Raw genomic sequence first — 57,671 nt, 5'->3', positions numbered from 1 at the left:
GAAACGAAAGCGTGAAACACGTACGACCAGCCGAACCGTTCCGCATCCGTGACGTAATGGGTATCCTCTACAAAAGAAGCGAACATCTCGTTGGTCACCGCGGTTTCGTCCAATAAGAAAGGAGAGACTGTCACTTCCCTAACCGGTCCTTCTCCATCCGACGGGAATCCTTCCTTGTCGTCCGTTCCCATCAAAAAACTTCCTCCCTGGATCCGGACCATACCCGAGGCATCCCTCTTCTCATCTAATCTTTGAACGGGTATGTTCTCCCTATATCCCTCGAGAGGAGCTTTACTCTTGACATGATGGCGACTGGCCGAGCAGCAAGCTTTTAATTTCTCTGTCATGTTTATATCTCCAATCTGAGGTTGGGGTTGTCTTCATTATAACACTTTTTATCAAAATGGAATTAAGTTTTTAACTACACAAAAAGGTTGTCCCGGGAACCATTTGCATGATTTCTGGGACAACCTCGGATGATGATCTTATAGCTGCCGGCAGCAGTTCAATATCAAATCTCGTACCACTTGATCTCATTCGCTTCCAGCCGGAGAGAGAAGCTGGAGCCGTCGCCGCGATACACGACCGTTTCCTGCGGTTCGTACGTATTATTCACGACGCAGTACTTGCCGTTCTTCACATAGGCGTGAACCTCGACATTATAGTTCTCGCTGAACCAGCGGTTTAGCTCCCCGTCGCTGTGAGCGCTCCATAGGATCGCACGGTACAGCAGACGGCTGTTCTCGAAGCTATATGGCAGACCGCTGATATATACGCTCCGTCCGTTGCCGAATTCGTTAACCGCCAGTTGGACTTCCTTATCGATTTGACGGAGAATCGTAGTCCCTTCGAGTGCAAAAATATTTTTCTTGCCCTCGCCGAAGTCGATTTCCTTGACTCCGTCCCCGTTTGTTTTGCAGTCCGCCGTAATGAAATGATTATGCTCATCCCAGTTGTATTTATCATAACCCAGGGTAAAGCCGCGTTCTTCCTCCACGCCGAGGATATTGGCCAGCTGGAAAAACCGCCCATTGGCTTGATGCGCCGTCGGCTCGCCAACGCCGATGAATCCGCCGCCCTCATAAACAAACCTTTTTACGGCGGCAACGATGTCGGTATCCAGCCACCATTCCCCGCCCGTATACGCCGTATCCGCGTCACCAACATTTATTATGACATCAATTCCGTTTAAAACGGAAGAATCTTCTTTGATATCGTCGAAACTGATGAATTTCACTTCGAACGGTGCGCCGGAGAGGGCTTCTATAATACCGGCATAACTGTAATTTTGCTTGTAATAGAGGGCATGATGGACCATATGATTGCCCCAGGCCCGCATTTTGCCCCAACAGTTGAGCACGGCAACCGTTTTGACGCAATAAGGCGTCGTTCCCTGTACGTTCTCATAGAGTGTACGGAATTCATCCGTAACGCTTTCTACGTAATCGATAAACTCTGGAAAATCAAGAGCTAGCTTCAGATATCCGCCGTAGCCGATCCGGTCAATCGGTTTGCGAAGGATCGCGCGTCGTGCGGTAACCCAGTTCACTTTAGCTTCTTTGACGGGATCTCCGCCTTCATGGAAGGTATCCGGGAAAAAGTAAGGCAAGAACCGGCCTTCCGTATATTTAACGCCGGGAATGTCGCTGATCAAACGGAGCGTCGAACCGTTGCCTACGCTGCCGACGACGGCATCCAGACCAATCGAGGCGAATTCCTCCATGAAAGGCTCGGTGCCGATCCAATGATCGCCCAGGAACATCATCGCTTCCTTGCCGTATTCATGGGTAATATCGACCATTTCTTTGGCAAGCTTCGCCACTTCACGACGCTGAAACGCTTGGAAATCGCGGAACTCTTTGGAAGGCATCCGGTAATTATTGTTATAGTAGCCTTGGTCGATGATGAATTCAGGTCTGAATTTATAGCCCGCCTCCTTCTCGAATTGTTCGAGGATATAAGGGCTGACCGAAGCGGAGTAACCGTACCAGTCTACGTATTTTTCGCGGGCCAGTTCATCAAAGACCAGGGTGAATTGGTGGAAAAAGGTGGTGTAGCGAATCACATTGACATAGGGATGATCCTCGATAAATTTGCGGATTCTCTCCATGGTGAATTTACGGGTTTTCGGTTGGCGAACATCAAAGGTCATTTGATGCTCAACGTCTGTCCATTCATTGGTGACCGCATTGTACATATGTACCGGATCCCACATAATATAAGCCAAAAAGCTAACGGTATAATCATGGAACGGAACGGTATGGATGGTCACAACGCCTGTATTGTCGTCATAACTCCATTGATCGGTCGGAACGACCTCTCCCGCCGTGCGGTCGATGACTTCCCACCACCGCCGGATATCGTCTCGGCAGTTCACTTTAAGCATGTCGGGATATAGTCCCTTCATGAGGGTAATGGACAGGATTGCCCCTTCAGCCGTATAAATCGGTGTCATCAAATACATTTGCTGGATCTCGTCAGGGTTGGCTTTGGCCCATACGTTATCCTTCCGGGTTGTATAGTAAGTGGAATAGACCTTGGCATCGATATCCTGCAACTCGGCGGGAAAGTCGGTACCATCGCAGTCGCGCACGGCGTCAGCTCCCCAGCGCTTCAAGATCTCCAGGGTTTGCGGAATTACGTCTAAATCAGTAGGTATCGTCACACGTCCTGTTTTTGCACTCATGGATGAAAACTCCTTTATTTATATTTACGGTTATATAACCACAGCAGTCCGATTAACAGAGCAAGCCCGATCAGCATCAGCCCAAGTCCCGGGGCACCGATATGCTTTTGCCCGACCACAACCAATCCCAGTCCGACGAGAAAAACAATCAGCATCACCAAATAACGAAGGTAATTCTTTATATAATCGTTCATATAGCACCTTATCCTTTCAGACCGCCCATGGTCATGCCTTGGGTTAGCTTCTTCTGTACCAGAATATAAATAATCAGGGTCGGAAGCATGACGAGTACCAGACCTGCGTACATCTGGCCGTACTGAACAGCGGATTTTTGCGCTGCCATCAGGTTCATTAAGCCGACAGGTAACGTTTTAAATGTAGGTTTCGTCAGGAGCGTCATGGAAATGATATATTCGTTCCAGTAGGACAGGAAATTGAACAGGATCACGGTTACGATGCTGGGCTTGGCCATAGGCATGATGACTTGCACCATGGTACGGAAGTAGCCGGCACCGTCCACGGAAGCCGCTTCCTCAAATTCTTTGGGCAGAGACTTGAAATATCCCGACATAAGATAGATCGTGAAGGGTAGTGACATCGCGGCATAAACCACCGCAAGAATGAACAGGTTGTTCAGCAAAACCGGGTGCCCCAGAATGCCGCGGAGCGCTTTGTCCCCGTTGTTAAGCATCAGAAAGATAGGAACAACGATATAGTTGACATTAATAAACAAACCCGCCATAAACATCAGATTCCAGAATCGGTTTCCTCTAAATTGATAACGAGAAAGCACATAGGACGCCGGTAACGCTACAATGAGCAAAAGCCCCAGCGCAATTGCCGTCACCAATACGGAGTTGAGCATGAAAGAACCCATATTTGCCTTCAGCCAGGCATCGGCAAAGTTCTGCAGATGTATTCCTAACGGCAGCGCCCAGGGGTTGCCATAAAATTCACTGTCTTGTTTGACGGAGGCCATGAATGCCCATAGAACAGGGATGATGATAATGATGGCCAAAGCGAACAGTACAACATAAATAAAGCCTTTATATAATTTATCGCTAACGCCTTGCCGCGAGCGGTTGTCTGTATTCATCTTGTCCCCTCCTAATATTCCAAATGCTCTCGTCTGGTAACTGCGTTCAGGATTCCGGCAAGCGCAAACGAGAACAGGAACACAATTACACCGATGGCCATTCCGTAGCCATAAGAGGAATTCGTATAAGCTTCTTTATACATATAGCTAAGGAACACTTCGGTGGCACCGTCGGGGCCGCCGCTCGTCATCGTCATTACGAACAGGAAGCTCATGTTAATCGTACTGATGATGAAAAAGGTGAGCGTAGTACGTATATTCGTCCAGATCAATGGAATGGTAATCTGGAAAAACTGCGTCATCCGGCCAGCGCCCTCGAGCCCTGCGGATTCATATAAACTCTCCGGAATATTGGCCATACTTGCCATGTACATGACCATGTAATAGCCGATCGCTTGCCAGATCATCGCCCCTGCAAGGCTGAAAATAACGATCTTTTGATCTCCCAGCCATAGAACGGGCTCCGCCTGAAATCCGCGAAACAAGTTCAGCAATGAGTTCAAAAGCCCGCTGTTCGGATCGTAAATCGCAGAGAAGATCGCACTAATAACAACCACGGACAGAATGTTAGGAATATAGAAGACGACGCGCAGGAAGTTTTGTCCCTTCAGTTTTTCGCGAGTGAGCATCGATGCAAACAGAAGCGCGAGAGCAAAGGTCACGATTGTAACGATCACGATAAGCAAGACACTGTTTTGGAACGTCTGATAAAACTTGTCGCTTTGAAAGAGCTTGCTGAAATTCTGCAAACCTACAAAGGTCTTGTCATCGGTATAGCCGCCCCACTTGTACAACGACATCCGAAAGACATCAATCGTGGGAATAACTAAGAAAATAACAAAAAGGAGAACGGCGGGTGCTAGACAGAAGAAGATAAAACGTCCTCTTCCTTTATTTGTATCCATTGGTTTTCTCTCTCCTTCCAAAAGGTCAGAATAATGGTGGTCAGCGCAGGCTGCCCACCATTATTCCTAGGACATTCTCAAGACTTCGGGTCTCTGTCTTATTTCAATGCCGCTCTTAAGGCATCGCTTGCTTTAGTGATTCCTTCCACCCACTCTTGCTGTGTTTTGGCACCCGTGATCAGGGAATCGATCGAAGCGAACACCGAATCCGAAATACTTACGCCTTCAACGGGGTCTGTCGTTGCAAAGGCACCCATAGCGGCCTTAGCGCCATTATCATAGATACTGTAGAAAAGTTTGTTGTCTCCATCCAATTTGCTTGACATGTCTTTGATCGGTTGAATCGCGCCGACTTTTGCAAAAATAGCTGCCGCCTCATCGGAATATAGATAAGCGATAAACTGTTTGGCCAGATCTGCGTTTTCCGCTTTGGCCGGAACCCAAATTTGTTCAAAGAAGGTATATGAATAACGGTCGCCGCCTTCTTCTACTGCCGGAAGAGCCGTGAAGCCCCATTTGAAGCCTTCCGCGCGCGGAGCTTTGCTCATTTCGCCGACAACCCAAGTGCCATTAGGCATGAAGAGTGCTTTATTATCCAGGATAAGTTGTTGGTTTTTAGTAAAGTTGTCTTTGTTGGCATTAGCGGGAACCGTTTTTTCAGTGTAAGTAGCCAATTTATTGATCAGATCGAACACTTGGGAAGCTTGGGCCGATTGCCAAACGCCTTCAGCGTAATGCGTCGCATTGGTGAAGAAGTCGGCGCCGCCCACTTCGTTCAGCAAAGCGTAGAAGAACGAGTCAAAGTAACCTGACGTCGGATAAGCAAACAAGGCAAGTCCTTCTGCTTTCGCCTTATCTCCTAAAGCCCACATTTCGTCCCAAGTGGCCGGAACTTCCCAGCCTTTTTGCTCGAACAGGCCGGCGTTGTAGAACAGGCCGGTAGGGCTGTAGAACATAGGCATGAGGTAAGTTTTTCCATCGTTGTAAGGATTCGTGATCGTCGTATCGACGAAACCGGGGATCAGCTTATCCTTTACAGTAACGCTTTCACCAGGAACGGTCATGGACAGCACATCCGTAAGGTCGGTTAAGTTATTATCTTTCACGAAGGTTTCGGTCAAGCCTTTCGGCTGACCCGTTGCCAAATGGATAACATCCGGGAAATCGCCGGACTTCATGCCCGGCCCAATGACATCTTCAATATTTTTGTCGATGGTGGTTTCGACTTTCACGCCGGGATTGGCTTTTTCAAAAGCTGCCGTTACTTCTTTCCATACCTCAGCCCCGTAAGCGGTTTCTAAAGCGGCCAGTTTAAGCGTACGTTGTTCAGTGGTTTTTGCCGAGTTCGTATTTGCGTCGGATGATTTCGTTGTGGAACCCGAACCATTGTCAGAAGAGTTGCCGCAGGCTACCAGGCTGAGAGTCAATGCCGCCGTGATTGCAAGACTTAGAATCTTTTTCATAAATCCAATACCCCTCCATGTTTTTTCTGTTTTTTGTTGACCCTGCGTAATCGTTTTCATTTCTTTTTCTTACCCTTCTAACTTATCGTATCGGGTCATTTGTTATCTACATACATGTTGCCGTTGATTTTATATATCTTGCTATTATAATAAGTTTATAATTTAAAAATTGTCGATGGTTTTATAGCAAAATATGTTTGATTATGTCGAAATTCGAAGAAAAGTTGAATTTTCAATAGGGAAAGGATAGATAGGGTTTGGGAAACGTACGCTATTGGCTGCCCGGAAAGGGGCGCGGGGAAATTCCCGCCAAGTTGATCTATGTCAGCTCCTCGATTTATGAAGGAGATTGGTTCAGCATCCGTCATTCTCATAGTTTTGCCGAACTGTTCTATGTCCGAAGCGGTCGGGGGAATTTCATTGTCGAAGACGATATTTACCCGGTAAAGCAGGACGATCTGGTCATCGTGAACCCGAATGTGGAACATACCGAGGTATCTGTCAGCAGTGATCCTTTGGAATATGTGGTGCTCGGAGTCGAGGGGATGAGCTTTGATTTCGGGAATCGAAGCGGCAGCCTGAATCACAAAATCATCAATTATCGGAACCAGAGGGATGAGCTGTTATTTTATTTCAATGCCCTGCTTCGGGAAACGGAAAATAAGGAAGAGAATTACGAGGCCATCTGCCAAAACCTGCTCGAGGTTGTCATCATCAGCTTAATGCGAAGCTCCGGCCACCCGTTCTCCGTCGTGGCTACCCAAAGGGCCAACAAGATATGCAGCCGGATCAAGCGGTATATCGACTCGAACTATGCGGAAGATATTACACTCGACTCTCTGGCAGACAAGGCGCACATCAGTAAATATTATTTGTCGCACACCTTTACCAAATTTTACGGGATGTCACCCATTAATTATTTAAATGAGGTTAGGCTTCGCGCGAGCAAGGAATTGCTTGAAACCACGGATCTCTCCATTTCTCAAGTTGCGGAATCAACCGGTTTTTCATCTCAAAGCTATTTCTCGCAAAGTTTCCGCCGGAGCTGCGGTCAAACTCCTAGCGATTACCGGCTTCTGACCAAAAGGCGGATTCAATAAGGGGGTAGCCCGTTTCAAAAAAACTGCACCACCAATTGTTAGATGGATTCTAACCCTTGGAGGTGCAGTTCAATAACGAACTTCTGTATTTTAAAATTTATAGGGGACAAGCAACCTGTCTTAAGCTATGCTTGATGAACAACATCTTCAACTGTTGTATAAACTGCAATCTGCTGCTCTTTACAAGCTTCTTCAAACCAGCCCTCCGGCTGCTTGTCCGTAATAATCCCGGTTGCCCGATGCAATGGGATAATCGTAAACAGAGCGCTTTTCTCAAGCTTACTTTCGTCGAATACCGCATATACTTCGCTCGAACGTTCAATCAGAAGCTGTGCGATGCGAGCTTCCAGCTCGGAATGCATCGTAAATCCGTGACCTAAAGAAACACCATCTATCCCAAGAAACATCTTGGTGACGTTGATTTTGTCGATGACGCTTTCCGCAAGCGGACCGCTAAGCTCGTAGCTCTTGGCGCGCATGATGCCGCCGATCACAACCACTTGAACGCCGTCCGCATCGGCTAACTCGGCAGCAATATTGACTGCATTGGTGACGATCGTAATATTGCGATGCTTTTTCAAAGCTCTGGCAATGAAAAAAGTCGTTGTACCTCCCGTTAGGCATACAATATCGCCTTCTTCCACCAGCTTCGCAGCAACTTCGGCAATTCTTTCTTTACTTTGCCGCTGAAAAAAACGCTTATCCGCAAAGGGTAATTCGGATACCGGTTGCATAAGCGCACCTTCATAGACGGCTCCTCCAATGGTACGAATAATTTGTCCTGACTTTTCCAATAAATCCAAGTCGCGTCTTGCGGTAGCTTCCGAACAGCCGATAGCTTCAACTATTTCTTGAATGGATATTTTCCCGTGCAATTTTATGAGTTCCAGAGCTTTCAATCTGCGCAGCTCGCCCTTTGAATATTCCATAACTCTCTCCTTTAATAACAGCCCGTCATTCCTTCTAATCCTAATTTTGGAGGATGGAAGGCTAATTTGCAAGTAGGCTGAAGTCAATTGCAAGAATATGAACGAGCTATGCAATTATAAGGTTACAACCTTCACCTGCTTAACGTAATCTTGAAAAAAATTATAATCAATATGGCCTGCTTTCTCAGACATGGCATTAGCTGCTGCCGCCGCTGAAGCAATGCGCAGCTTCTCCGCAGGCGAATCTCCACGTTCTTCCGCAAACGCCATGCCTGCAACAAATGAATCTCCGCAGCCGACCGTATTTGCGGCCTGAATGGTTGGAGGAATAACACGGTACCCTTGTCCATCGATGAATGCGATAGCTCCCCGGTCACCGAGCGTGACACACACTTGTGCGATCCCCTCGGCTGCCAGCTTCTGCGCTGCTCCGGCCCATTCGGACCCCATAAGTTGTATTTGTCCCAACAACCCGGCTAGCTCATGTTCATTCGGCTTCACAAAATGAGGCCGCGCTTGCAGACCGCTGCTTAGCGCAGCGCCGCTAGTATCCAAGAATACGCGTGCCTTTGTCTGCTGTATGATCCCGATAAGATCAGCATAAAGGTCTGCAGGGGCACCCGGAGGCAAGCTACCTGACAGCACCATAACACTCGATTGCAGGGCAAGTCTGTGTATCGTCTCTTTCATCTCCGCGATTTGATCGTCATTGATATCGGGTCCCTGTTCAAGCAACTCTGTCGAGCTTCCGCTGAACTCATCCATGATGTTCAGACAAATGCGCGATTCTCCCGCTACGGGAACAAAGGAAGTTTGAATTCCCCGGTTGATCAAGCTGCGTTCAATAAAAGAACCGTTGTTGCCGGCAACAAATCCGGTTGCCGTTACATCGCCGCCAAGCAGCTTGATGACTTTGGCCACATTATTGCCTTTACCGCCCGGCTCGGCCATTTGCCGGGCGACGCGTTGCACGCCGCCCGGCTTAAACGGATTTACATAGTACGTTTTATCGATGGCCGCATTAAGCGTGACCGTTGTAATCATCGAAGATCCCCGGCTTTTCCGATACATCCGCAAAGTTCCATTTTCTCCATCGCAAGGCGCTTCACCGCTTCCTTGGCAGGAACCATATATTTACGAGGGTCATTCTCTTCCCCGTTTACGGCGAATACATCTTTAATCGCATTCGAGAACGCGATCCGCAATTCCGTAGCGACGTTCATTTTAGACATTCCCAGAGCTACCGCCTTCCTTACTTGCTCTGCCGGGATTCCTGAACCGCCGTGTAAAACCAGCGGAACATCAACGACCTCGGCAATTTTCGCGATGCGATCAAAGTCGATGTTCGGCTCCCCTTTATATATGCCATGGGCCGTACCGATGGCTGGCGCTAAGGTAGGCACACCCGTACGTTCAATAAACAATCTGCAATCTTCGGGGTCGGCAAGCAGCGCTTCGTGTTCGGCTACGACGATATCATCCTCGACGCCGCCGACTTTGCCAAGTTCCGCTTCCACGTTTACCCCTGCGGCGAGAGCGATTTCCATGACTTTAAGCGTGCGTTCCACATTCTCTTCAAACGCAAACATGGAAGCGTCGATCATAACCGACGTATAACCCGCACGGATACACTGAACAATCGTCGAAAAATCCGTGCAATGGTCCAAATGCAAGGCAATCGGGAGTCCGGAACGATCCGCTGCAACCTTAGCGGCTTCGGCGATAAAATCGGGACCTAAATGTTTAACCGTTCCTACCGTGGATTGGATAATGAGCGGGGAATCGGTTTCGACTGCCGCTTCAACAACGGCCTGAAGCATTTCCAAGGTGTGGACATTAAAAGCACCGACCGCGTATTTATTTTTACGGGCGATTTGCAGCATTTCAGTGGATGAGATAAGTGTCATGATAAGTTCCTCCTAATTGTGTTATGCCGGATAAACCGGCCCTAAAGCAGTGGGTTCTTAACCTTGTCTATGTTGATGCAGCGCCCAAAGCGCACTCCCAATAATGCCTGCCGTGTCGCTAAGTTCCGCACTCTTGATGGCAAAATGATTACGATAATCCTGAAGCAAACATTGATTGAGTTCATCTTTCATCGGTTCAAAAATAAGTTCGCCAGCTAGGGCGCCGCCTCCACCGATCACAATCACATCGGGCGAGAGGGTCGGTATAACCCAAGCCAGTGCGCGCCCGAGTTCGCGTCCCGTCTGTTCAAGCACATCCCGCGACAGTTCGTCGCCTGCTAAACAAGCCCCGGAAACATCGCTTGAGCGGATGTCCTTCACATCGGCAAACCACTCTTTAAGCAAGCTCGCCTCGCCTTGTTCGATTCGCGCCTGAGCTTGCTTGGCAATCCCCGTTGCGGATACGATGGTTTCGAGACAGCCGTTTCTTCCGCAGCCGCAGGCAAAACCGTCATGATTGACCGGTATGTGTCCGATCTCCCCGGCCATAAAGCGGTGCCCGCGATGGATCTCTCCGTGTTGTACAAACGCAGCCGCCAAGCCCGTGCCAATGGTAATCCCGTAGACGTAATCGTAGCCGCGGCCGGCACCTGCAATCGCTTCTCCATAGATATACATGCGGACATCATTATCTATAAAGACCGGTTTGCCTGTAAGCTCCATGAGCTTAGCCGCCACAGGCACTTGATTCCAGTTCAGATTAACTGCCCGAAGACTAATGCCTGCCTCGGGATCAACAAGTCCGGGGATCCCTAAACCGATGACTTCGATATCATGATCGGCAATTCCGGCTTCAGCCCGGAGCTGTTCGAGCGTTATAGCGATACTTTCTAGAATAGCGTCCGCGCCTCTTTCGGGGTGGGTTCGATATTTCCGCTTAATCAGGAGATTCCCGAGTTCATCCAATATGCCGCATTCCACATTGGTACCTCCTACATCAACGCCGGCTGCATATTTCATGGAAGCCCCCTCCTCTCTAGCATTAATCCTCACAAGCGTAGACCTGATGGCCTTGCACAAAAGTTCGTAGCACTTTAAAATGCTCATTCACTAGGATCAGGTCTGCGTCTTTTCCCGGTTCAATGCTTCCCTTGGAATCGTTAACGCCAATTTGCGTAGCAGGATGAATCGTTAGTGCGGGAACAAGGTCCGCAATGTCCATGCCCGTAAACTTAACTGCGTTAGCCAGAGCCTCGATCATCGTTAGCGAACTGCCTGCCAGACCGCCTTCCGTTCCATCACCTTGTTTCAAGTACACTTTTCCTTGTTTCATGATAACGGGCAGTTTTCCAAGTACATATTCCCCATCGGGACATCCGGCCGCGCACATGCTATCCGTGATCAGAATAACTTTTCCCTCCGGCTTTATGTTGAAAGCCCATTTGATCAAACTGGGGTGCACATGAATACCATCGCAAATCACTTCAACCGCTAATTGATCCAGCATCAGCGATCCGCCGACGGCACCTGGTTCCCTATGATGTAAAGGCTTCATTCCGTTGAAAAGATGTGTTACTTGTGTAGCGCCCCACTCCGACGCCCGCTCCATCGTTTCGAAGTCGGCATCGGTATGGCCTAAGGAAATAACAACTCCTTTGCGTACAGCATGGCGGATGACTTCTTCCGCATGGGGCAGTTCCGGCGCTATCGTCATGAGTTTGATGGTTCCTTGCGAAGCTGCCCAGAAGGCATCAAATTCTTCAATAGAAGGTTCACGAAGATCCCCGGGGTTCTGTGCCCCGCATCTGGCTGCATTCAGAAATGGACCTTCCAAATGAACGCCTAACAAGTTAGCTCCATCCGGTTCGCGTTCTGCCTTCATGGATTGTCCAGCGCATTCCAGAGCCTTAATAATTTCATCATGCGTCGCGGTAAGTGTCGTTGCCAGTAAGGAAGTTGTTCCTTTAGAAGCATGAAATCTGCACATCCCCTGGATTTGTTCCTCACTTCCCAGCATGGCATCGTACCCGCCGCCGCCATGAACATGAATATCGATGAACCCCGGTAGCAAAATCCCTTCACAGGCGTCCACAAGCTCATGTTCTTCACCCTCATCCTCTTCCTTCATTCCAGAACCGGAAATTTCGGAGATGATTCCATTTCTGATGAGCAATCTGCCGTTCTCTATCCAGCCATTCGGCGTTAGAATCCGTGCGTTATAAATTCTAGTTGCTTTATGCTGCATCAACATTCCCCCTTGTCTATGCGGCGAAATCGACTTGATGTTTTATTTCATTTCATGATTATAATAATCCGGTAAAATGATTTTTTCAATCTTTTTATTGATCTTTTTGATAATTATTAGAAAAGAAACCTATAAAAACACCAATTAAATGATTGTACATTTCATATTTTGATCTAAATTTTCATTTTATGATTGAAATTGCAATCTTATTGAATTACACTCACATTAGTTGCACAACAATATTCGGGAGGTTATCATCGATGAGTTTGACTTATAGAGAAATGAAGCAACAATACACGGCTTTACAACAAACCTATGACTACATGTTTTCTAAAAGGCAGGAAATTGTTTCCTTCGCAAAATCGGAGTCCATCACTTCCGTTACTTTTGTCGGCTGCGGATCAAGCTACTGCTTAAGCGAATCCGCTGCGTTTTCTACCCGGCTACGTGCAGGACTTCCGGCAAACGCATTAGCCGGTGGCGACCTCATGCTAAACCCTGAACGATACAATGCTTTGTTAGAAAATACCCTACTGGTAGCCCCGTCGCGTTCCGGCAGCACAAGCGAAGTCGTCGAGGCACTTCGATTGCTCCAAACCGGTAAACCTGTTGCCGTGCTGTCACTTTCCTGTGTAACGGATTCTCCGCTTTCGAAACAGGCTAATTTATCGCTGGAGTTACCTTGGGCATTTGACCATAGCGTCTGCCAGACCCGGACCGTAACCAATCTTTATGTAGCCAATCTGATGTTGGCCGCTTTTCTCGGCGAAGATGAAGCCGTTATCGCCGACATCCAAAAGGCGATCAACCAGGGCGAAGCCTACATGGCACGTGTAGAAAGCGATATTCGAAAAGCAGCCGATTTCGCATGGTCCAATGCCGTTGTGCTTGCGGATGGCGAACTTCAAGGCCTCGCTTCCGAAGGTGCTATCGCTTTGACTGAAATTGCGAAGGTACAAGCACATTCCTATCATCTGCTGGACGTTCGTCATGGTCCGATGGTCACTGTGGGACCGGATACACTCGTAATCGCGGCGATCACCGGCAATGGCACGGAACAACAGCTCAACCTGATGCGTGATATCAAAGACAGAGGTGCAACGATTATCGCATTCGCTGATCATGCCGACACGATAGAGGCAGAACACGTCGATTTAGCTATCATCTCGGACAATAGATTAGATGTTGCCGTACAAGGCATTCCATTTATCTTCATTCCGCAAATCGCCGCATTGGCAAGTGCCGAGCGTCAGGGCATTAACCCCGATCAACCCGATGGCCTTGTTGCTTGGGTCAAATTGTAGACTGAATATAAATAGAAAGAACCTTCAGGAAATCCTCCTGAAGGTTCTGAGCTTATCGTAAACCCTTTCACTTATTTACTTCTTAATTCGGTAAACGATCATAAAATCGGTGTCCGTTCTAGCCGGAGCAATGAAGGAGTCGCCGCTAGCCAGAAAAAGTAGGGCTCCGACAAGTCGTCGAGGAAGCATCCGGGAAGGAGTAAGCCAATCGCCGGCAATAGCCCCAATAACCGTCTCGCCCTCATTTGAACACCGATCCTTATCCTTTATAAAAAGTTAACGCAGTCATTCAACGGGTCTGCCCTGCTTTAAAGCGAGCGATAAAATATAACTCACCATTCCGCACAAAGAAAGCAGGTAAGCCCAAATCTCATACCCTGTGTAAGTTCCGAAGTACGATGCAAGCAGATGCTGACACACTGTAAGAACAAAGAAGATTAGAGTCCCGATCAGAATCATATAAGCCTTGTTGAAAATAGCGGAACAAATATATAACACGATGGTTGATAAGCATAGGAAGGTATATATCAAGTTCAGAGGAATCATAAATAGAACACCCATTCCATATTCGTACATCCCCTCGTTCCTGCGGATGATTTCCATCATGATCACGGAATTTAAACAGATCAAATAGACAATCATTAAACCCGCCAACAACCAACCATGTACTTTAGCCCGTCCTAACCATATGGCCCTTTTGATAATTAATCCTCTCCTTCTAGTCCGATAATGCTAAAATATTCCTTCCTACTTCGACTCAGTACTTCCAATATCCTACCAAATTATAAAAATTTCGCCTGCACTTTTCATGGCCATTTAAATCGCAGCTAGTACACCTAGTATCTTGCCGTTCGAGCCCCTCTGCACTTTCTCGAAGTTGACTTTAACCCCGTCATCCAGATTTAGGGGGATGCGTGCCAGGGCCAGATGAGCCATTTTCTCGTCATATTCCCGGCTTTCTTTCAATTGCTTGGTCAGCTTTTCCTCCCGCTTCGCGGCAGCCGCTACTTCACGGGCACTGCTGCCGTCATTGATACTTTCCTGCATGCGGGAAATTTCACTGTCATAAATGCGCTGCAGCCGGTGGAGATAATCGTTCCGCAGATTACCGATCGTATCGGCATGATAACGGTGCATATAGACCAGCGCCTTAAAACCGTCCGACATGCCGCTGTCGAACAGCCAGTAAATCGGACGTTTCCGATAAATCCGGCAGTGATCCTTGAAGAAATCCTTCAGGAAATAACATCGGATCACCTCTCTGGATGTATCCCCGCGGTTACTCAAAGCTTTGGCGATGAAATCCAAATTTTCTTCAAGGGAAGACGCTCCGAACGTCTTTTCCAGAAATGTGCAGAACAAGCCGACTATATCATCCTCAAAGTACGCCTCATCCGTGATTGGAATGATATTGTCCAGGTCCGGAATAAAAGTGCTGTACTTCCTGTCGTCCCATACGCCGCCAGCGTAGACAAGACCGTCCTCATCCAGGCTGTAGCGCCCGAACATGCAGCCGACGGCATAGGACAGGAACGACCGGACATCGCGGCCGAGATCACCTTTGCGGATCGTAACGTCTTTATCGCCGACTTCCGGCGACAACTCCTCCCGGAGTCCGAAAATATCGATAAATAGGCGATTGAGCTCGGTCTCGTTGGATTGCAGCCGATGAAACCGGGAAGCGGCATACCGGGACCAATCGGTAAAGGCATCCGCGATTCGTTCTGTCGTTTTGTGAATTAGAAAAGGATGGCTTGAGAACTCCCACGACGTTTCGAAAGCGTCCCAATCTTCTTGGGAGATATCCACCGATTCTTTCGCCAATGCCGCCACTTTCTGCACCGGAACAAGCTCCACGGGCGGAATAACGACCTTTCCGACATCCCCGGCCTGGCAATGGATGCTTTGATTGAAAATTTTGAGATTCATTTGAAAAACAACACTATTGGCATACCCCAAGAGCCAATATTGATCTTGGGGAGCGGGATAGAAACAATGTCCCGATTTATCATGGAAAGAAGAGGCGGGCGCGTACCGGAACCCGTTTTTCCCCGAGGTGATGTCGGTCCATGTGCATTTTGGCCGTTGCAGCGTTTCAATCTTCATGACGGTCGCGTTCTTTTGCTGCAATATGTAATTCGGATCGTTATTGTATTTCAACAGGTAATCCAGATTTCCGTACCACTTTCTGAATGGACCGCCCTTCAGATAAATGATCCATTTATGGCCCCAAACGTCGGTTTGCATGAATTCATTACTGTTGATTTCAAACCATAATCTTAAGAATTTATCGTTGTTCGCCGTCATCATTCCGGTTGCCGGATGGCCGACGGAGCCGAAGCTCCCCCATTTGCCGTAGGCCTCATAGATCTTGTCGCTAAGCCAATAAGAGAATGGCGCGCCGGGAATCAGCCGAAACTCGCTAATCTTTTTTTCATATCCGTTCGTATCATTAAAAAACTGCCTTTGTTTCTCCGCCGCGTTATCATACTGACTTAATCTCGTAAATCGGGTAACGTAATTTTCGATCCGCCGTTTCGTTAAAACGTAAGCGACGGTCTGGACGACTTCTCCGCCGATTTCTTCAAAAGCGCGGGCGCCCAAGTGAACCATATTCGTAAAGTTCAAGGCCATAAATTTATTCCGGAAGGATTGGTAGCTGGACAAGAACATCCACGATTGCTGCGTAATCATCGCTTGAAAGCCGGTTTCTTTCATAAAAACCAAGCCTCTCTCCATCATAACGGTGCAAAGATCCGCCTTGCTCAGGGGGTAGGCATGCACAACGTAGTTTTGCAGCTTGTCGTTCATGCCTTGCTTGCCTCCCATATAGGGAGGATTCGTCACCACCACATCGTACTTCCGAGCCATGATGGCCGCGATATCCACCATCTGGCGGAGTTGCACCGGGGTGTTGTCGGGGTTAATCCTGTCCGCCGCAATTGAGCCGTTAAAATCTCTCTGCTCAATAAACGTCTGCAGCAGCCCCCAATCCAGGTTCTCGATCCGGATCATCGAACCGTATTCCTTGGCGTCTTTCATCGTATTCAGCACATATTTCATTTGGTCCAGTGCCGTATCGCGTTCCGCTTTGCTCAACCCGCAGCCGAAATGCTCCAGGTGCGCCGCGTTAATGTCGTTGCTCTCCCGAATGACATAGACATGACACTGGATTTCACCATTCAGAATGCAGCGATTATACTGCCTCGCTTTCATCATGAGAGCAAAATAAGATAGCTGATAAGCCCGGTCGTCGATATCCAGGCCGTACAGATTATATTCAATGATGCTTCTTGCGGCATCGTGCTGGCTGTAGCCATAGCTTTCATAGATTTGCATCAGGACATCAAATGCATAGACCAGAATATGACCGCTGCCCATGCAAGGATCGATCACCGTGATCTCCTCCGGTTTGATGCCTTTATATTCTTCGCGGATATTCTCCAGTTGCGCCTGTACATCCGGCTTCTGCGCAGCTTCATCCAGGTAATATTTCCAGCGCGCCTTCAGTTTGGTGTCAGGATGGCCTTCTGTCCAAAGGCGGCCAAGGCTGTTTTCGACCATGTACCGCACGATCCAGTCCGGCGTAAACAGCTGGGTAGCCGCGGGGATGCGCTCTTTCGTGATCTTGACGTTCCTTTTTAGCAAGGCAAAGGCTTCGTCTTTCGACTCCGTATTGTAATACTGGTATAACCAACCGATTATTTCGACCTGGCCTTCCTTCCCCACGTTGAAGTCGTCTTCCGGAATATCGCGCACGAGACGGTAGACCACGCCCTCGACATCGGTGAACGTTAAGTCCATCAACAGTTCTGTATAGTCGTTCGTTCGCTGAAACAGTTCGGGCAAAACGGCGTTCAATGCGTTGCACTGCTTGATGAAAAGCATACGGAACAGCTCATCCAGCCGGTTATCGTGTTTCAGTTGCAGGATCTCTTCTCTCTCCGTAGATGTATAGTCCAGATCGGCATCAAAAGGAGCAGTCACCAGGTCCGGTTCGATCTTGGAATGGCTTTCCGAGGACAAGACCCGGATCCGGGACGGAAGATAACCGTTCACTTCCATGAAACGCACGGCGATCAGACGGACAAACCAGGCATAGGCCACCTCTTCGATCGTGTTTCTATAGGCCGTTGCATAATCGAAACGCTCTGCTCTGCTTCGAATCGCCTCGGCCAGATTTTTTCGCCGCTCCATTTCCCCGCCGCGGATGGAATACGGTTCCTTCGTGCCGCTATCGAAAACCTGTACCTCTTGCGTTGACTGCGGCAGCGGGTTCTTGATCTCCGTTTCCGTAATTCCCAGCAATCCCGCCTTGTACCCGATGTCTGCGATAAGCTTGTTTCTTGCCCAAATCGCAAAGCTTTTTATTGCCGACTTATTCATTTTTGCAGATGCTCCTTTAGAACTCGATGAAGGATCGTATCCGTCTTGATGCCGAAGGTTTTTCGATAAAATCCAATGATATCAGAATAGCATATTTTCCCATTGTAAAGGCAAGCATCTAAAGTTAAATGAAACAAAGCCGTCCCGCGCCCCAAAAGCGCGATAGACGGCTTATTTATAGAAGTAAATTAATTGGCCAAATGGACCTGATGCCTTAGCTCCAGCACGAAAGTACTGCCGATATCCGAGCTGCTGTCCAGCTTCAACTCTCCACCCTGGGCGCGGGCAAGCAAACGGCTGTAGGTCAATCCCAGACCCAGCCCGCGCACCTTGCGTTTTTTCGATTCCCCGCGGTAAAAGCGTTCGAAAATCTGGCTCTGTTCGTCCGTCGCAATCCCGCTGCCGTTATCGCTGACGGCAATTTCAATATGATTATCGCGGGCCGTAAGCAGGATACCGATTTGCAGCGGACGCTCGCAAGTTGCAGCCTGAAGCGCGTTATTCAACAAATTGACGATAATCTGCTGAATTCGGAGCGCGTCTCCGCCGGTTAGCAAATCTCCGTCTTCGGAATTCACGGCAACTGTGACCTCGTCTTTCTCATGCGCCAGTTTCCATTGATACACAATTTCCTCAACGAGCACCTTCACATCGAGGTGATCGCTCCGCATCTCCAAACTGCCTGAGGACATCGCGTTGTAATTGAGCAAATCGGCCACCATCCGCTCCATCCGTTCCGATTCTTTGAGTGCGATATCGAGAAACTCCTCCGCTTCCTCCGGGCTGACAACATCCTCACGCACAGCCAGCAACAGTCCTTTTATGGACGTGACCGGAGTTTTCAGTTCATGCGTAACGCCGGCTAGCGACAGGGCACGCCATTCCTCCAGCTGCTTCAGCCGTAAGGCCATGTCTTTAAAGGAACCGACCAGTTCATTGATCTCCCGTTCCCGCGTCTTCACGTTCAACTCGACATCATATGAGCCCGCGGCAATTTGCCTGGCGCTGTGAGCCACGCTGCGAATCGGGCGGGACAACTTCCGGGACAAGGAATACAGAGTAATCCAGCCGCACAGGATGAGCGTAAGCAGCAGCACCACGATCAAGATAATCTCATTCGGACTATAAGTGAGCGAGCGCTTGGATTGTAACAGCGATACCTGCCCCATCGGCTCACTGCCGCTCATAATCGGCGTTGTCACGGCAAGAAACCGGTGGTCCTTCGAGCGGGCAAGGTCATCCGTCAGCTTGTTCCGCATTTGCCCCTCGCTGATCTCCGGCCGGGAAAAGACCAGATTCCCCTGTTTGTCGGTAATAATCAGACATAGCTCGTTTTTGTCCAAATTGAAATAGACAAACCTGCTTTTCAACAGCCCATCGAACTCGGGCGGGATCACGATCTCCCCTCCGGGGGAAGCTACCCGCTCTGAAATTTCCTGCCCCAGCAGACCCGTCGTCTTCAGCCGGTTGTCCATCGCCGTTTCCCGGATCCAGTAAACGGCGGCCAAGGCAATGATGGCTAAACCGAGACATAAAATAATGAAGTACCGGATCGTCCAATACGACAAGATCGAAGTTTGTTTCGAATTTATTCTCTGATCCACAACTGATACCCCATTCCCCGCAGCGTACGGATTTCTCCTTCTTCGATAGACCAGTGGGACAGCGATTGCCGCAACCGTTTGATGGATAAATCGACCGCACGGTCGCTGCCGTCGTAATCGATTCCCCACACCTGTTCAATCAGCTGCTCCCGGGTAAACGTCCGGTTTGGCCACTCCGACAAAAACAGCATCAAAGCAAGCTCACGGGGATTTAACGCGACCTCCGCCCCGTTCACCATCACCTGCTTGGCAGCAAGGTCGATGACCAAATTGCCGTAAATCCGCTTGCTCCCCCGGTCAATCCAATGAGGCTGCCGGCGCAACACGGCATTTACCCGCGCGACCACCTCTTCCGGGACGAAAGGCTTAATCATATAATCATCGGCACCGCCGTCGAGACCCGCCAGCCGGTCGGCAATGCCGTCCCGTGCCGTCAGCATGATGACGGGACAGGCGCTGGTTTCCCGAATCGTGGACAGCAGTGCCATTCCGTCGGTATCGGGTAGCATCAGGTCAAGCAGAATCAGCTCCGGGCCATTCGCTTCGAATAACTCCAATGCCGCTGCCCCGTTAGATGCCCTGAGAGGCAGGAATCCCGCCTTCCTAAGATAGGCGGCAAGGACGCGTGAGATCGCCTCTTCATCTTCTACAATAAGTACGGTTTTCACAGCATCCTCCTTTTGGATCGTGTATTGGCGAATAATTTATTTTTGATATACATAGATTCTCGTATTTAATCATTTAACATATCCTTGCCTCCCCCGCAAGTATCTCAAAACCTTTTATCCACCTAAATTGGTATGAGGTGGAACTTCGTGCGGACATCTTCCCGACACATTAGGGTGTTAGATTAGGAAACAGATCAGGATAGGAGGAATAAATCCATGAACAAAAAAACTAGAAATTGGATCATTACAGGCGCTGCTGCAGTTCTACTCGTCGGTGCGGGCGGCTATGCATTCCTAGATCAATATTTGGGCAATCAGGTTGAAATTACGAAAGCCATTCCTGCCGGAAGCTCAACCGTTAATTCGGCACCGGCCGATGCTTCGGCTAATGCGGCGGAAAGTCAGGAAGGAGGCGCGGTAGTAGACCCTGCCCAGTTGAATGGAGAATGGGCGATCGCCGCGGACTCGAAAGTTTATTTTTCGGTCACTACCTCCAGGGAGACGGTGAATTTCGAAAATACAGCGGTTAGCGGCAGTTGGGTTATTGACCTGGAAGATTCCGCCAAGATGAAAGCTGACGGCAAGATAGACATGACCCAAGTAAGTTCCGGAAACGGCCAACGGGACGGGCATATCCAGCAGGCGGAATTCTTCAACGTAGCGGAATTTCCGGAAGCTTCCTTTACGGCTTCCTCCTTTGAGGGGCTGCCTGCAGAATGGACGGAAGGTTCGGTCTATGACTTTACCATGAACGGTACACTGACCGTCAAAGGGATCGATAAGGAAGTCTCGTTTGACGGGCAGGCACTGTATCAGGAAGGTCAGGTTAGATTATCAGGTCTGACAAAAGTAACCTTTGCCGACTTCGGCATGGAAAATCCGCATTCGGTCGTACTCGAAACCGAAAATGACATTTCCGTCCAGCTCGAGCTTGTGCTCGAACGCTGAGCTAAATAAATAATGGCAATGCCGAGGTCTTAGACCTTGGCATTGCCCTTTATATTTATGCTAATTTAGCTTACGCCTTAGCTCCGGCCGCTGTCTGAGCGATCTTAGAGCTTTCTTCCTTTGCGTCTTGCGGAGCCGCACCTGCCGGAGCCGCTTCATTGGTTGTGCGGAGCGGAAGTTCCTTCAGGAAAAATACCAGAACGAATGCCACAACCAGTACGAGCGTAGCCGTCAAGAACACGACGGACAGCGTATCGCCAAGTGCATCGCGAATCGCTGCGATCATTTGCGCGAACAAAGGCTTAATATCGGCTGGCAGGCTTGCCTGCGTTTGCTCGATCAGCGGCTTGTTCATCAGCGCTTGCGGATTGGCAAATGCCGTCAACTGCTTCGCCATTTCAGGATCAACTTTGCTGAAGTCCGGAGCGTCTGCCGACGTCATCGCTGTCTTCAGGTTGGTTGTCAGGCTGTTGGACATAACCGTACCCATCACTGCGATACCGATCGTACCGCCGAGGTTACGGAACAATTGGGAAGAAGCCGTAACAACACCGAGTTCCTTATGTGGAACCGCATTTTGCGTAGCCAGCGAGAATACGGGCATCCCCAAACCAAGACCGACACCGAATACGATCATGGCCAGAACCGCCATCCAGACGCTGTTCATAATTACCATCAACGCCATACCTACTATCATAATCGGTACGCCGATCAAGGCATAGCGTTTGTACTTGCCTTTTTTGGCAATGAGTTGACCTGTGATGGCACTCGTTACGACCATGAAGATGGACATTGGCATCGTAACATACCCGGAATAAGTAGGAGAAATACCCATGACGCCTTGCACGAAGAACGAGATATAGATCATGGCGCCCATCATGCCGAAGTTCATAATGAACCCGATGATATTTGAAATCGTAACGACGCCGTTTTTAAACAGATGCATCGGCAAAATCGGATTTTTGGTTTTCAATTCGACGAACACAAAAATGATAGCCGAAACTAAAGTAACCCCGAGAAGGCCCAAAATTTGCACCGAACCCCAGTCATATTGCGTACCTGCCCAAGAAAACGCCAGCAACAGCGGTACGATGGTCGTAGTCATGAACAACGAACCGAGATAGTCGATGCTTTCCCCGCGCTTGCGATCCACTTTCGGGAACAAAGTAAGAATCATGATGAAGGCGACGATGCCGAGCGGCAGGAAGATCCAGAACAGCCAGTGCCAATCCAGATGATCTACCAGATATCCGCCAAGCGTCGGGCCGAGTACGCTGGAGAAACCGAAGATTGCAGTCATGAAGCCCATCCATTTACCGCGTTCGCGCGGAGCGAACAAGTCCCCTACCGCCGTGAAGGCCGTGGATTGAATAATACCGGCACCGATCCCTTGGATCCCCCGGTAAGTAATGAATTGAAATACGTCGTCGGAAGTCCCTGTCAGGAAGGCTCCGACCATAAACAATAATATACCGATTAATATAAACGGTTTGCGTCCGAACATATCGGACAGTTTGCCGACCAGCACGGTTGCAATCGTCGAGGTTAACAAATAAATGTTAATCGTCCACGTGTAATAATCCATGCCGTCCAGGATCGATATGATCCGCGGCATCGCGGTACTCGTGATCGTCTGGTTAATTGCCGCAAAGAACATGGCCGCCATAATGGCGATCATGATCGTCACTTTGCGCTTTTGTGATAAGTGTTCCATTTTCTCTCTCCACCTCTGTTTATCTATTTATCTCTATTCTCTATTTCTTGATTATCTCTCGAAATTGGCAAGCATAGCCGTAAAAATCCGCTTCAGATGCATGATATCCTCTTCGTCCAACGAACTGAAAATCGTCTGCGTCGATTCCTCGTGATTTTCCGTAATCGTCCGGATAATTTCTTGCCCTTTTTCGGTAGCCGCAATGTAAACGACCCTGCGGTCCTTCTCGTCCCGGTCTCTTGTGACATAGCCTTCCATCAGAAGGCGGTCCGTCAAGCCGGTAATGGCCGCCGAGGTTAGCCCCAGCTTTTCCGCCAAATGCGAAACCTTTTGCTGTCCGGTCCTAGTCAAAATATGAAGCATTTTAAACTGCGGAAAACTCAAGTTGTATTCCGCCCCCCGTTTGTTCCACTCCTGCGAAATGGCTTTAATGAGCGTTCCGAACATCGTGGTCACTTCAAGCAGCGTTTCTTTTTGTACCAACTGGATTCCCTCCATATGAGTCTTCTCTCTTTTTGATTGCACCTCGCTTGCTTTACATATATAAAAATTTTAATTAAATAACTGAAATAATTATGACTTAATTATTAAAGCATTTACTAATATAATGGAATTGAATGAACTAGTCAAGTGACATGCCTCCGGGAATTTTTGCATCACACCAAAAGCCAAGTACAAATAAGCAAGAGGAATAGTCCTCTTGCTTGAATAGCATGCTGGTTTGCTTGTTATGGAGGGCTTTGAGCCGATTGGGCCGTCGGGTAACAATTAACTGCATTTCCTCCAGTTAATTGTTCCGCATATCCCCAAAAAGCAAGATTAGATGGAAAACCTCCATCTAATTAAACCTATCCACCCGCAACTCCTCAGTATTCGCAAAATTAACTGGAGGTTTTCCAGTTAATCGCAGCATTTTGGGCAAATCAGCAAAATTAGTTGGAGGTTTTCCAGTTATTCTTTCCTTGCGTGCAAAATGAGGTGGATTACCTTCCACGTTTATTGCAATGATCCGAATTTTTGCGTCTTAAATTCTTCATCCTTTATAGGCATGCTTGTAAAGCTGCTCGGCCAGGTCTTCAATCAAGTCACCATAGGCCAATTTGTTGACCCAATGGTCGGGAATTGCCGCGAAACCGTAATAGGCTCCCGCCAACTGCCCATATACCGCCGCCGTCGTGTCGGCGTCCTCCCCAAGATTTACGGCCAGCAGAACGCCTTCCTCATAAGTGTTTGACTTATAGAAGGCCCATAATGCCGCTTCCAGTGATTTAACGACATAGCCGGTACCGCGGATGAGCGGGGGCTCGCTATCTTTATACGATCCTCCGAGCACTTCCCCCACCTTTGGACCTAACGGGGCGGTCCCCATGAACTCCTTAATGGGCTTATCCGACAAAATGTCCTCCTTGCTCCATCCGTGAAGCGCGCCGAGAAGACAGGCGGCAAATCCCCGGCAGGCATCGATGCATTCCGTCGCGGCATGCGTCGTTTTGGAGCTTAGCTCCGCAAAGTGAATGGCTCTCTCTGGCTCCGCTCCATAAAACATCGGGACAGGGGCGAGTCTCATGATGGAGCCGTTGCCTGCCGAATTAGGATCCTGCGATCCCGAGTAGCCTTCTCCGGTTCGCTCAAAATTCAAGATCGCCTCTTTCGTGGCGTTTCCGATATCAAAACATTCCCCGGTGGAGCTTAAGTACCCGTACATCATCCAGCTGTGATAGCGGGCCATCTGGGCTTTGGGGTCGAATCCTTGTTTATCCAGCAAACTCTCCGCCAGGCAGAGAGCCATGGAAGTATCATCCGTCCATTGTCCGGCCCGAAGCCCAAACACACCGCCGCCGATCATATCGGTCACGGGGGCAAAGGTTCCCGGTGCCGAGAATTCGACGGTCGTTCCGATCGCGTCGCCCACCGCCAGCCCGACCAGGCATCCTTTGTAACGGTCAAGTGAAGATGCTGTCATTTTCTCACCTCATCCAATAGGTATCACAGTATAAATTACTGTACTATAATCATAGGAAGTGGGGTTGGCCTAAAAAACAAACCAAAGGAGTGAAATTCATGTCCGCATCCCGTTTTAAACCCCGGTTTAAACATTATACCATCATGGGGTTATCACTTTTGCTGATCCTTATGGCCTGCAGCTTCACCCGAGAAGGTAACGCAGCTGCCGCCAGGGACAATAAGACTCATCCGGAGGGTGTAGAGGAGTCTGTCGTCATCAAGCAGAACAAACTGCCGAAAGGCTTTGTTTATCTGGATGAAGTCATTCCGACCGCCCAGTATGATATCCGATATTATAGCGATAATAACTTTATCGGGCAGCAGATAAAAGGTTATGAAGCCCCCTTGGCCATCCTGACGTCCAAAGCGGCCAAAGCGCTGAAGAAAGCGAATGGCGAGTTGGACAAGCAAGGATATCGGCTCAAAATCATCGATGCCTACCGTCCGCAAAAAGCCGTAAACCACTTCATCTCCTGGTCCAAGAAAAGCGATGATATCCTGATGAAGGATCTATTTTATCCGGACGTCGATAAAAAGAACCTGTTCAAGCTCGGCTACCTCTCCAGCAAATCCGGACACTCCAGGGGCAGCACGGTCGATCTGACGCTCGTCTATAAAAGAACCGGCGAAGAGGTCGATATGGGCAGCCGGGTGGACTTTCTCGGCGAAATTTCCAGCCATGGCACGAAGCTGATTGCGAAAGAGCAGCGAAAGAACCGGTATATTCTCAAAACCGCCATGGTGAACCAAGGCTTCAAGCCTTACAGCAAAGAATGGTGGCATTATACGCTGAAAAATGAACCGTATCCCTCTACCTATTTTAACTTTGACGTTGAGTAATCGGCTCCACGCGATCTTATACATTCGCGCAAAGCCGGGTTGCGTATCAGTCAGCCGCCATATTCACAGTTCCATCCACTCCGCTCGCCCTTCAACTTTTACGTTTACAGGAAAACGGGACGCCGGTCTACGCGAAAAAAACCATATCCTTTGATCCCTGACTACAATGAATAAACCCAGTTCATCTCCGACCGGCGTCAACCCTTCGCTATCCTCTTTCCAGTTCGGAAATCCTTGACGATTAAGTTCCCTCACAAACGGGATTACCTCGTCCCGGACGATTCCGATTTCGCTGACACAGAGCAAAGAACGGGATGAGAATGCCTCCTCCGAAGCGTTTTTCAGGTTATGTCTGGCTATAAACTCCACGATATTCCCCGCAGGATCTTCGAAATAAACCGAGTGGGCATTCCATGAAGTAAAAAACACTTCATTCTCTCCGTCCTCCATCTGGAGCGAAGCCCGGCTGCTCAGCCATTCCTTGGCTTGAACCATCCTGTTTTCCGGAATATTCGCCGCGAAATGATAAAACGGGTTTCCCTCTGCTGCTTGCTCAAACCTCAGTTTGGTCCAGCCGATCCGGACAGAAAACTGCTCGGCCGTATCTTCAAAGATTTCCAGCCCCAACACATGACCGTAAAAAAATTTAAGTTGCTCCAGTTCTCCTGTCTGCAGCTTGATTTGTTCAAATATCACTCCGCGTCGCCTCCTTGCCTGCATTATAAATGATGGGCAAAGGATGTCAAACCCGGGTTCGTGCGCAAAATAAAAGACCGGCCGCCATACTGGCAACAACCGGTCTTCACTGAAACTATTCCATGTATCGGCGCTTTAAACGCCTTTCGGAAATAACGCATCATAGGCGGGGCATGGCTCCCGGTCAAGAAACTGCCGCAAGGGATCAGGTATTTCTTCGTATAAATGCTTGAGCGAAGTTCCATTGTAGATATTGCCGATGATCACCGGATGGCACAGTTCGGAAATGAGAATATCTCCGTTGCCGTGCAAATGAAGCTGTTTCTTCCCTTCAATGCAATGGGGGAAATAGACGCCCGGCTCCTCAGCGAATCCGAGTTCATTCATAAAGCGGTCCATACAGGTGAAATATAGGGTCATATCCTCTTTTTTCCGGGCAATCAGTCCGTTAACCGCGCTCTTTAAAGCTTCCCGTGCAGCGATCGATTTCCACCCGGTGTGATCCATGACGATGCTGTTCTGAATTTCATGGGTGCGGACTCCAAGCATATAAACATGATCGCTTATTTCATCCATGCGGTGCTCGGTTTCGCTGAATAGCAGCGTTTCCAGTACCGTATCCAGCCCCGCTTCGGTACAAAGCGCGATATTCTCCCGGATTTTATGATACACGCTGGGACGAATCCGATAATAATCACTAAACGATTCAGCGTTCACGAAATTAAAAGAAATATGGATATTCGTCAAACCGGCATCGGCCAACTGGCCAATACGCCCTTCATCCAGCAGACTGGCATTGGAATTTAATTGCGTATGAATGCCCCGTGACGAACAATAGTTTACAACTTCCACACAATCCCGGAATTTCAGGGTCACTTCTCCGCCGGATAGACGCACTCTTTTCAAACCCGGCAATTGTTCCAGCACTTCGATAATCTTCCCGGCGCTAATGTTGTTTCCGTCATTTCGGTTATAGGCACAGCAATAGTCGCACCGGAAATTACAATTTGAGGTCACGCCTACTTCCAGCCCCTCAAGCTCATACGTTTCCGGTTTTTCCAGCTCCAAAGCTTTGTAAGACATCCCGTCCGATCCTCCCGTTTTTTGCCCTTACGCGGGGCGTTCCAACACTAGCGATTATAAGGGCAGACGCGGGATAAAAATATGAGGAAAGCCTCTTTTTTGCCTAAAACTTGATCTGAATCAAGGTTTGAAACAGGATTCACTGATAGGATAAAACCAAGGAGGGATTCACAATGGAAAAAAAATCGCTTGGCACACTCCAGGATTATCAAGAAGATAGATTTACGAAGCGCATTGCCTTTCAAAAAGGGGAAAGCGTCGTGTTCGTTTTGAATTTCATGCCGGGACAAAAGTTACCTTCGCATCGTCATCCCGGTACCGATGTGTACATTCTGGCTCTGGAGGGAAGCGGAACGGTTGCGGTTGACGGAGTCGAGTCCGGTCTTACCAAAGGGGAGATCGTACATCTTCATGGTGACGAAGAATTCTCTTACGCCAATGACGGAGACAACCCCGCCTCTTTGTATGTCATCCTGACAAAAGTACCCGAACCCCGCTATGCGGAAAATATTTAATTGAAGCTGAAGCGAAGCCGAAAATAGAAGCAGCCTTATTCCGTTGTATGCGGCATAAGGCTGTTCCTTTTTCAGGTTAGTTGCATAAAGTTTCCGGTGTTTAATAACGGTCGGATTCATGTCCCATCGTTTCCGATTTTCTAAGAGCTTCATCTGCAGCCGCCGTGCTGACATGTTCCGTCGTTTCCCGCTTGGCATGCACCAGTCCTTCTTTTACCCGCTTGCCGTAATCCGCGTCCGCCTGGGTGAAGTGTTTGATCCAGGTTTCCTGAATTACCGGCTTACAAATCTTTAAGTTATTGACCAAATTAGAGATTAGCTCATCCCGCTCTACATCATCGAATGCACGATACGTTTGGCCCGCTTGGGCAAAATCATTGGCACGGTCAATTTTTTCCCGCACCAGCTTGGCATCATAATGCGGTTCGTGATCTTTTCCGGGCTTTGTCGCCTCCTTCAATCCGCCGAGCGTAGAAGGCTCGTAATCGACATGCGGATTGATACCGGGGTTGAGATCAACGCGGAATTCCATTTGCCCGCCACGCTGATTGGTGCCTACGTGGGTTTTGGGCGCATTAATGGGCAGCTGCAAATAATTGGTCCCTACCCGATAACGCTGGGTGTCCGAATAAGAAAAAGTGCGGCCCTGAAGCAGTTTGTCATCCGAAAAATCGAGGCCGTCAACAAGTACCCCCGTCCCGAACGCCGCCTGCTCAACCTCGGCAAAGTAATTCTCCGGGTTTTTGTTCAGCACCATTTTTCCGACAGGCAAAAAAGGAAACCGCTCCTTATCCCATAATTTCGTCGGATCCAGCGGATCGTAGTCCAGCTCCGGATGTTCCCCGTCGCTCATGATTTGAACCGACATTTCCCATTCGGGATAGTCTCCCCGTTCGATCGCTTCATATAAATCTTGAGTCGCATGGTTGTAATTCGTCGCTTGAATGGCATCGGCTTCCCGCTGGAGCAAATTCCTGATTCCTTGCTTCAAAGGCTCCCAATGATATTTGATGAGCACCGCTTCTCCGTCCCGATTAACCCATTTGTACGTATTTACGCCCGAGCCTTGCATTTGCCGGTAATTCGCCGGAATGCCCCAAGGAGAAAAAATAAATGTCACCATATGCGTCGATTCGGGGGTCTGCGAAAGAAAATCGAACATTCTTTCCGGATTAGGCAGTTTCGAGACCGGATCCGGTTTGAAGGAATGAACCATATCCGGAAATTTCAGCGGATCGCGGATAAAAAATATTTTCAAATTGTTCCCCACCAAATCCCAATTTCCGTCCTCCGTGTAAAATTTGACGGCAAATCCGCGCGGGTCGCGCAGCGTTTCAGGGGATTCCGCCCCACCGATGACCGTGGAGAAGCGGACAAATACAGGCGTCCGTTTCCCGGCCTCCTGAAACAGCTTGGCCCGGGTATATTTCGCGATGGACTCCTCTCCGACTTTGCCATAAGCTTCAAAATACCCGTGAGCGCCGGCTCCGCGGGCATGAACGACCCGTTCGGGAATCCGCTCCCGGTCAAAATGGGATACCTTCTCGAGAAGATGGTAATTCTCCAGGGTCGTCGGCCCCCGATTCCCCACCGTTCTAACATTCTGGTTATCATGAATCGGATGGCCCTGCCGATCTGTCAATAGGCTCGCTGCATCGCCTATTGTATTCTCCTGTTCTGGTCTCTTGTCCATTTCTTACCTCCGTAGGAACTTTTATGGTTATCCTCCCACATTAACCGGACATTATTCTTCGCTTGCCGCAACAACCACAAAAAACCGCCTCCCAAAATATCGGGAAGCGGTTTTCTCTCCGTAGCATAATTTCAATTTAGAACTTTAACCGGTAGATCGCCTTGTTCTCCAGCCCCCGGATGAATGGCGTCCAATCCTCCGTATCCGGCGTCGTATTCAGGGCGTCTTCCACCATTTGCAGCTTGGCATCCATGGCATCGATGAAATGGAGTGCCACAGCTTCGGCCATTTGCGGTTGGACCGGGCTTCCCCATTCGCCGAGGTTATGATGCGATAGCACCAGATGCTGCAGGCCCATCACCTTGGGTGATTCAAGCTCGATCCCCAGCCTAACAGCCGCCTCCGTTATCCAATTGGACGCCATCGAAATATGTCCCACCAGCTTGCCTTGCACACTGTATTCAGACACGATGCCGAGTTGGGCCACCATCTCTTCCGGCTTGGCGATATCATGCAGGATGATGCCTGCCTTCAATAAATCTTGATTCAGAAACGGCCGCTGTTTGCATATAAACTCGCCGAGCTCCAGCATCCGGACCATATGATAAGCGAGTCCGCCAAAATAGGCATGATGATGGGTTTTCGCGGCAGGAGCGTGCTCGAGCTTCACTTCAACTTTGCCGACGCAAAACGTGACAATCTCCCTGATTTCCTGATCGGCGATATCGCTAATCACTTGTTTTATCGTATGAATGAGGTCCACCGATGAGATCGGAGCGGAACGAATAAAATCCGTCAATTTCACGCCGTCCTCCGGCTTGGCCGGCCGGATTTGCCCAATCTTCACCTGTAATCTGTCACGGTAAGTTTGTACGAGACCCTTCACCTTGACGAGACCCATCGGAAAAAAAGTCTCCTTATCAACTGAAGAGGCATCCCACAGTTTCGCGGGCAATTCCCCGGTCGCATCGGACAGCACGATATCGAGATAATCCTTCGGCGGCGTGCTGTTGGTCTGTTTAACTTCTACCTCCTTGAGCAGGTAAAAGCCCACAAATTCATCCTGATTCCCCAGTTGTCTAATCAATGTCACGCTAGATTCCCCCACAAAAGTAATAGTTTCATTATACTACGGGATTCGTTACAAAGATCATTGTTCGACAATAATTGTCAAAACCAAAAATCCCCTTCGGGTTACTCACGCACCCGAGGGGATTTTGGTATTGCAGGATAATATTATCTGCCTGCAGCTTCCAGGGCTACTTTAATAGCGTCGATCACTTTACCCGACAACGTTTTAACTGCATCGGTTTCTCCAAATGCAGCCGGACGGTATGCGTATTTATGCATGACCCCGGTCGTTGGAGTTTCAATCTCTTGCTTCACGGCCAGTTCGTCCGCCGACAGCTTGTCGGCAGCCTTGATCTTGCCGTTCGCATCCAGATAGAACACTTCCATTTTGAACGGTACGTTCTTCTCTACCGTAACCATGACATAAACCGATTTGTCGGCATTGGCGCCGGCAAAAATACCGTTAGCGTAAGCCGTTTTATACGATTCTGCGATTTCGGCTTTCTTGAATGCACGATCCACTGCCGATTTAAAAGCATCGCTGCTGCTCGTAGCGCCGGATACGGCATCTACATCCTCAGCCTTTTCACGAGTTACGGCTTGAAGATAGTTGGTCTCCAGAATCGGGATCGCTCTAACCACATCCGCGTAAGCCGATGCGCCTCTGTCTTGAAGATCGACGCCGACACGGAACAGGTCAATACCGACAATGTTTCCGTTGCGCAGCGTAACGTCCGCACGGTTGGTTCCTTTGTCGTAAGCATCGCCATAAGCGGTAAACTTACCGTCTTTGTAGTTGCCTTGCACGGTAGAAGCATTTTGCAGTGCATCTGCGAAAGCGGCTTTTACAGCCGAAGAAACAACTTCCTGACCCGGGATCAGAGCCAAATTCGTGCCCTTCTTCACCAAGCCTTCGCTCAAAGAAGCAATCAGGGTCTTTTGAGCCTCGGTCAGATTTTCCTCTTTAATCAGCTTGCCGTCTTTATCGAACAAATGAATGTTAACTTTCGTTACTTTGTCGGCTTGGAAATCAGCCAATACGAGGGCCTGGGAGCGGTTGTCTACCCCGGCAAACGTACCTTCGAAATATTTTTTGCCGTCCGGTGTTTTTAGCGCTTTTTCGAAAGCTCTTTCCACGGCTTCGTTCCAGCTATGGCTGCTTTCCGTTGCACCGGAAATGGCATCCGTATCGCTATAGTTCTCGATATACGAACCGTTGGCAAGCAGTTTTGCCGTCATCGGCGCATTGGCCTTCACAACACTTTCATAAGCGGTTTCGCCGCGATCGATCAGGTTGGCTCCCAATCTGTACAGCTTCACGTCAACCAGCTTACCATTGCGGATATATACGTCGGCACGTTCTACGCCTTTATCCCGGGCAGCGCCATAAGCGGAATAGAAACCGTCAACGTATTTCGAATCATTGCTGATCTTCGCATTTTGCTCGGCATCCCAGAACGCGTTAACCGCAGCTTTAAAGTCAGCTTCCAAGCCTTTGACGGAAACGGCTTTCGTTCCCCGGTACAAAAGTTCATTAGCAATCGTGTACACCGTTTTTGCTTGTTCAGGAGTCATTGCGGTTTCATCAACGGCTTCTCCTTTTTCATTCAAAGGGTATACCTTCACGCCTACCAATTTTGTTTTATCGTAGTTGGCAAACACCATATATTTACCTTCTGGATCTACACCCATATGTTCGCCTTCAAAATAAACCTCGCCTGCCGGCTTCTCTGTCAGCGCTCTTGCGAACGCCCGGTCGACCGCCAGCTTCCAGCCGTTGCTGGAACGGGTTGCTCCGGAAACGACGTCAACATCGGCGGCTTGTTCCCGTGTTTTGCCGCGCAGACTGTTTTCCATAGGCTCATAAGCCTGCCACAGACCGTTGTAATTGCTCCTCACATCCCGATCGATCAGTTTCGGGCTGGTTCTCATAAGTTCTACGTCGGCAACTTTTCCGTCCTTGATCGTAACCTTTGCGCCTTCTGTTCCCTTCGAATAGGCAGTTCCGTAAGTAACGTATACGCCGTCTTGATAAGGATTTTGAGGTTTTTCCGCAACTGCCGGAGTTTTTGGCGTAGTCTTGACCGTTTCTTTTACGGCTGGAGTAGTCGTCTTCGTGGTGGCCGGCTTGGTTGTCGCTGGTTTTGTTGCCGGTTTAGTAGTTGTTTTTGTTTCCTGTTTCGTTGTCGTTTTTGCAGGCGTCGATTCCTTCGCCGGCGTTTTCGTTGTCGATTCCGCTTCCGAGGCGGCGGATACGACATCGATGTTGGAAATCTTCAACGGCGATAAATCGACCGTCAAGGCTAACGAAGATAACACCATCGTTGCACACACTGTTAAAGAAACAAGCTTTTTCAAATGCAATCCTCTCCTTTAAATAAATCAGAAGTTATGTACCATTTCTTTGAAGTCAAACTACTTCGAATTGGATCGCCCCTTCCTCCCTATCCATCCACCGCCTGCTCCGGTACAGCTCAATAAGGTGAAAAAATTCACAATAAATTGCAATAAAAATCTCCGCTGCAAACGGTTTCGATTTATGATACTGAATATACCTTATCCATAGCTGTACCTTAAATCACAAGGGTGGAAACATTTATCACTTTAGTTTTCCACTCTCTTTTCCAACCTGTAAGTCTCCTGATCCGGAATACCGGGGTGAACCACTTCCATCAGCTTAAAACCGCATTTGTCCATGTAGAAGTGATGATTTCTTTTGGAGTATCCTGGTGTTGCCGTTCTCCATATTTTCGTATCCGGGTACAACCCTTCGATCATCCGCCAAATTATGGTTCCGATTCCGCTGCTCTGAAAAGGTACGTCAATGAACAAAATTTCCAAGTCATTGTTACCGTCCTCATTGATCCATAGGATACACGCGCCGACCTCTTCTCCGTTCAACATGATCTTATATGCTTCGCTTGAAGCATTGAGCGCCCACTTTGTGAGAAACTCTCCGTTATTATAGCCCACCGGGCCGTCCCGTCGGCCTTCGCCCAAATGAATTCTCGCATCCTCGTCAAAAGCCCTGGTCATTATAGCCGTTAAACTTCCAATATCCTGTTCATAAATAGGTTCGAATTCGAGTTGAACATGGTCATCCATACAGCATTCCTCCGCGTAATCTTTAGTACGATGAAAAAGACAGCCACCGAACTATTTCGGCGGCTGTCCTTCTAATCCTTTTATTCGCTTGATGCTGTCTATTTGCCTTTATTCAATGTTCCCGATAGCGATCCAGGTGATGAAGCCATAATTGATATGGCTTTCTTTAATCCTTGTTACTTCCAATACGGCCATTTCCGGCGTTTGTTCCTTTAGGGTAGCGTAGTAGGCCGATTGGTTCGTCATCGCCACAATTACATATTGCGAGTTTGAGAAAGGCTGTTCGAACATGACTGTGATGTCTACGGACTGTTCATTTTTTATCAGTAAAAATGCACTCATACCGAACTGCTGCAGCGCCGGCTGCCCGGCGAGCGTCTGCACGGGTGTCGCGGCCAGATGTTCCGGTTGCACCGCTCCCGGCTGCAGATGGCGGGAACTGACCACAGCTTTCCCGAGATGCTGTTCAAGCACCGCCCCGTCGTTTAAATGAAGACTGGACACGGCATTTGGCTGCAGATGATCCGGGCCTACCGCCTGATTGTCAAGCACCTCGGCATTTACGGACCCCGCCTGTAAATGCTTGCCTCCGATCGAACCCGGCTGAAGATCATTACCGCTTATTCCGCCCTCCGGCAGCAAGCCGTCCCGCTGCAAGTCGGAGGACAGATGCCACGCCGTCACCGCATTCGGTTCGATATGGTGCGACTGCACGGCAGCCTCCGCAAGGTGTATGCCTTCGACGGCGCTCTCGCTCAAATGTTGCGGCAGGATCACTCCGTTGCCCAAATGCTGTTCAAGAACTGCGCTGTCTGCCAGGTGCTGACTGTGAACGGCTCCCGTTTGCAAATGATCTTGACCTACCGCCTGATTGCCAAGCACCTCTGCATTTACGGACCCTGCCTGCAGATGTCCGCTGCCGATCGAACCCGACTTCAGGTCGGCTCCGTTGATTCCTTCTATTGGGAGTAAACCGTTTTGCAGCAAATCAGCCGATAAATGCGCAGCCGTTACCGTATTGAATCCGATATGGCCAGACTCCAGCACGCCTTCGGCAAGATGACGCGCCTCGATGATGCCGTCCGCCAAATGCTGTGATTGAACACTTCCGTTGCCTAAATGATGCTCCATTACCGCACCGATCGTCAAATGTTGGCTATAAACGCTATTCATCTGCAGATGGTCCGGCCCTACGGACTGGCGGCCCAACACCTTGGCATCCACGGAAGATACCTGCAAATGTTTACGGCTTATCGCCCCCGGCTGTACATCGCTGCCGGTAATCCCATTCTCCGGCAACAAGCCATCCCGCTGCAAGTCGCCCGACAAATGCCACGCCGTTACTGCTTGCGGTCCGATATGACCGGAATGTATTGCTGATTCCGCGATATTAACATTCTCAACGGCGCCTTCCGCTAGATGTTGACTCTGAATTACGCCGCGACCCAGGTGCTGTTCAAGTACCGCATTTTCAGTAATATGCTTACTTTGTACGGCTCCAGCCTGCAAATGTTCCGAACCTACGGATTCATGGCCCAGCGCTTCACTGTTTACGGCCCCCGCCTGCAAATGCTCGCTTCTGATCGCCCCTGGCTGCACATCGCTGCCGCTGATCCCGTTCTCCGGCAGCAAACCGTCCCGCTGCAAGTCCTCGGACAAATGCCACGCCGTCACCGCATTCGGTCCGATATGACCGGAATGTATTGCTGATTCCGCGATATTAACATCCTCAACGGCGCCTTCCGCCAGATGCTGACTCTGGATTACGCCGCGACCCAGGTGCTGTTCAAGTATCGCATTTTCAGTAATATGCTTACTTTGCACGGCTCCAGCCTGCAAATGTTCCGAACCTACGGATTCATGGCCCAGCGCTTCACTGTTTACGGCCCCCGCCTGCAAATGCTCGCTTCTGATCGCCCCTGGCTGCACATCGCTGCCGCTGATCCCGTTCTCCGGCAGCAAACCGTCCCGCTGCAAGTCGCCCGACAAATGCCATGATGTCACCGCTTGAGGTCCAAGATGACTGAAATTTATCGCCGCTTCCGCAATATGAATGCCCTCAACAGCTCCTTCCGCCAGATGCTTCGTCTGAATGATGCCATGGCCCAGATGCTGTCCAAGCACCGCTCCGTCAGTCAAATGCTGACTTTGCAATACACCCGCCTGCAAATGTTCCGGACCTACCGCCTCACGGCCAAGCGCCTCGGCGGTTACCGCTCCAGGTTGCAAATGTTTGCCTTCGATCGAACCGGACTGCACATCTTCACCGCTGATTCCGTTCTCCGGTAATAAACCGTCCCGCTGCAGATCCTCGGACAAATGCCACGCCGTCACTGCATTCGGTCCGATATGACCGGAATGTATCGCTGATTCCGCGATATGGGCACCTTCAACGGCTGCTTCAGCCAGATGCTTCGTTTGGATTACAGCGAGGCTAAGATGCTGTTCAAGCACCGCCTCATTCCCGATGTGGCGGCTTTGCACCGCTCCGTTCTGCAAATGCTCCGAACCTACGGACTCGCTGCCTAGCGCTTCGGCATTCACGGCTCCCGCCTGCAAATGGATGCCGCCGATCGAACCCGGCTGCAAGTCTTCGCCGCCGATTCCGTTCTCGGGCAGCAAACCTTCCCGCTGCAGGTCGCCCCCCAAATGCCATGCCGTCACCGCATTCGGTCCGATATGAATGGCTTGCACCGCCGCTTCCGCGATATGCCCGCTTTCAACGGATCCCTCCGCCAGATGCTGCGGTCCGATTGCGGCACTGCTCAAGTGCTGCCCGAGCACCGCGCCATTCCCGATATGATGGCTTTGCACAGCTTCGGCAAGCAAATGCTCCGGGCCCACGGACCGGCCGGCCAGAGCCTCAGCGTTTACGGCTCCTGCCTGCAAGTGAACCCCGCCGATCGAACCGGGCTGCAGGTCCGAGCCGCCGATCCCCTCTTCCGGCAGCAAGCCTTCCCGCTGCAGGTCAGTAGACAAGTGCCACGCCGTCACCGCGTTCGGTCCGATATGAATGGCTTGCACCGCCGCTTCCGTGATATGACCGCTCTCGACGGTGGCTTCCGCCAGATGCTGTGCATGGACCGCTCCGCCGCCAAGATGCTGTTCAAGCACAGCTCCGTTCGTGATATGCCTGCTATGCACAGCTTCAGGCTGCAGATGATCACTACCTACGGACAGAGTGTCCAGCGATTCGGCGCTTACGGCACTTGGCTGCAAATGGATGCCGCCGATCGATCCGGGCTGAATGTCCGATCCGCCGATTCCTTCTTCCGGCAGTAAACCGTCACGTTGCAGCTCGGCGGACAAATGCCAGGCAGCCACCGCGTTAGGCGCGATGTGTCCGGATTGCACGGCCGCATCCGTGATATGTTCGCCTTCAATGGCGTCTTCCGTCAGATGCTGCGCACGGATGACATTTTTGCCGATATGCTGGCTCAGCACCGCACCTGTCGTCAAATGCTGGCTATATACCGCGTTTGATTGCAAATGTTCCGAACCTACGGATTGGATTCCCAATACCCCGGCGTTTACGGATCCTGCCTGCAAATGTTTGCGGCCGATCGATTCCGGCTGCACATTTGCTCCGCTGATTCCCGCTTCAGGCAGCAAACCGTCACGTTGCAGCTCGGCGGATAAATGCGACACCGTTACCGCATTAGGCGCGATATGACCGGACTGGACCGCCCCTTCCGCAATATGTCCGCCTTCAATGATGGCCTTGGCCAAATGGCGGGACTGAATATTGCCCGGGGATACATGCTGGCTCTGCACTGCTTCATCCATTAGATGGTAGCATTGAACCGACTGGAGCTTCAGATGCAAAGCGCCTACCGATTCGTTCTGCAGCACCTCGCCATCTACAGCCCCTTTCTGAAAATGCTGACGGCGAATCGATCCCGCCTGAAGATCCTCTCCACTGATTCCCGCCTCCGGCAGCAAGCCGTTATGCTGCAATTCAGGAGATAAATGAGCAACCGTAACTGCATTGATTTGAATATGCCGGGGTTCGATCACCTGGTCTCCGAGCACCCTGCCATTCACGCTGCCCGTCGCTAAATGGCGGGGCTCCACCAACTCTTCCGTGAGATGCTCGCTGCGGATCACCGCCCCGGCCAGTTGATGGCTCTGAACGGCCTGAGGCTGCAGATGGACGGTGCCCACCGATCTTTCCTTCAGTACATCGGAATCCACGATCCCCTTTTGCAAATGAGCACGTTGGATGGAAGCAGGCTGAAGATCTGCGCCGCTGATCCCTTCGCCTGGCAGCAGGCCCTCCTTTTGAAGTCCGCCGGACAGATGCTCCCTTTTTACCGCTCCCGAGGTCAAATGACGGGAATCGACGACTCCGGTCGCCAGGTGAACTCCTTCAACGCTGTTTTCTCCTAAATGGCGGGTCTTTACCGCACCGGCCGCCAATTTCCCGGCCGTAACCGCTTCGTTTTGTATCGTGCGTTCCGAAACGGCTTCCGAAGCGAGATGCGGTTCGTGTACCGCCCCCTGCTGAACCTGCTCCGTGCCGACTGCGCCTGCTGCCAGATGCCGGTTCACGATTGCGTCCTCCGCCACCCCTTCGGTTTGGATCGCTCCCGGCCCAATATGCCAGGATTCCAGGGAGCCCGGAGCAATTTTGGATGCCACGATACTGCCTTCGGCCAGCTTAGGTGCAGTAACCGCCAAATCGTTCAACTTGTCGGTCGTGACGCTCTCCGGCGACAATTTTAACGAGGTAATCGCATGGTCCTGCAAATGTCTGGAAAATATCGCTCCGCTGCCTATGTGTTCCTCTTTAATCGTACCGGCCTGAAGGAGACTGCTGTCAATGCTGTTCTCCGCCAGATGGAGCCGGAAAATAGATCCCGGCAGGATATGCCTGGAGGCGATTTGCTCGGGGCCGATGGCGGCTCCGGTTACCGATCCGGGCGCAAGCTTGCTCTCCGTGATATTGCCGTCGGCCAGCTTGGAAGCTGTAACGCTTCCGTTTTGAAGATGCCTTTCGGCTACCGACTCCGATGCAATATGCTCCGATGAGATCGACGCTCCCTCAATTTTGCTACCCGTTACGGCCCCCCGTCCCAGATGGCGTTCCTGAACCGCCTCTATGGCGATTTGCTCACCCATCACCGAGCCGGGCGATAAATGAAACGATGTTACCGATTCCTGGGCCAACTGCGGACCATGAACGGCCGATTTGGCAAGATGCCGAGTCAGAACCGCTTCATCGGAGATTTTATTCGGCAAAATACTCTGGTCGGCAATTTTGGATGAAGTAATCGCTTGATCAACCACTTGCGAAGTACCGACGGATTGGTCGGAGAGCTTCGTGGACAAAATGCTTTTATCCGCCAAATGTCTGCCATGGATTTCCCCATTGCCGATTTGTACTTCGCCGATGCTTCCCGGCTTCAAATGATAGGACTCCACGACACCCGGAAAGATGTGACGGGACTGAATGACCTGATCGCCGATATGGGAGGAGGAGACAATCCCGCCCTTAAGCTGCTCGGCCCCCACGCTCGAAGCGCCCAAATGTTCATGGCTGATCATGCCTGGAGCCAAATGCCGAACCGTGATGGCGTTCTCGGCCAAATGTCGGCTTTCGACGGCACCTTCCTGCAGTTTGGATGCCGTAATCGCTCCGTCCCTGATTTTGGAAGCCGTCACTGAGGCTTCTCCCAGCTTCGAAGTATCCACCGCCCCGTTTTCCATATGAATGGAACGGATTGCCGCGCTGCGGATTTTCTCCGGAGTTACGGCCTGATCCTGAATCAGATCCGTAGTAACGATCCATTCGCTCAGATGGCGGCTCTCGATCGAGTTGTCCGCGAGCTTGCCGCCGTCAATGATCCCGTCGGCAAGCTTATCCCCGGTGACGCTGCCGTCTTCCAGCTTGCTTCCTCCGATCGACCGGTCGCGGATATTTCTTCCTTCTACGGCTCCGTCGATCAGATGATCGCCCCGAATCGACAGCGGGGCTATTTTGGAAGCGACGACGGCTCCGTCGGCAAGCTTGCTTCCCAGCACTGCATAGTCGGCGAGCCACGCCGATCCGATCGTCCCGAATTTGATTTTGCCGGAATCGATCGTATACGGTGCGATCTTATCGCCCGTGACCGATGCATCCGTCAGATCATCGGTGTAGATGATGCCCCCTTGAGTTTCCGGAGACTGCTTCTCCTCCAGCAGTGTCTCCAGTTCTTTTACATGCTCCTTCTTAGAAAGAACCGGTGCAGGAGCCTCCTCAATAATGACCGGCTCTTTTTTCGCCTCCGGTTTTACCTCGGGTATTACTTCTAGCTCCTCCTCCACCTCTTCCTCATTCATAATTTCCAAGACTGGAAGGGACTGATGGATTTTCATCTCTCTGCTGAGATCTGTTTTGGGCCCGGTTATCCCTTCCTCCAGCATAGTCAACTCGTTTATTTCCGGATTATCCACGTAGTAGAGCGACTTTCTCGCTCTGCTGGGTTTCGTGGTTCTGATTTTCTTTTTCAGAGCCGTCCTCTCCTTTGCCACAAGATGATCGTCTTAGGCATCATATGCGGACATTTGGGCCCTTGTCACAGCTTAGCTTCCCAGCGCGATCAAAAAGCGGAAAAGATTCTTTGCAATTCTTCCATTCTCCGTCGGCATAACGGGACACCAAACGAGAACCAGTCCAAAAACAGCAGAAGAACCCTGTATAAAGAGTGAACGAACAATTGACTAACCAGCCATCATATGAAGCCAAGTCAATCGATTGTATCATTGCTGCAGTCCGCCAAGCCGTCTACTCCACTACCCCACTGCTGCGACACTCACCAGCCCCTTAAAAATTTAACTGGAAAACATGCAGTTAATTCTCACTTTTAGCCCAACCCATCTCAATTAACTGGAAAAGTTCCAGCTAATTTTCGGGCTAAAGCCGGAATTCGGCCGACCTACTCAAATTAGCTGGAGGTTTTCCAGCTATTTTTCCAAAACCGGCCCCAAGCGGAAAATTAACTGTAGGAATTCCAGTTAATTTTCCTCAAGTAACTTACCTATACGTCAACTCGGCGAAACCATCGCATATCTGTAGCTCTACCTCCAAAAGTCCATCCCCACAGGCTACAACCCCACCGCCGAGTTCCGCACCGGCCCCCTCAGAAAATTTAACTGTAAAACCTACAGTTAATTCTCACATTTTGCCCAACCCATCTCAATTAACTGGAAAAGTTCCAGCTAATTTCCGGGCTAAAGCCGGAATTTGGCCAACCTACTCAAATTAGCTGGAGGTTTTCCAGCTATTTTCCCAAAACCAGCCGCAAACGGAAAATTAACTGTAGGAATTCCAGTTGTTTTTCCACAAGGACGAAATCTCTCGCACGCACTCGCCCCCTACCTAAAAGCGCTGGTACTTTCCCTATTAATCCTCATAAAAAGACCGGCCCTATCGCTGCTGCCAAAAACAGCGCCGGACCGGTCTTTCCCGTTCAAATCAAATGTTTACTGCTCTCTTACCCACACGCTCATTTCGCCTTCTCCGCGATTCGCCCAGGCATAGTAAGGGATGAACTTGATGGTGTCGTTCTTCATATCCGGCGCCGGCTCCGAACTATACAGCCCGCCGGTCCAATCCTCGTCCCGCAGTCGAAGCGCTTCGGCCTCGATGGCTACGACACCGCCGAGAAGGCCGGCTTCCTTTGCGACCCTGAATTCCGCATCCCGCGGCAGCATGATCTCGTGCAAATGTTGTCCGTTATCCGCCTGTTCCAGGCAGTAAACGAGCGGACCCCTTTGCAGCGCAACCTTCCCGGCATTGGCGCGGACCAGCGGATGGCTGTGTATGCGCGTGACCGGCATCTCAACTTGCAGCTCCAGAACGTCGCCGGGCTGCCATTCCCGCTCAATACGGGCATATCCGTTGATCAAAATCTGGTCGTTCAGCGGATAGGCCGCCCCGTTTACCGTCAGCGATGCCTCTTTGCACCAACCCGGAATTCTCACCGCCAAACCAAAAGTTTCCCCGGCTTCCGCCCGGATCACCTCCAGCTTGATCTTGCCGTCCCATGGATAGTTTGAAGTTTGCTTCAACGTAACCTTGTTTCCCGCAACCTCAAGGGCCGCTTCTCCGCCGATATATAAATGCGTGTACAAGGTGTTCCCTTGCACCGTGTAAATGTATTCGCCCAAGGACGCCAACAGGCGGGCCACGTTAGGCGGGCAGCAAGCGCAGCCGAACCATTCCTGGCGCACCGGTTTGATATGGTCGTACTTGTGGTTCGCTCCGCCGCAAGCCTTCGGATCCACTTCCAGCGGATTTACATAGAAGAAATGTTTGCCGTCGCGGGACATGCCTCCAACCACCGTGTTGTACAAGGCTCTTTCCATCACGTCGGCAAATTGGGACTCCGGCGCGATCCGCAGCATCCGCTGGGCAAAGAAGATCAGCCCGATCGAAGCGCACGTCTCCGCATACACCGTATCGTTCGGCAGATCGTAATCGAACGAGAAAGCTTCTCCCTGCGGCATGGAACCTACGCCGCCCGTAATGTACATTTGCCGGGATACGATGTTATCCCACAGCTTCCGGCAGGCGGCAAGCAAGGATTCATCCCCCGTTTCGGCCGCTACATCCGCCATCCCGGTCAGCATATAAAGCAGGCGGACCGCATGGCCGATCGCCTTCTCCTGCTCCCTCACCGGCAGATGCGACTGGTTATATTCCAAATCGACCGCCTCATTACCTGACGGCCAATGGGTTTTCCCGCCGCGTTCATCCAACTGAATATGATAAAAACTCGGCTTTTGCCCCCGTTGATCCACAAAATAACGGCCGAGCCGCAAATACCGTTCATTTCCGGTAACCTGATACAGCTTGACCAGCGCTAGCTCGATCTCCTGATGACCGTCATACCCCGCCAGTTTCCCCGGCTCGGTTCCGAAAACGGAGTCGATATAATCCGCGAACCTGCTGACGACGTCTAGCAGCTTTCTTTTTCCCGTAGCCCGGAAATAAGCGACTCCCGCTTCGATCATATGGCCCGCGCAATAAAGTTCATGGCATTCCGCCAGATTGGTCCACCTTTGGCCCGGTTCTTTTAACGTAAAATATGTGTTCAAATATCCGTCATCCTGCTGCGCCAGCGCAATAATATCGATCAAACCGTCCGCAATTTCCTCCAAGGCAGGATCACGCTGAACCTCTAAAAGATAAGCCACCGCCTCGAGCCATTTGGCAATATCGCTATCCTGAAACACCATGCCGTAAAAATCGCCCTGCTCCAGGCCTGCCGCGATTTTAAAATTACGAACGGCTCCACTCGGCTCCGCACTGCCTACCCGGTCATTAAGCGCATCCCATTGATAAGGGACTACCACATCGCGTACCAGTTGAATGTAATAATTCCAGAATTCATCCTGAATATGAACTTGATTTAAAGGCACTCTAGCAGAGTGAACCATTTTATTCGTTCCCGTTCCGCACATAATAGAAGAGTCCTCCTTTTTGAAATATCATACTGACAAGATTTATTCTAGCTTATGTATATAATAAATAATATAATTATAACCAACCTATTATTTATAAAATTTCACACAAAAAAAACGAGGTAAATCATATGATCAAAGCCGCCGAAATCGTCCACATCCCTGCACCGCCGGCACCGTATTTCCTGGATTGCGGCTATGCCGTTTATAATGCCGGGGACCAGCATCCAAACCGCAACAACATCGGCATATTCGATTTGCTGTTCATCGAAAGAGGCACTTTGTTCATTGGAGAGGAACAACGCCAGTGGGAACTGAAGGCCGGCCAATCGCTGCTGCTGCTGCCGGACCGGTACCATTACGCCGTCAAACCCTGCGAGGACCAGTGCACTTTTTATTGGCTCCATTTTCATACCATCTGCTCCTGGCAGGAGACCTTATCCGAAACCCCGGCTACCCTTCCGGCGGAAGAGCACTCCCGGATTTTCAGAACGGCCCCCTACTCCATCCAATTGCCGAAAATGTGGAACCTGCCCTATCCCGGCCAGACCTACCAGTTGATGGAACGGTTGCTCCAGTATTCCGCCGAGCGGCAATCCAGCGCCTACTGGCTGCAGCAGCAAACTTTCGAAGAACTGCTTAGAATGATGGACCTGCGTCAACTGGAACAATACGCTTCTCCGGTCGTTACCTTGGCGGAGCAGGCGGAAGCCTACATCAAGAACAACTACCGCTCCGAGCTGACGAGCCAAAGTTTCTCGGAGGCGCTTCATTTTCATTACAACTACATTACCCGGTGCATGAAGCAGGTATACGGAATGACGCCTAATGATTATTTGCTCCACCATCGCCTTGAACAGGCCAAGCTGCTGCTGCTCAAAACCGAATGGCCGGTTTCGGAAATCGCCAAGGAAGTCGGATTCAGAAACGCTCCCTATTTCTCTAACCGGTTCACCTTGAAAAACGGCTGCTCCCCCCAGCAATTCCGCAAGCAATATTCGAAATAAAATTAAAAAGCTGCTTCTTCCGCCATAAGATGGTGGAAGAAACAGCTCGCAATCGAAGCGCTATTTAGCGGTAAACGTTCATCGGCTGATGAAACGGAACTTCCTGATACATTTGACCCATAGCCTGCAAGGTTTGATCCGGGGCCATAGCCACCATGTACCAACCTTTGCGAACCATGTAATTCCATACTTCGAAAGACTGATGGGAGCACATCCGGAATGCATCCTCCAAAAATACTCTTAATTGAACCGTCGAACACTCAAATGTGGCCCATGCATACTCCCGGCCCGCCCTCTTTAAGGTAAGCAGGTAAGAGGTTGCGATGCCACGATCGTCAAGCTGGTTCAGCTTGACCTGTGGCTGAATCGGAATATAACCCGCAGGCACACTTGCTGTTGCAGACGTCATCGGATTCACGGTGAGCTTTGGCACATTCAAATGATCTTGGGAGCCCTGCATTTTTGACGCAAACTCCACTTTCATATTGTAATCCTGGATGTGCACGGCATAGTGGCGGGAAATCATGTCCCGCAATTCAGGATCCTGGGCCTGGTTCAAAAATAGCGCCATACTTTGGATGGAGTTCGTGCAGCTCATCAGCAGTTCGCTTAATTCATGCGCTTCGTGGGCACCTAATATCAAAATTATCCTTCCTTTCAAATAAAAGAATCGGGATTTTCCCCCTCTTATTTTCCCATCCTCAGCATTTCTTATCCCGATTACCTTCATAAGCAAAAAAAAGGGAATCCCGAATTCACGAGATCCCCGTCTTATCGATAATCACCGTCATCAGCCGGTTTTGCCCAGCTTGGTGATCGTTTTCTGTTTGAGCGATGCTTCGCCTTCTATGGCCTGCTCTTCATATTCGAAGTTCACGGAATCGTCCGGGTTGAGCCCGTCTGCCGTCTTTTGAACACTTTCACTCAATTGAAAAGATTCCGGCACCCCGTTCATCATGATTTCGGCGGAATGACTGTCCTCGAGCCCCACCCAGGTTCCTGTTCCTTGCTTGGTTTTCGAGGTATTTTCGGAATCTGGCTGATTCGTTCCCGTGTTGCCCGTACCCGTGTCATTCTGGTTGTTTGGCGAGGACGGATTTGACGCGTTTCCGTCGTCTCCGGCATTCCCTTCGTTTCCGGCATTCCCGGTATTTCCGGTGTTTTCAGTATTTCCGGCATTTCCTGCGTTACCGTTGTTTCCAACGTTATCGGCGTTTCCGCCGCAAGCGGTAAGCGCCAGTGTCAGAACTGCTACTGCTGCACAAGTTAGTAATTTTTTATGTCTAGTCATAAGTAACACCTCCATAATAAGGAACGAATGACCACCCGAAAAAGTTACAGGTTTAGTCATGGTAGCCGCGTAATAAGCGCCTCGGCATCCATCGTTACTATGGATTAACCGTTGGCACAGAACCTAAAACAAAACCGCCTGCTAGCATAAATCTGCTAGTCAGGCGGCCCTCTTTTTCATAAAACAATATGATTCCTATTCTTCTATTCGGTTACCTCTGTGGTATCTTCCGATTCCTTGCGCGCCGCGGACATAAACAAAATGATCAACAGGAATGCGATCAGCGCCATAAACGGAATGGTAATGAAGCCCCACCAGTTCAAATAATCAAAATTGCACGGAATCCCCACTTTGCACGGAAGCAGCTTGGACATGGCCGGAATTTTTTGCTCGGCATAGTGGTATAAGGAAATGCAACCGCCGATCACACTGAGAGGAATGGCATAGATGGCTGCCGAACGGTCATTGCGGTAAGCGGCGATCCCCAGAATAATGACTTGAGGGTACATGAAAATCCGCTGAAACCAACATAATCTGCACGGTTCATAATGCAGTACTTCGCTTAAATACAGGCTGCCCGCAGTAGCTATAAGCGAGACCAGCCAGGCGAGATAAATGCCGTAATTCCTAAAAAATGATCGCATCCGCCCAATCCTCCTACTAAATTACTTATTTAACGCCTCATCGATGGCTTGTTTGAGCTCATCGTAGTTTCCAAGGTTCCCTGTAAACTCTACGCCGTTAATAAAGAAGGTAGGTGTGCTGTCGATGTTGAGTTTGTCGGCTTTGCCGTACTGCTCGTCCACTTCGTTTTGATACGTTTTATTTTCGATGTCTTTCTGAAGCAAGTCATAATCGACCGGGAGATTGATTTCTTTCGCCAATCCGACCAAAAAATCAACCGTAGCCCATTGGGTCTTTTCCTCGCCTTGATTCTCATAAATAGCATCAAAATAAGTCCAGTATGCCTCTTTGTTCTGGTGATAAACGGATTGCACCGCCAGCGCCGCCGTCGTCGAATCCGGTCCGATAAACGGCAGGTTCATGAAATGAAAAGCGACGTCTCCCTGCTCTATATAATCGCTGACTAATTGAGGTTTGATGGTATCATTCGCTATTTTGCAAGCCGGACACTTGAAATCTCCGAATTCCACGATTTTAACCGGTGCATCGTTTTGGCCGAGCACGGGCAGATTGTCGTAGTCAAAAGATGCGGCCTTTACGACGGGCTTTGGATCCAATGATAATACGACAATGATGAGAACGAGCAAAACTCCCACCGTGGAGAACCAGATCAGCCGTCTTTTCCGCTGTTGTTGCAACTTCTTTTCCGCTTCCGCTTTTCGCTGCGCCAAGGCGTTTCCTTGCTTTTTCGGTGGCAATACAACCCCTTCTTTCTTCATTTAGAATAATTCCAATGTTTGATCCTGCAACCATTCTAGTTACAAAATCATATTTCGTCAAGTTGAGAGGAAAAGACAGGAAATCCATATTTACACTGTCTTAAAAAAATAAAAAAAGACGGCCTTTTCGGCCATCTTTTCCATTTCTGTATTATGCGTCGTTTCCGTCCGCCGTACCCGTGTCTCCCGCATCCGACTCGCCGGCCGTTTCCTCCGACTCAGCCCCTGTGCCGGTATCGACTTCCTCATCAACCACCCGCGGCAGCACGATCGAGGCCAGTAATTCCTCTTCCGCGCCAACGAGCGTAACGCCTTGCGGAAGAGTTACGTCCGCCGCCGTCAACTTGTCGCCCGTGCCGAGCTCCGTCACGTCGACCTCGATGCCGGCCGGCAAATTGTCCGGCAATCCTTCCACTTCAAGTTCCGTAGCCTGAACCTGCAGTACGCCTCCCGCCTTCGTCCCTTTGGCGGTTCCGTTCAAATGCAGCGGCACTTTGACGCGAATCGGCTTGTTTTTGGATACCTTCTGGAAATCCACATGCACGACGACACCGCTCCGTTGCTGAATATCTTTAATCAAAGCCGGGAAGGTCTCCCCACCTTCGATCTTCAGATCAAAAAACTCGGACCGTCCCGTCCGCGATACTTTTGCCAATTCTTTAGCATCAACGTGAATCGGCAGGCTTTCCGTCTGCGCCCCATATATGACCGCCGGAATCCGTCCGCCTTGTCTCAGTTGCCGCAGCGACGCCCGGGTAAGATTATCTCTCCGTGAAGCATCCAATTGTTGGGTATGGTGGTTCGTTGCCATAATGCATCTACCTCCTGATATTTATGCCATATAACTATCTTACCCAATTCAGGCTGTTCCTTAACGGCGACTGACATAAAAAGAGGACGTAGCCTATGGCGGACGAAATGTGATACTGGTGCTCAATAATGATGAATGTTGAAGTGCGTTGAAACTCTAACGGACACGGGAGACCTTAACTAGCCGTTTTTAGCCCCCTTGGCAATCTAACGGACACGGGAGACCTTATTCGCCTGAAATAGGCTCATTTCGTTGAAAATTCGCCCGAATAAGCGCTCTGGTGTCCGTTAGAATTTTCCTCCCCCATTTTCGGGAGGGTTAACGTCTCTCATGTCCGTTAGAAAAATGAAGCCGCAGGTTCATGAGCCATGGAGCAGATTGCGTAGACAGCAGACTGCATAGATAGCAGATTCCATTAACAGCAGACAGCATTAACACCCGGCAAATAAAAAACCGGTACCAAAAGGCACCGGCTAAAAAGATGAAACCCAAAATGTTGGAAAAGAAGCAGTTCAAAAATGGTTGCAGACCGAAAAACAAGAACGGTCCCCCGTAAACCGGCTTATTGTCCGATCCCCCGGACAAGCTGTACGACTTCTTGCGCCGTCTGCTTTTGCAAGGCCTGGTCCGCCAGGTCCTTCATCTCCGCTTTGGACAGCATGGAGATTTGCGAACGGGCCGGAAGGATCGAGGTTGCGCTCATGCTGAATTCATCCAGCCCCAGTCCGAGCAGCAGCGGAATCGCCGTGGCGTCTCCCGCCATCTCCCCGCACATGCCGGCCCAACGGCCTTCCTTGTGGGCGGCGTCGATGACCATTTTTACCAGGCGCAAAATTGCCGGGTTGTAAGGTTGATACAAGTAAGATACGCGCTCGTTCATCCGGTCGGCCGCCATCGTATATTGAATGAGATCGTTCGTCCCGATACTGAAGAAATCGACCTCTTTGGCGAACTGATCCGCCAGCACGGCGGTCGAAGGAATCTCGACCATAATGCCGAGCTGAATGGAGTCGGATACGGCAATGCCTTCCGAAACCAGCTTTTCCTTCTCTTCCAGCAGAAGTGCCTTGGCCTGCCGGAATTCATCCAGCGTGGCGATCATCGGGAACATGATCCGCAGGTTCCCGTACGTGCTCGCCCGCAGCAGGGCGCGCAGCTGGGTGCGGAATATATCTGTCCGCTCCAGGCAAAGCCGAACGGCACGGAACCCGAGGAACGGATTCATTTCCTTCGGAAGATCGAGATAAGGAAGCTCCTTGTCCCCGCCGATATCCAAAGTTCTGACGACGACCGGCTTGCCTTCCATTTTTTCCAGTACCGTTTTATACGCGTTAAACTGGACTTCCTCCGAAGGCAGCTCGCTCCGGCCCATGTAAAGGAACTCGGTGCGGTACAGACCGACGCCCTCGCCGCCATTCTCCAATACGCCCGTAACATCGTTCGGAGTCCCGATATTCGCCGCGAGTTCGACATGTACACCGTCCTTCGAAACGGTCGGGATCTCGCGCAGCTTTTTCCATTCTTCGATTTGGCGAAGATGGTTGTCGCGCTTGGTCTTATACTCTTCAAGTACCTCGGGGGCCGGATTGACAATCACGACTCCGTCCAGACCGTCGACGATAATCACGTCGCCCGTATTGACTTGGGCCAACACGTCTTTCGTTCCCACGACAGCCGGAATTTCAAGGGATCGCGCCATGATGGCCGAATGCGAAGTTCTGCCTCCGATATTCGTCGTAAATCCCTTCACGTATTTCCGGTTGAGCTGAGCCGTATCCGAAGGCGTCAAATCTTCGGCAATGACGATCACTTCTTCGCTGATTTCTGCGGGATTCACATAGGAGAGTCCGAGCAGATGCGTCAGCACCCGTTTGGTGACGTCGCGCATATCCGCCGCACGTTCGCGAAGGTACGCGCTTTTCATATTCTCAAACATACTGATAAATTGCTTGGATGTTTCATCCAGCGCATATTCGGCGCTTACTTTCTCCGCCGTAATTTTATCGCGAACCGGAGTCAAGAGCTCCGGATCATTTAAAATCAACAGATGCGATTCGAAAATTTCCGCTTTTTTCTCGCCCAGTTCCTGAAGCGTGCGCTCTTTAATCGCCTCAAGCTCCTGCTGGGATGTAGCCAGGGCTTCCTCTAAACGGGCAAGCTCTGCAGCCGGATCATCTCCCTTTTGACGTTTCACCGTGTAATCGGGATGCTCCAATTTGAAAGCAGCAGCAATGGCTACCCCGGCCGATGCGGCAATGCCGTCTATCTTAAGCATTCACTTCGCCTAACCCTTCGTTAATCATCACATCCGTGAGCGCTTGAAGGGCTTCAGCGGCATTTTCACCTTCTACCGATAAAGTGATCGAATCCCCCTTTTCCAAACCGAGAGAAAGAACACCCAAAATCGATTTCAGTGTTACTTTTTTGCCGTTGGCTTCTGCAAAAGCTTCTGCCTCTTTAAATTTATTGGCAGTGTTAACCAAGGCCGTTGCCGGGCGTGCGTGAATACCGTCTTCGTCTGTAATTCTGAAGTTTTTTTCCATTGTGTATGCATCTCGCTTTCTTATTAAAAGTTCTCCCTTTATTTTAAGGGATCGTAACCACCAAATCCAATTTCTGCCTGCGCCAAGGTAGCCTTAGCGGATCGTTATGATATTCTCTTCGCCCTTTTTCAAAGTACCGGATTTCTTCAGAGTTACCTCCGAGCCTTCCGGCAGATTGGAGAAGATGATCGGCGATATAATCGAAGGGGCATGCTCTTTCACATATTCGAGGTCCACTTCCATAATCGGCTGTCCCGCGGAAACAAGGTCTCCCTCATTCACAAGAACATTAAAACCTTGCCCCTTCAGCTTAACCGTGTTTACCCCGATATGCACGAGCACTTCCTTGCCTCCGTCGGACATGATTCCCACGGCATGCTTGCTCGGGAACACATTGAACACTTTACCGTAAACCGGAGAACAGATCGTGCCGTCATGCGGAAGAACCGCGAAACCATCACCGGTCATCTTTTCGGAAAATACCGGATCGGGTACTTTCGTGATGTCCATCAGTTCGCCGTTCACTGGCATTACGATATCCTCCTGGATGACCGCATCGCCGTCCTGGGCTGCCTGCTGTTCCACTACCGCCGGTTTTTGTTCCGCTGCCGGAGCATCAGGCTTCGTCGAGAGCGCCGGCGTTTTGCCGCTCATAATATCCGCAATCTGCGATTTGATGGTATCCGATCTTGTACCGAAAATAGCCTGAATGTTATTGCCGACTTCCAAAACGCCGGAAGCTCCGAGTTTTTTTAGCCGATCCTTATCAACGTTTCCTTTGTCCTTGACCTCAACCCGCAAACGGGTAATGCAGGCGTCCAAATGGGCAATATTCGTTCCTCCGCCCAACGCGGATAGAATATTGTGCGGAAGTTCATCCTGCCTAACTGCTTTTCCTTGATTCGTGCCGTTTTCCTCTGTTGCCGCGGCGTCTTCGCGACCCGGCGTCCTCAAATTGAATTTGCGGATAACGAACCTGAAACCGAAATAGTAGATCACGGCGAGAATCAATCCGACGATGATCACATACCACCAAGGGGTGCGTCCCGGTATAACCCCAAAGATCAGATAGTCGATCAATCCGCCGGAAAAAGTCATTCCGATTTTCACGCCGAGGATGTGCATGGTCATAAATGACAGTCCTGCAAACACACAATGCACTGCAAAAAGTATTGGCGCCACGAACAGGAACGAGAATTCCAGCGGTTCGGTGATCCCTGTCAAAAACGATGTCAGGGCCGCGGAACCCATGATACCCGCTACATACTTTTTGTGCTCGGGTCTTGCTTCATGATAAATGGCAAGCGCAGCGGCCGGTAAGCCGAACATCATGAACGGGAATTTCCCGGTCATGAACGTACCCGCCGTAAATGGTTCGCCATCGCGCAATTGTGCCATGAAAATCTGCTGGTCGCCTCGGACAAGCTGTCCCGCATGGTTTACGTATTCCCCAAATTCAAACCAAAACGGGGAATAGAAAATATGATGCAGTCCAAATGGAATCAGGGCGCGTTCCACGATCCCGAAAATGAACGAGGATAGCGTCCGGTTCTGCTCCAGCATAAAATGCGACACGGAATTCAGTCCGGACTGAATCGGCGGCCAAATGACAACCATGATCAAGCCCAATATGACGGATGTCGCGGCCGTCATAATCGGTACAAACCGTTTCCCCGCAAAAAAACCAAGATAGGAAGGCAGTTCGATTTTGAAGAAACGGTTGTACATGCTTGCCGCCAAAATCCCGACTATAATCCCCCCGAACACACCGGTAGCGAGCGTTGGAATCCCCAGCACGTTCGCATAGGCGGGATCGGTTCCGATCATCGACGGTACGACACCGATCACCGAACCCATCGTCACATTCATAACGAGGTAACCGATGATCGCAGCCAGCCCGGCCACGCCTTCACCCCCAGCCAAGCCTACCGCTACGCCAACCGCGAACAGCAACGCAAGGTTCGTAAATACGATTTGCCCCGCGTTCATCATCACAGTAGCAATGGCGTGTACAGTATGGTTATCCAGAGCCGGCACGAGATCCAGGAACTCCGGACTAACCAGCATATTGCCGATCCCAAGAAGCAGGCCGGCAGCCGGCAGCAGAGCAACCGGAAGCATAAGCGCCTTCCCGACTCTTTGTAAAACGCCGAATAACCTCTTAAACATATACATCCTCCTACGCCAATCTTTGATGTACTAAACAACAAAAAAGACATGAATCAATAAAGTTTTCTAATCGCATATCCTTATTTACGGTTATAATACCCCGCAAATCGGCGATACAATCAAAAACCTTTTATCAACTCATGCCTGATCGAATCAGTCACACATTGTGATATGTTGTTGTTTATCGCAAAGATTATAACAAACCTGCTTAGCAAGCGCAAGTTAAGTCATTGAAGTTGAGGAGGAGCCACACGGTGTAAATGCATGGTCAAGTAACTGACTTCCGCGGGATAGACGGGCTTGTTCAAACGCTGTTCCATAAGCGCCGTTAACTTTCCCGCAAGAGAATAAAGCACGGGATATTCCTGTCTTAAGAGGTTATCGAGTTTCTCCACTTCACCGACCTGCTCGCCGCGGCGAATACGTTCAATCGCAAACCGCAAATGCGTCAAGAGCCGGGAATAATCCAAGGAGTTTCGCAAAATCGTAAATTTCAGTTCGTTTTCCACTAGGGCGACCAGCTCTGCAATCAGTTGGGTATGTCCCCGAACTTCACTGATATGCCGGTTTGTTAACGCGCTATTGATGTGCAAGGCCACGAACCCGATTTCATCCTCCCCCAGATCGACTCCTAACTTCCTGTGAATCAAACCGATTGCATACTCCGCCAATTCATATTCCTCGGGATAAATTTCCTTTGTTTCATACAGAAACGGATTATGAAAAGCGAGATCCTGCTCAGCCCTTTTGATGGCAAAAGCGAGGTGATCCGTGAGAGCGATATGTATATGCTCGTTTAGTTTAGCCTGTGTCTTTTTCGTGATATACATAATGATCTCACCAATAATCTCAATCAATTGCTCATCAACCTGCGGAACAAGCTGTTTGTACTGCTCTTGTTCATGCTGGTTCGTCAGAATGAACATTTTTTCTACCGATTCGAGAGGAATAGAATCGCCAGTCTTCCGGTTAAAACCAATGCCTTTTCCGATAACGACAACTTCGCCGTGTTCGGGATGATGGGCAATGATGACGTTGTTATTCAACACTTTGGCCACTTGAAGGCTATTCACAATTGCACCTCATTTTAAATGCATTATTCTATTCTCCGGAACGCTTAATGCCTATTATAATCGACGTCACTTATCCTTGCCAGCCTTTGCAATAAATAATACAAAAGCATCCTCGGATAATACAAAAGCATCCCTCAGCCTTGAGGAATGCTTCAGTATAACGATATTTTGTTGCCGATTTATGGGGTTTCCTGGGATGCGGCGCTTTCGAGCAGCACGGAAGTTTTGGCTGCCGGCGCTGCCGGTGTTGGCGCTGCGGCTGGCTGCGTTATCTTGCCTTTGGTCAGTCCTTGGATAAGCTGATCCAAATCGATGCCGGATACGTTCTTCAACATTTCCGGCGCCGTCGCCATCAGCTCGGTGACATAGTTGCTGACTCGTGCGGCCCCTTCGCCTTTCCCGGTATCAACAACCGTCAGCTTATCGATCGTCGAGATCGGAGCCGCGATTTTACCGGCCAGCTCAGGCAGCATTTTAACAACAATATCGAGAATGGCTGCCTCGCCGAATTTCTGGAACGCCTCGGCAAGCTTTTCTTTCGCCTCCGCTTCAGCCAGACCCCGCAATCGGATGATTTCCGCATCCGCGGTTCCTTTGGCCCGTTCCGCGTCCGCGATAGCGAGGCCCTCCAGCCGCTTTTGTTCGGCTGAAGCTTTTGCCTGCGTTTCTATGGAGTACTGCAGCGCATCCGCTTCGCGCATCTTGCGGGCTTTATCCGCTTCCGCCGCTTGCTCCACGGCATAACGGTCCGCGTCGGCTTTTTTCTTCACTTCCGCGTCATATTGTTTCTGCCGGACCATAATTTCTTTATCCTGCAAATCAATCTCACGCTCTTTGCGGACAAGTTCAACTTTCATTTGCTCCTCGACCATCGTCTGTTTGGCCCGGGCCTCCTGAATATGATAAGCCTGGTCCGCTTCGGCTTTTGCGGTATCCTGCTCCTTCTTAAACGAAGCGACCTTCAACTCTTTCTCCTTGGAAGCTTCCGCAATATTCGTATCCCGCACCAATTCCGCTTTTTGTCCGGATTCCTCGGCAAGCGCTTTCTGAATTCGGGCGTCCCGCAGCGCTTCCGCCTCGGCAATCTCCGCATCCCGCTTGACCGCCGCGATCCGCGGCTTACCAAGCGCTTCCAGGTATCCATGCTTGTCGCGTACGTCCTTGATCGTGAACGAAACGATTTGAAGACCCATTTTTTTCAGATCCCGTGCCGCAACGCCTTGAACTTCCTGGGCAAATTTATCTCGGTTCCGGTACACTTCTTCTACCGTCATGGAGCCGAGTATGGAACGCAGATGTCCTTCCAGCACTTCCTGCGCTTCGCCCTTAAGCGACTCGATCGGCTTGCCCATGAACTGTTCCGCCGCCGTCGCCACATCCTCCACCGAACTCCCTACCTTGATGATCGCAACCCCGTCTGCCGATACGGGAACCCCTTGTTCCGTATACACTTCCGGTGTCATAACATCCAGCTTGTGCGATAGCAGGGACATGAATTCCGCTTTTTGAAAAATAGGCCAAATAAATGCGCCTCCCCCGCGGACGATTTTGATCTTGCGGCCGGAGTCATCCTCGGAAATATTTTTGTTCCCGAGAAATGATCCCGTCACGATCATCGCTTCATCCGGGCTAACCGTTTTGTAACGCGCCCAGAAAGCCAACCCAAGCACGATAATGACGGCAATCACGACAACGGGAATCAACAAGAAATCAGGTATTGCTTCGAACAATCACATCATCTCCTTTTGTTGTTCTGTTTCATATAGCTCGGATACATGAACGACACCGTCTTTGGAATCGACGATCACAACCAAGGCTCCCGCGGGAATGTTCCTTCTGTCCCAGCTTGCTGCCGTATGCAGCGTATTGCCGGCAACGAATTTGACCATAACCTCCCCAAAGCCTTTTGAGGGAATCGGTACGGTCACTTCACCGAGCTTCCCGGGAAGTTCGGCATGGGAATACCCGATTGAATTCTCGCTGTTCTCCATCGGCTTCACGTAGGCGAAATAGATAATCACGGAAAAAATGAGTGCGATCAGAATCGCCAAAATCATAACCGCGGTATTATTGAGGCCTGTGTAACGAATTAACAAGACTCCGGCTCCGCCAAATGTCGTGATAGCCGAAGCTGTGACAACCGGTTTTAAAAAGTCCGCCGAAATGGCATCGAATATGCCTTCGAGCCAGCTTCCCAGCAGATCTCCGAGAATCGCGCTGATAAATGCGAACAACGCCCCGCCGATAAAACAACTCCAGAATAAAATCTCCAAACCGTTCCCCCCTTTCAGGTTCAATCTTTCACTATATGTTATTTGTTACGTAAATACTTCTCCATTGTTTCAATAATTTCCCTGCTTACGCATGAAAAAGCTCTCTTCCTTTCGGAAGAGAGCCTTGGCGAACCCCTGTATTATAAGGAATTTCTGTAGATATTTAAAACATCTTGCTTATCAAGCAACGCAAAATTTCCGAAGGAGCCGAAGCGGACCGCTTTATCGGCCATAAGCTCCAGATTGCTCTCATCGATCTCATAATCGGCCAACCGGCTTGGCGCTCCGATTGAATTCCAGAAACTCCGCAGCGCTTCAATGCCTTCCTCGGCTACTTCGGTATCGCTCTTGCCTTCCGGATTGACGTCGAATACGTTGATAGCCAACCTTTTAAACCGGGCGATGTCATGGTGCATCACATGCTTCATCCAATTCGGGAACAGGATGGCAAGCCCGCCGCCATGGGGTATATCGTATACTGCCGATACGGCATGTTCAATATTATGCGTAGCCCAATCGCCGGACAACCCCATATTCAAAACCCCGTTGAGAGCCATAGTGCCGCAATAGAGAATCGTTTCGCGGTATTCGTTGTTCTCCAGGTCTGCAATCAATTTAGGTGCCGTTTCGATCACGGTACGGAGCACGGTTTCACAGAATCCGTCCTGAACAAGCGTATTGGTTTCTTTGTGAAAATAGTGTTCGAATACATGCGACATAATGTCTACCATGCCATATACGGTTTGATCCTTCGGCAGAGTTGCCGTATTCTCCGGTTCGAGGATCGAGAACGCGGGATACGCCAACTTGCTGCCCCAGCCCAGCTTCTCCTTCGTTTCTTCGTTGGAAATGACCGAGTTTCCGTTCATTTCCGATCCGGTTGCCGCCATCGTCAGCACCGTACCCAAGGGAAGCGCGTCCCTCGGCGCGGCTTTCCGCTCGGCGAAATCCCACATATCGCCGTCATATTTAGCGCCGACCGCGATCGCTTTCGCGCAGTCAAGCACGCTGCCGCCGCCGACCGCCAGTACTAGCTCGATCCCTTTAGCTTTGCACAAATCCACGCCGCGATGCACGGTCGATAGCCGCGGGTTCGGTTCCACTCCGGCCAATTCGGTCACATCGGCTCCGAGTTCCTTCAAGATGGCCGTCACTTTATCATAAAGACCACTCCGCTTGATACTTCCTCCGCCATAAACGAGCAGTACTTTACTGCCGTAACGGGGAACCTCCTGTTTCAAAGCCTTCAACTGATCCTTGCCGAAAATCAGCTTGGTTGGGTTATGGAATTGAAAACGATCCATGCTTCGTTCCCTCCTGATTATATAAGTAAGTTGAACATTCCACCTTTGATTATACTTCCATTCAAGTCTCGAAAACAAACGCCTGGCAGCCTGCGTCAACCCGCTTCCGGAAATTCATGGGCTGGTCGAGACTAGTAGCCGATCTTAACCGATCTTCGCTGACACTAGCTAACCTTAGCTGATCTTAGCTGATCTTTGGACCTTAGCCGGCCTCAGCTAATTTTAGCCGATCAGTTCCATCCATGCTTCGGGATGCTCTGGACTTAGACTATTAAGTGGACACACCTCTAATGGAACCTGCTAAACTAAAAGAAATAATGTTGAGGTGTGACATGGGACAAAAACGGAAACATTACACTGAAGAATTTAGACGAAAAACGATTGA

Annotated in this window: 42 protein-coding genes and 1 pseudogene (1 of these 43 running past the window's edge); 6 read left to right on the top strand and 37 right to left on the bottom strand. The window is 50.1% G+C overall.

The window, feature by feature from the left end; genetic code table 11:
• The 6 genes from ACLB09_RS00215 to ACLB09_RS00190 form a co-directional block, all read right to left on the bottom strand.
• Positions 1-347 carry the beginning of a formylglycine-generating enzyme family protein gene (locus ACLB09_RS00215; protein WP_410767732.1) on the bottom strand. Its footprint begins 631 nt before the window's first position, so the window shows 347 of its 978 coding nt (coding positions 1-347); the start codon lies at positions 345-347; its stop codon lies beyond the left edge, outside the window.
• A 164-nt stretch (positions 348-511) separates the two neighbouring features.
• Positions 512-2,686 carry a 1,3-beta-galactosyl-N-acetylhexosamine phosphorylase gene (gnpA, locus tag ACLB09_RS00210; protein WP_410767731.1) on the bottom strand — a complete coding sequence of 725 codons (2,175 nt, stop codon included), beginning with the start codon at positions 2,684-2,686 and terminating at the stop codon, positions 512-514.
• 14 nt (positions 2,687-2,700) lie between these two features.
• Entirely contained in the window at positions 2,701-2,880 is a 180-nt protein-coding gene (locus ACLB09_RS00205; protein ID WP_410767730.1) for a DUF6903 family protein, read from the bottom strand.
• Positions 2,881-2,888: 8 nt separating this feature from the next.
• Positions 2,889-3,782, bottom strand: coding sequence for a carbohydrate ABC transporter permease (locus ACLB09_RS00200; RefSeq protein WP_410767729.1), 894 nt, complete (start codon positions 3,780-3,782; stop codon positions 2,889-2,891).
• Between the two features lie 11 nt (positions 3,783-3,793).
• On the bottom strand, positions 3,794-4,687 hold the full coding sequence (locus ACLB09_RS00195; protein WP_410767728.1) for a carbohydrate ABC transporter permease: 894 nt from the start codon (positions 4,685-4,687) through the stop codon (positions 3,794-3,796).
• Between the two features lie 98 nt (positions 4,688-4,785).
• Positions 4,786-6,150, bottom strand: a complete 1,365-nt coding sequence (locus ACLB09_RS00190; RefSeq protein ID WP_410767727.1) for a carbohydrate ABC transporter substrate-binding protein — start codon at positions 6,148-6,150, stop codon at positions 4,786-4,788.
• A gap of 257 nt (positions 6,151-6,407) precedes the next feature.
• Between ACLB09_RS00190 and ACLB09_RS00185 the strand changes: the two genes are divergently transcribed.
• Positions 6,408-7,250: a helix-turn-helix domain-containing protein gene (locus ACLB09_RS00185; protein WP_410767726.1), complete on the top strand. Its 843-nt coding sequence runs from the start codon at positions 6,408-6,410 to the stop codon at positions 7,248-7,250.
• Positions 7,251-7,375: 125 nt separating this feature from the next.
• On the opposite strand, the gene ACLB09_RS00180 is transcribed toward ACLB09_RS00185, so the two are convergent.
• The 5 genes from ACLB09_RS00180 to nagA all read right to left on the bottom strand — a co-directional run bounded on the left by ACLB09_RS00180 (position 7,376) and on the right by nagA (position 12,331).
• Positions 7,376-8,179, bottom strand: a complete 804-nt coding sequence (locus ACLB09_RS00180; protein WP_410767725.1) for a DeoR/GlpR family DNA-binding transcription regulator — start codon at positions 8,177-8,179, stop codon at positions 7,376-7,378.
• Positions 8,180-8,293: 114 nt separating this feature from the next.
• Entirely contained in the window at positions 8,294-9,223 is a 930-nt protein-coding gene (gene pfkB / locus ACLB09_RS00175) for a 1-phosphofructokinase (RefSeq protein ID WP_410767724.1), read from the bottom strand.
• A complete protein-coding gene (locus ACLB09_RS00170; protein ID WP_410767723.1) occupies positions 9,220-10,086 on the bottom strand; it encodes a class II fructose-bisphosphate aldolase in 867 nt (288 codons plus the stop codon). Before ACLB09_RS00170 ends, pfkB begins: the two co-directional genes overlap by 4 nt.
• A 57-nt stretch (positions 10,087-10,143) precedes the next feature.
• A complete protein-coding gene (locus ACLB09_RS00165; RefSeq protein WP_410767722.1) occupies positions 10,144-11,106 on the bottom strand; it encodes an ROK family protein in 963 nt (320 codons plus the stop codon).
• Between the two features lie 22 nt (positions 11,107-11,128).
• Complete coding sequence (nagA, locus tag ACLB09_RS00160; RefSeq protein WP_410767721.1) at positions 11,129-12,331, bottom strand: N-acetylglucosamine-6-phosphate deacetylase; 1,203 nt, start codon at positions 12,329-12,331, stop codon at positions 11,129-11,131.
• 260 nt (positions 12,332-12,591) lie between these two features.
• Between nagA and ACLB09_RS00155 the strand changes: the two genes are divergently transcribed.
• On the top strand, positions 12,592-13,635 hold the full coding sequence (locus tag ACLB09_RS00155) for an SIS domain-containing protein (RefSeq protein WP_410767720.1): 1,044 nt from the start codon (positions 12,592-12,594) through the stop codon (positions 13,633-13,635).
• Between the two features lie 816 nt (positions 13,636-14,451).
• Here ACLB09_RS00155 and pglX read toward each other — a convergent pair.
• The 3 genes from pglX to ACLB09_RS00140 all read right to left on the bottom strand — a co-directional run bounded on the left by pglX (position 14,452) and on the right by ACLB09_RS00140 (position 20,293).
• Entirely contained in the window at positions 14,452-18,021 is a 3,570-nt protein-coding gene (gene pglX / locus ACLB09_RS00150) for a BREX-1 system adenine-specific DNA-methyltransferase PglX (protein ID WP_410767719.1), read from the bottom strand.
• 188 nt (positions 18,022-18,209) lie between these two features.
• Positions 18,210-19,625, bottom strand: coding sequence for a HAMP domain-containing sensor histidine kinase (locus ACLB09_RS00145; RefSeq protein ID WP_410767718.1), 1,416 nt, complete (start codon positions 19,623-19,625; stop codon positions 18,210-18,212).
• Positions 19,610-20,293: a response regulator transcription factor gene (locus ACLB09_RS00140; protein ID WP_410767717.1), complete on the bottom strand. Its 684-nt coding sequence runs from the start codon at positions 20,291-20,293 to the stop codon at positions 19,610-19,612. The genes ACLB09_RS00145 and ACLB09_RS00140 overlap by 16 nt, the downstream gene beginning before the upstream one ends.
• A gap of 216 nt (positions 20,294-20,509) precedes the next feature.
• Between ACLB09_RS00140 and ACLB09_RS00135 the strand changes: the two genes are divergently transcribed.
• Positions 20,510-21,241, top strand: a complete 732-nt coding sequence (locus ACLB09_RS00135; RefSeq protein WP_410767716.1) for a YceI family protein — start codon at positions 20,510-20,512, stop codon at positions 21,239-21,241.
• Between the two features lie 70 nt (positions 21,242-21,311).
• Here ACLB09_RS00135 and ACLB09_RS00130 read toward each other — a convergent pair whose 3' ends face one another.
• From ACLB09_RS00130 to ACLB09_RS00120, 3 genes are all read right to left on the bottom strand, one after another.
• Positions 21,312-22,955, bottom strand: a complete 1,644-nt coding sequence (locus ACLB09_RS00130) for an MDR family MFS transporter (RefSeq protein WP_410767715.1) — start codon at positions 22,953-22,955, stop codon at positions 21,312-21,314.
• A 51-nt stretch (positions 22,956-23,006) separates the two neighbouring features.
• On the bottom strand, positions 23,007-23,438 hold the full coding sequence (locus tag ACLB09_RS00125; RefSeq protein WP_410767714.1) for a MarR family winged helix-turn-helix transcriptional regulator: 432 nt from the start codon (positions 23,436-23,438) through the stop codon (positions 23,007-23,009).
• A 550-nt stretch (positions 23,439-23,988) separates the two neighbouring features.
• A complete protein-coding gene (locus ACLB09_RS00120) occupies positions 23,989-24,918 on the bottom strand; it encodes an ADP-ribosylglycohydrolase family protein (RefSeq protein WP_410767713.1) in 930 nt (309 codons plus the stop codon).
• Between the two features lie 98 nt (positions 24,919-25,016).
• Here ACLB09_RS00120 and ACLB09_RS00115 point away from each other — a divergent pair, with 98 nt between their 5' ends.
• Positions 25,017-25,799, top strand: a complete 783-nt coding sequence (locus ACLB09_RS00115) for a M15 family metallopeptidase (protein WP_410767712.1) — start codon at positions 25,017-25,019, stop codon at positions 25,797-25,799.
• Between the two features lie 63 nt (positions 25,800-25,862).
• Here ACLB09_RS00115 and ACLB09_RS00110 read toward each other — a convergent pair whose 3' ends face one another.
• Both ACLB09_RS00110 and ACLB09_RS00105 read right to left on the bottom strand, forming a co-directional pair.
• Positions 25,863-26,495, bottom strand: coding sequence for a VOC family protein (locus tag ACLB09_RS00110; RefSeq protein WP_410767711.1), 633 nt, complete (start codon positions 26,493-26,495; stop codon positions 25,863-25,865).
• Positions 26,496-26,630: 135 nt separating this feature from the next.
• Positions 26,631-27,578 carry a radical SAM protein gene (locus ACLB09_RS00105; RefSeq protein ID WP_410767710.1) on the bottom strand — a complete coding sequence of 316 codons (948 nt, stop codon included), beginning with the start codon at positions 27,576-27,578 and terminating at the stop codon, positions 26,631-26,633.
• 173 nt (positions 27,579-27,751) lie between these two features.
• Here ACLB09_RS00105 and ACLB09_RS00100 point away from each other — a divergent pair, with 173 nt between their 5' ends.
• Positions 27,752-28,093 carry a cupin domain-containing protein gene (locus ACLB09_RS00100; protein WP_410767709.1) on the top strand — a complete coding sequence of 114 codons (342 nt, stop codon included), beginning with the start codon at positions 27,752-27,754 and terminating at the stop codon, positions 28,091-28,093.
• A gap of 100 nt (positions 28,094-28,193) precedes the next feature.
• On the opposite strand, the pseudogene ACLB09_RS00095 reads toward ACLB09_RS00100, so the two are convergent.
• The 6 genes and pseudogenes from ACLB09_RS00095 to ACLB09_RS00070 form a co-directional block, all read right to left on the bottom strand.
• Positions 28,194-29,735 (bottom strand): annotated as a pseudogene (locus ACLB09_RS00095) (catalase); the annotation flags it as partial.
• A gap of 187 nt (positions 29,736-29,922) precedes the next feature.
• Positions 29,923-30,879: a 3'-5' exoribonuclease YhaM family protein gene (locus ACLB09_RS00090; RefSeq protein WP_410767708.1), complete on the bottom strand. Its 957-nt coding sequence runs from the start codon at positions 30,877-30,879 to the stop codon at positions 29,923-29,925.
• A gap of 143 nt (positions 30,880-31,022) precedes the next feature.
• A complete protein-coding gene (locus ACLB09_RS00085) occupies positions 31,023-33,215 on the bottom strand; it encodes an FMN-binding protein (RefSeq protein WP_410767707.1) in 2,193 nt (730 codons plus the stop codon).
• Between the two features lie 246 nt (positions 33,216-33,461).
• Positions 33,462-33,962, bottom strand: a complete 501-nt coding sequence (locus ACLB09_RS00080) for a GNAT family N-acetyltransferase (protein ID WP_410767706.1) — start codon at positions 33,960-33,962, stop codon at positions 33,462-33,464.
• Between the two features lie 108 nt (positions 33,963-34,070).
• Positions 34,071-40,478 carry a WIAG-tail domain gene (locus ACLB09_RS00075; protein ID WP_410767705.1) on the bottom strand — a complete coding sequence of 2,136 codons (6,408 nt, stop codon included), beginning with the start codon at positions 40,476-40,478 and terminating at the stop codon, positions 34,071-34,073.
• Positions 40,479-41,429: 951 nt separating this feature from the next.
• Positions 41,430-43,412 (bottom strand): glycoside hydrolase family 127 protein, encoded by a 1,983-nt coding sequence (locus tag ACLB09_RS00070; protein WP_410767704.1) that lies wholly within the window; start codon positions 43,410-43,412, stop codon positions 41,430-41,432.
• Positions 43,413-43,543: 131 nt separating this feature from the next.
• Here ACLB09_RS00070 and ACLB09_RS00065 point away from each other — a divergent pair, with 131 nt between their 5' ends.
• Entirely contained in the window at positions 43,544-44,419 is an 876-nt protein-coding gene (locus ACLB09_RS00065; RefSeq protein WP_410767703.1) for a helix-turn-helix domain-containing protein, read from the top strand.
• 64 nt (positions 44,420-44,483) lie between these two features.
• Here the strand turns inward: ACLB09_RS00065 and ACLB09_RS00060 are convergent, their stop codons facing one another.
• The 12 genes from ACLB09_RS00060 to ACLB09_RS00005 form a co-directional block, all read right to left on the bottom strand.
• Positions 44,484-45,062, bottom strand: coding sequence for a spore coat protein (locus tag ACLB09_RS00060; protein ID WP_410767702.1), 579 nt, complete (start codon positions 45,060-45,062; stop codon positions 44,484-44,486).
• A gap of 147 nt (positions 45,063-45,209) precedes the next feature.
• Complete coding sequence (locus ACLB09_RS00055) at positions 45,210-45,710, bottom strand: hypothetical protein (protein ID WP_410767701.1); 501 nt, start codon at positions 45,708-45,710, stop codon at positions 45,210-45,212.
• 203 nt (positions 45,711-45,913) lie between these two features.
• Positions 45,914-46,354: a disulfide oxidoreductase gene (locus ACLB09_RS00050; protein WP_410767700.1), complete on the bottom strand. Its 441-nt coding sequence runs from the start codon at positions 46,352-46,354 to the stop codon at positions 45,914-45,916.
• A gap of 21 nt (positions 46,355-46,375) precedes the next feature.
• A complete protein-coding gene (locus ACLB09_RS00045; protein ID WP_410767699.1) occupies positions 46,376-47,092 on the bottom strand; it encodes a DsbA family protein in 717 nt (238 codons plus the stop codon).
• Positions 47,093-47,264: 172 nt separating this feature from the next.
• The gene (locus tag ACLB09_RS00040; RefSeq protein ID WP_410767698.1) at positions 47,265-47,924 is read right to left on the bottom strand and encodes a 50S ribosomal protein L25; all 660 of its coding nucleotides are present in this window, start codon (positions 47,922-47,924) and stop codon (positions 47,265-47,267) included.
• Between the two features lie 562 nt (positions 47,925-48,486).
• Positions 48,487-50,199, bottom strand: a complete 1,713-nt coding sequence (gene ptsP / locus ACLB09_RS00035; RefSeq protein WP_410767697.1) for a phosphoenolpyruvate--protein phosphotransferase — start codon at positions 50,197-50,199, stop codon at positions 48,487-48,489.
• Positions 50,192-50,467: an HPr family phosphocarrier protein gene (locus ACLB09_RS00030; RefSeq protein WP_410767696.1), complete on the bottom strand. Its 276-nt coding sequence runs from the start codon at positions 50,465-50,467 to the stop codon at positions 50,192-50,194. Before ACLB09_RS00030 ends, ptsP begins: the two co-directional genes overlap by 8 nt.
• Positions 50,468-50,560: 93 nt before the next feature.
• The gene (ptsG, locus tag ACLB09_RS00025) at positions 50,561-52,636 is read right to left on the bottom strand and encodes a glucose-specific PTS transporter subunit IIBC (RefSeq protein WP_410767695.1); all 2,076 of its coding nucleotides are present in this window, start codon (positions 52,634-52,636) and stop codon (positions 50,561-50,563) included.
• Between the two features lie 227 nt (positions 52,637-52,863).
• Positions 52,864-53,709 (bottom strand): glucose PTS transporter transcription antiterminator GlcT, encoded by an 846-nt coding sequence (glcT, locus tag ACLB09_RS00020; RefSeq protein WP_410767694.1) that lies wholly within the window; start codon positions 53,707-53,709, stop codon positions 52,864-52,866.
• Positions 53,710-53,888: 179 nt separating this feature from the next.
• Positions 53,889-55,427: a flotillin family protein gene (locus ACLB09_RS00015; protein ID WP_410768962.1), complete on the bottom strand. Its 1,539-nt coding sequence runs from the start codon at positions 55,425-55,427 to the stop codon at positions 53,889-53,891.
• Between the two features lie 12 nt (positions 55,428-55,439).
• Positions 55,440-55,982 (bottom strand): protease, encoded by a 543-nt coding sequence (locus tag ACLB09_RS00010; RefSeq protein ID WP_410767693.1) that lies wholly within the window; start codon positions 55,980-55,982, stop codon positions 55,440-55,442.
• A gap of 140 nt (positions 55,983-56,122) precedes the next feature.
• Positions 56,123-57,286: an iron-containing alcohol dehydrogenase gene (locus ACLB09_RS00005; RefSeq protein ID WP_410767692.1), complete on the bottom strand. Its 1,164-nt coding sequence runs from the start codon at positions 57,284-57,286 to the stop codon at positions 56,123-56,125.
• Positions 57,287-57,671 lie beyond the last annotated feature (385 nt).

Source organism: Fontibacillus forbon (assembly GCF_046559655.1).
GTDB lineage: Bacteria > Bacillota > Bacilli > Paenibacillales > Paenibacillaceae > Fontibacillus.
The sequence above is the reverse complement of the archived record's forward strand: the minus strand, read 5'-3'. Positions and strand labels throughout refer to the sequence as shown.

What these genes read in the sequence shown, in the direction of transcription:
- gnpA (WP_410767731.1), bottom strand. Translation starts at nt 2,686, where the DNA reads ATGAGTGCAAAAACAGGACGTGTGACGATACCTACTGATTTAGACGTA.
- ACLB09_RS00205 (WP_410767730.1), bottom strand. Translation starts at nt 2,880, where the DNA reads ATGAACGATTATATAAAGAATTACCTTCGTTATTTGGTGATGCTGATT.
- ACLB09_RS00200 (WP_410767729.1), bottom strand. Translation starts at nt 3,782, where the DNA reads ATGAATACAGACAACCGCTCGCGGCAAGGCGTTAGCGATAAATTATAT.
- ACLB09_RS00195 (WP_410767728.1), bottom strand. Translation starts at nt 4,687, where the DNA reads ATGGATACAAATAAAGGAAGAGGACGTTTTATCTTCTTCTGTCTAGCA.
- ACLB09_RS00190 (WP_410767727.1), bottom strand. Translation starts at nt 6,150, where the DNA reads ATGAAAAAGATTCTAAGTCTTGCAATCACGGCGGCATTGACTCTCAGC.
- ACLB09_RS00180 (WP_410767725.1), bottom strand. Translation starts at nt 8,179, where the DNA reads ATGGAATATTCAAAGGGCGAGCTGCGCAGATTGAAAGCTCTGGAACTC.
- pfkB (WP_410767724.1), bottom strand. Translation starts at nt 9,223, where the DNA reads ATGATTACAACGGTCACGCTTAATGCGGCCATCGATAAAACGTACTAT.
- ACLB09_RS00170 (WP_410767723.1), bottom strand. Translation starts at nt 10,086, where the DNA reads ATGACACTTATCTCATCCACTGAAATGCTGCAAATCGCCCGTAAAAAT.
- ACLB09_RS00165 (WP_410767722.1), bottom strand. Translation starts at nt 11,106, where the DNA reads ATGAAATATGCAGCCGGCGTTGATGTAGGAGGTACCAATGTGGAATGC.
- nagA (WP_410767721.1), bottom strand. Translation starts at nt 12,331, where the DNA reads ATGCAGCATAAAGCAACTAGAATTTATAACGCACGGATTCTAACGCCG.
- ACLB09_RS00155 (WP_410767720.1), top strand. Translation starts at nt 12,592, where the DNA reads ATGAGTTTGACTTATAGAGAAATGAAGCAACAATACACGGCTTTACAA.
- pglX (WP_410767719.1), bottom strand. Translation starts at nt 18,021, where the DNA reads ATGAATAAGTCGGCAATAAAAAGCTTTGCGATTTGGGCAAGAAACAAG.
- ACLB09_RS00135 (WP_410767716.1), top strand. Translation starts at nt 20,510, where the DNA reads ATGAACAAAAAAACTAGAAATTGGATCATTACAGGCGCTGCTGCAGTT.
- ACLB09_RS00130 (WP_410767715.1), bottom strand. Translation starts at nt 22,955, where the DNA reads ATGGAACACTTATCACAAAAGCGCAAAGTGACGATCATGATCGCCATT.
- ACLB09_RS00120 (WP_410767713.1), bottom strand. Translation starts at nt 24,918, where the DNA reads ATGACAGCATCTTCACTTGACCGTTACAAAGGATGCCTGGTCGGGCTG.
- ACLB09_RS00115 (WP_410767712.1), top strand. Translation starts at nt 25,017, where the DNA reads ATGTCCGCATCCCGTTTTAAACCCCGGTTTAAACATTATACCATCATG.
- ACLB09_RS00105 (WP_410767710.1), bottom strand. Translation starts at nt 27,578, where the DNA reads ATGTCTTACAAAGCTTTGGAGCTGGAAAAACCGGAAACGTATGAGCTT.
- ACLB09_RS00100 (WP_410767709.1), top strand. Translation starts at nt 27,752, where the DNA reads ATGGAAAAAAAATCGCTTGGCACACTCCAGGATTATCAAGAAGATAGA.
- ACLB09_RS00080 (WP_410767706.1), bottom strand. Translation starts at nt 33,962, where the DNA reads ATGGATGACCATGTTCAACTCGAATTCGAACCTATTTATGAACAGGAT.
- ACLB09_RS00070 (WP_410767704.1), bottom strand. Translation starts at nt 43,412, where the DNA reads ATGTGCGGAACGGGAACGAATAAAATGGTTCACTCTGCTAGAGTGCCT.
- ACLB09_RS00065 (WP_410767703.1), top strand. Translation starts at nt 43,544, where the DNA reads ATGATCAAAGCCGCCGAAATCGTCCACATCCCTGCACCGCCGGCACCG.
- ACLB09_RS00055 (WP_410767701.1), bottom strand. Translation starts at nt 45,710, where the DNA reads ATGACTAGACATAAAAAATTACTAACTTGTGCAGCAGTAGCAGTTCTG.
- ACLB09_RS00050 (WP_410767700.1), bottom strand. Translation starts at nt 46,354, where the DNA reads ATGCGATCATTTTTTAGGAATTACGGCATTTATCTCGCCTGGCTGGTC.
- ACLB09_RS00040 (WP_410767698.1), bottom strand. Translation starts at nt 47,924, where the DNA reads ATGGCAACGAACCACCATACCCAACAATTGGATGCTTCACGGAGAGAT.
- ptsP (WP_410767697.1), bottom strand. Translation starts at nt 50,199, where the DNA reads ATGCTTAAGATAGACGGCATTGCCGCATCGGCCGGGGTAGCCATTGCT.
- ACLB09_RS00030 (WP_410767696.1), bottom strand. Translation starts at nt 50,467, where the DNA reads ATGGAAAAAAACTTCAGAATTACAGACGAAGACGGTATTCACGCACGC.
- ptsG (WP_410767695.1), bottom strand. Translation starts at nt 52,636, where the DNA reads ATGTTTAAGAGGTTATTCGGCGTTTTACAAAGAGTCGGGAAGGCGCTT.
- ACLB09_RS00005 (WP_410767692.1), bottom strand. Translation starts at nt 57,286, where the DNA reads ATGGATCGTTTTCAATTCCATAACCCAACCAAGCTGATTTTCGGCAAG.